52 protein-coding genes (2 of these 52 running past the window's edge) are annotated in these 57671 nt (G+C 46.5%); 16 read left to right on the plus strand and 36 right to left on the minus strand.

Features of this window, described 5'->3' with window-relative positions; all coding sequences use genetic code 11:
- A protein-coding gene (gene addA, locus ACQCVE_RS11735) for a helicase-exonuclease AddAB subunit AddA (protein ID WP_426845137.1) crosses the window boundary here: on the minus strand, nucleotides 1-3313 show its 5' portion. Its footprint begins 404 nt before the window's first position; only the first 3313 of its 3717 coding nucleotides appear in the window; it begins with the start codon at nucleotides 3311-3313; the stop codon falls past the left edge of the window.
- On the minus strand, nucleotides 3306-6803 hold the full coding sequence (gene addB / locus ACQCVE_RS11740; RefSeq protein WP_426845136.1) for a helicase-exonuclease AddAB subunit AddB: 3498 nt from the start codon (nucleotides 6801-6803) through the stop codon (nucleotides 3306-3308). The genes addA and addB overlap by 8 nt, the downstream gene beginning before the upstream one ends.
- Before the next feature lie 124 nt (nucleotides 6804-6927).
- Here addB and ACQCVE_RS11745 point away from each other — a divergent pair, with 124 nt between their 5' ends.
- Nucleotides 6928-8070 (plus strand): MFS transporter, encoded by a 1143-nt coding sequence (locus ACQCVE_RS11745; RefSeq protein WP_426862924.1) that lies wholly within the window; start codon nucleotides 6928-6930, stop codon nucleotides 8068-8070.
- Nucleotides 8071-8080: 10 nt separating this feature from the next.
- On the opposite strand, the gene ACQCVE_RS11750 is transcribed toward ACQCVE_RS11745, so the two are convergent.
- Complete coding sequence (locus ACQCVE_RS11750) at nucleotides 8081-8698, minus strand: TVP38/TMEM64 family protein (RefSeq protein WP_426862926.1); 618 nt, start codon at nucleotides 8696-8698, stop codon at nucleotides 8081-8083.
- A 238-nt stretch (nucleotides 8699-8936) separates the two neighbouring features.
- Between ACQCVE_RS11750 and ACQCVE_RS11755 the strand changes: the two genes are divergently transcribed.
- Nucleotides 8937-9290, plus strand: coding sequence for a hypothetical protein (locus tag ACQCVE_RS11755; RefSeq protein ID WP_426845133.1), 354 nt, complete (start codon nucleotides 8937-8939; stop codon nucleotides 9288-9290).
- On the opposite strand, the gene ACQCVE_RS11760 is transcribed toward ACQCVE_RS11755, so the two are convergent.
- Nucleotides 9287-9814 (minus strand): competence protein ComK, encoded by a 528-nt coding sequence (locus ACQCVE_RS11760; protein ID WP_426845132.1) that lies wholly within the window; start codon nucleotides 9812-9814, stop codon nucleotides 9287-9289. The genes ACQCVE_RS11755 and ACQCVE_RS11760 overlap by 4 nt on opposite strands.
- Before the next feature lie 258 nt (nucleotides 9815-10072).
- Here ACQCVE_RS11760 and ACQCVE_RS11765 point away from each other — a divergent pair, with 258 nt between their 5' ends.
- Complete coding sequence (locus ACQCVE_RS11765; RefSeq protein WP_426845131.1) at nucleotides 10073-10309, plus strand: IDEAL domain-containing protein; 237 nt, start codon at nucleotides 10073-10075, stop codon at nucleotides 10307-10309.
- A gap of 233 nt (nucleotides 10310-10542) precedes the next feature.
- On the opposite strand, the gene aceA is transcribed toward ACQCVE_RS11765, so the two are convergent.
- From aceA to ACQCVE_RS11820, 11 genes are all read right to left on the minus strand, one after another.
- The gene (gene aceA, locus ACQCVE_RS11770; protein WP_426862928.1) at nucleotides 10543-11838 is read right to left on the minus strand and encodes an isocitrate lyase; all 1296 of its coding nucleotides are present in this window, start codon (nucleotides 11836-11838) and stop codon (nucleotides 10543-10545) included.
- 23 nt (nucleotides 11839-11861) lie between these two features.
- Entirely contained in the window at nucleotides 11862-13454 is a 1593-nt protein-coding gene (aceB, locus tag ACQCVE_RS11775; RefSeq protein ID WP_426862930.1) for a malate synthase A, read from the minus strand.
- Between the two features lie 275 nt (nucleotides 13455-13729).
- Complete coding sequence (locus ACQCVE_RS11780; protein ID WP_426845127.1) at nucleotides 13730-14266, minus strand: GNAT family N-acetyltransferase; 537 nt, start codon at nucleotides 14264-14266, stop codon at nucleotides 13730-13732.
- Nucleotides 14267-14379: 113 nt separating this feature from the next.
- A complete protein-coding gene (locus ACQCVE_RS11785) occupies nucleotides 14380-15546 on the minus strand; it encodes a GNAT family N-acetyltransferase (protein WP_426862932.1) in 1167 nt (388 codons plus the stop codon).
- 158 nt (nucleotides 15547-15704) lie between these two features.
- Nucleotides 15705-16967 carry a M48 family metallopeptidase gene (locus tag ACQCVE_RS11790; RefSeq protein ID WP_426862934.1) on the minus strand — a complete coding sequence of 421 codons (1263 nt, stop codon included), beginning with the start codon at nucleotides 16965-16967 and terminating at the stop codon, nucleotides 15705-15707.
- A 71-nt stretch (nucleotides 16968-17038) separates the two neighbouring features.
- Nucleotides 17039-17347, minus strand: coding sequence for an AzlD domain-containing protein (locus ACQCVE_RS11795; protein WP_426862936.1), 309 nt, complete (start codon nucleotides 17345-17347; stop codon nucleotides 17039-17041).
- Nucleotides 17340-18059, minus strand: a complete 720-nt coding sequence (locus tag ACQCVE_RS11800) for an AzlC family ABC transporter permease (RefSeq protein WP_426862938.1) — start codon at nucleotides 18057-18059, stop codon at nucleotides 17340-17342. The genes ACQCVE_RS11795 and ACQCVE_RS11800 overlap by 8 nt, the downstream gene beginning before the upstream one ends.
- 495 nt (nucleotides 18060-18554) lie before the next feature.
- Nucleotides 18555-19331, minus strand: a complete 777-nt coding sequence (locus ACQCVE_RS11805; RefSeq protein ID WP_426862940.1) for an enoyl-CoA hydratase-related protein — start codon at nucleotides 19329-19331, stop codon at nucleotides 18555-18557.
- Nucleotides 19328-20890 carry a fatty acid--CoA ligase family protein gene (locus ACQCVE_RS11810; protein ID WP_426862942.1) on the minus strand — a complete coding sequence of 521 codons (1563 nt, stop codon included), beginning with the start codon at nucleotides 20888-20890 and terminating at the stop codon, nucleotides 19328-19330. Before ACQCVE_RS11810 ends, ACQCVE_RS11805 begins: the two co-directional genes overlap by 4 nt.
- A 129-nt stretch (nucleotides 20891-21019) precedes the next feature.
- A complete protein-coding gene (locus tag ACQCVE_RS11815; protein ID WP_426862944.1) occupies nucleotides 21020-21664 on the minus strand; it encodes a hypothetical protein in 645 nt (214 codons plus the stop codon).
- 293 nt (nucleotides 21665-21957) lie between these two features.
- Complete coding sequence (locus ACQCVE_RS11820; protein ID WP_426862946.1) at nucleotides 21958-23673, minus strand: pyruvate oxidase; 1716 nt, start codon at nucleotides 23671-23673, stop codon at nucleotides 21958-21960.
- Between the two features lie 106 nt (nucleotides 23674-23779).
- On the opposite strand from ACQCVE_RS11820, the gene ACQCVE_RS11825 reads away from it, so the two are divergent.
- The gene (locus ACQCVE_RS11825; RefSeq protein ID WP_426862948.1) at nucleotides 23780-24361 is read left to right on the plus strand and encodes a hypothetical protein; all 582 of its coding nucleotides are present in this window, start codon (nucleotides 23780-23782) and stop codon (nucleotides 24359-24361) included.
- A 454-nt stretch (nucleotides 24362-24815) separates the two neighbouring features.
- Here the strand turns inward: ACQCVE_RS11825 and ACQCVE_RS11830 are convergent, their stop codons facing one another.
- The gene (locus ACQCVE_RS11830; protein ID WP_426847111.1) at nucleotides 24816-25805 is read right to left on the minus strand and encodes a lipoate--protein ligase; all 990 of its coding nucleotides are present in this window, start codon (nucleotides 25803-25805) and stop codon (nucleotides 24816-24818) included.
- A gap of 21 nt (nucleotides 25806-25826) precedes the next feature.
- The gene (locus ACQCVE_RS11835) at nucleotides 25827-26564 is read right to left on the minus strand and encodes an MBL fold metallo-hydrolase (RefSeq protein WP_426862950.1); all 738 of its coding nucleotides are present in this window, start codon (nucleotides 26562-26564) and stop codon (nucleotides 25827-25829) included.
- Between the two features lie 208 nt (nucleotides 26565-26772).
- Here ACQCVE_RS11835 and yhfH point away from each other — a divergent pair, with 208 nt between their 5' ends.
- Nucleotides 26773-26907 (plus strand): protein YhfH, encoded by a 135-nt coding sequence (gene yhfH / locus ACQCVE_RS11840; protein ID WP_426847104.1) that lies wholly within the window; start codon nucleotides 26773-26775, stop codon nucleotides 26905-26907.
- A gap of 222 nt (nucleotides 26908-27129) precedes the next feature.
- Here yhfH and ACQCVE_RS11845 read toward each other — a convergent pair whose 3' ends face one another.
- The 7 genes from ACQCVE_RS11845 to ACQCVE_RS11875 form a co-directional block, all read right to left on the minus strand.
- On the minus strand, nucleotides 27130-28152 hold the full coding sequence (locus ACQCVE_RS11845) for a LacI family DNA-binding transcriptional regulator (protein WP_426862951.1): 1023 nt from the start codon (nucleotides 28150-28152) through the stop codon (nucleotides 27130-27132).
- Nucleotides 28153-28356: 204 nt separating this feature from the next.
- A complete protein-coding gene (locus ACQCVE_RS11850) occupies nucleotides 28357-30564 on the minus strand; it encodes a YhgE/Pip family protein (RefSeq protein WP_426847102.1) in 2208 nt (735 codons plus the stop codon).
- 74 nt (nucleotides 30565-30638) lie between these two features.
- Nucleotides 30639-31211, minus strand: coding sequence for a TetR/AcrR family transcriptional regulator (locus tag ACQCVE_RS11855; protein WP_426847101.1), 573 nt, complete (start codon nucleotides 31209-31211; stop codon nucleotides 30639-30641).
- Between the two features lie 760 nt (nucleotides 31212-31971).
- Nucleotides 31972-33378 carry a protoporphyrinogen oxidase gene (hemY, locus tag ACQCVE_RS11860; RefSeq protein WP_426862952.1) on the minus strand — a complete coding sequence of 469 codons (1407 nt, stop codon included), beginning with the start codon at nucleotides 33376-33378 and terminating at the stop codon, nucleotides 31972-31974.
- Nucleotides 33379-33397: 19 nt separating this feature from the next.
- Complete coding sequence (hemH, locus tag ACQCVE_RS11865) at nucleotides 33398-34330, minus strand: ferrochelatase (protein WP_426862977.1); 933 nt, start codon at nucleotides 34328-34330, stop codon at nucleotides 33398-33400.
- A gap of 114 nt (nucleotides 34331-34444) precedes the next feature.
- The gene (gene hemE / locus ACQCVE_RS11870) at nucleotides 34445-35488 is read right to left on the minus strand and encodes a uroporphyrinogen decarboxylase (protein WP_426862953.1); all 1044 of its coding nucleotides are present in this window, start codon (nucleotides 35486-35488) and stop codon (nucleotides 34445-34447) included.
- Between the two features lie 127 nt (nucleotides 35489-35615).
- On the minus strand, nucleotides 35616-37757 hold the full coding sequence (locus ACQCVE_RS11875) for a transglycosylase domain-containing protein (RefSeq protein WP_426862954.1): 2142 nt from the start codon (nucleotides 37755-37757) through the stop codon (nucleotides 35616-35618).
- 127 nt (nucleotides 37758-37884) lie between these two features.
- On the opposite strand from ACQCVE_RS11875, the gene ACQCVE_RS11880 reads away from it, so the two are divergent.
- Nucleotides 37885-38385, plus strand: coding sequence for an antibiotic biosynthesis monooxygenase family protein (locus ACQCVE_RS11880; RefSeq protein ID WP_426862955.1), 501 nt, complete (start codon nucleotides 37885-37887; stop codon nucleotides 38383-38385).
- Between the two features lie 178 nt (nucleotides 38386-38563).
- Here ACQCVE_RS11880 and ACQCVE_RS11885 read toward each other — a convergent pair whose 3' ends face one another.
- The 5 genes from ACQCVE_RS11885 to ACQCVE_RS11905 all read right to left on the minus strand — a co-directional run bounded on the left by ACQCVE_RS11885 (nucleotide 38564) and on the right by ACQCVE_RS11905 (nucleotide 42643).
- On the minus strand, nucleotides 38564-39022 hold the full coding sequence (locus ACQCVE_RS11885) for an S-Ena type endospore appendage (protein ID WP_426847095.1): 459 nt from the start codon (nucleotides 39020-39022) through the stop codon (nucleotides 38564-38566).
- A gap of 67 nt (nucleotides 39023-39089) precedes the next feature.
- Nucleotides 39090-39494 carry a DUF3992 domain-containing protein gene (locus tag ACQCVE_RS11890; RefSeq protein ID WP_426847094.1) on the minus strand — a complete coding sequence of 135 codons (405 nt, stop codon included), beginning with the start codon at nucleotides 39492-39494 and terminating at the stop codon, nucleotides 39090-39092.
- Nucleotides 39495-39899: 405 nt separating this feature from the next.
- A complete protein-coding gene (locus ACQCVE_RS11895) occupies nucleotides 39900-41129 on the minus strand; it encodes an ABC transporter permease (protein ID WP_426862956.1) in 1230 nt (409 codons plus the stop codon).
- The gene (locus tag ACQCVE_RS11900) at nucleotides 41113-41862 is read right to left on the minus strand and encodes an ABC transporter ATP-binding protein (RefSeq protein WP_426862957.1); all 750 of its coding nucleotides are present in this window, start codon (nucleotides 41860-41862) and stop codon (nucleotides 41113-41115) included. The genes ACQCVE_RS11895 and ACQCVE_RS11900 overlap by 17 nt, the downstream gene beginning before the upstream one ends.
- Before the next feature lie 463 nt (nucleotides 41863-42325).
- Nucleotides 42326-42643 carry a hypothetical protein gene (locus ACQCVE_RS11905; RefSeq protein ID WP_426862958.1) on the minus strand — a complete coding sequence of 106 codons (318 nt, stop codon included), beginning with the start codon at nucleotides 42641-42643 and terminating at the stop codon, nucleotides 42326-42328.
- Nucleotides 42644-42886: 243 nt separating this feature from the next.
- Here ACQCVE_RS11905 and ACQCVE_RS11910 point away from each other — a divergent pair, with 243 nt between their 5' ends.
- The 4 genes from ACQCVE_RS11910 (at nucleotide 42887) to ACQCVE_RS11925 (ending at nucleotide 46841) form a co-directional block, all read left to right on the plus strand.
- Nucleotides 42887-44338, plus strand: a complete 1452-nt coding sequence (locus ACQCVE_RS11910) for a carbon starvation CstA family protein (RefSeq protein WP_426847090.1) — start codon at nucleotides 42887-42889, stop codon at nucleotides 44336-44338.
- A 113-nt stretch (nucleotides 44339-44451) separates the two neighbouring features.
- Nucleotides 44452-44880, plus strand: a complete 429-nt coding sequence (locus ACQCVE_RS11915) for an HIT family protein (protein WP_426862959.1) — start codon at nucleotides 44452-44454, stop codon at nucleotides 44878-44880.
- A gap of 236 nt (nucleotides 44881-45116) precedes the next feature.
- Nucleotides 45117-46220 (plus strand): 3-phosphoserine/phosphohydroxythreonine transaminase, encoded by a 1104-nt coding sequence (serC, locus tag ACQCVE_RS11920; RefSeq protein WP_426862960.1) that lies wholly within the window; start codon nucleotides 45117-45119, stop codon nucleotides 46218-46220.
- Nucleotides 46221-46319: 99 nt separating this feature from the next.
- On the plus strand, nucleotides 46320-46841 hold the full coding sequence (locus ACQCVE_RS11925) for a tryptophan transporter (RefSeq protein WP_426847087.1): 522 nt from the start codon (nucleotides 46320-46322) through the stop codon (nucleotides 46839-46841).
- A 129-nt stretch (nucleotides 46842-46970) separates the two neighbouring features.
- Here the strand turns inward: ACQCVE_RS11925 and ACQCVE_RS11930 are convergent, their stop codons facing one another.
- The gene (locus ACQCVE_RS11930) at nucleotides 46971-47153 is read right to left on the minus strand and encodes a hypothetical protein (protein WP_426847086.1); all 183 of its coding nucleotides are present in this window, start codon (nucleotides 47151-47153) and stop codon (nucleotides 46971-46973) included.
- Nucleotides 47154-47338: 185 nt separating this feature from the next.
- On the opposite strand from ACQCVE_RS11930, the gene ACQCVE_RS11935 reads away from it, so the two are divergent.
- The 4 genes from ACQCVE_RS11935 to ACQCVE_RS11950 all read left to right on the plus strand — a co-directional run bounded on the left by ACQCVE_RS11935 (nucleotide 47339) and on the right by ACQCVE_RS11950 (nucleotide 50236).
- Nucleotides 47339-47695 carry a YtxH domain-containing protein gene (locus ACQCVE_RS11935; protein WP_426847085.1) on the plus strand — a complete coding sequence of 119 codons (357 nt, stop codon included), beginning with the start codon at nucleotides 47339-47341 and terminating at the stop codon, nucleotides 47693-47695.
- A gap of 200 nt (nucleotides 47696-47895) precedes the next feature.
- Nucleotides 47896-48501 (plus strand): HTH-type transcriptional regulator Hpr, encoded by a 606-nt coding sequence (locus ACQCVE_RS11940; RefSeq protein ID WP_426862961.1) that lies wholly within the window; start codon nucleotides 47896-47898, stop codon nucleotides 48499-48501.
- Between the two features lie 259 nt (nucleotides 48502-48760).
- Complete coding sequence (locus ACQCVE_RS11945; protein WP_426847083.1) at nucleotides 48761-49297, plus strand: DUF3267 domain-containing protein; 537 nt, start codon at nucleotides 48761-48763, stop codon at nucleotides 49295-49297.
- A gap of 759 nt (nucleotides 49298-50056) precedes the next feature.
- Complete coding sequence (locus tag ACQCVE_RS11950) at nucleotides 50057-50236, plus strand: hypothetical protein (protein ID WP_426847081.1); 180 nt, start codon at nucleotides 50057-50059, stop codon at nucleotides 50234-50236.
- Nucleotides 50237-50334: 98 nt separating this feature from the next.
- On the opposite strand, the gene ACQCVE_RS11955 is transcribed toward ACQCVE_RS11950, so the two are convergent.
- Both ACQCVE_RS11955 and ACQCVE_RS11960 read right to left on the minus strand, forming a co-directional pair.
- Entirely contained in the window at nucleotides 50335-50421 is an 87-nt protein-coding gene (locus ACQCVE_RS11955; RefSeq protein ID WP_426847109.1) for a YjcZ family sporulation protein, read from the minus strand.
- Nucleotides 50422-50523: 102 nt separating this feature from the next.
- Complete coding sequence (locus ACQCVE_RS11960; protein WP_035406462.1) at nucleotides 50524-50607, minus strand: YjcZ family sporulation protein; 84 nt, start codon at nucleotides 50605-50607, stop codon at nucleotides 50524-50526.
- Between the two features lie 351 nt (nucleotides 50608-50958).
- On the opposite strand from ACQCVE_RS11960, the gene ACQCVE_RS11965 reads away from it, so the two are divergent.
- Nucleotides 50959-51846 carry a peptidylprolyl isomerase gene (locus tag ACQCVE_RS11965; protein WP_426847080.1) on the plus strand — a complete coding sequence of 296 codons (888 nt, stop codon included), beginning with the start codon at nucleotides 50959-50961 and terminating at the stop codon, nucleotides 51844-51846.
- A 227-nt stretch (nucleotides 51847-52073) separates the two neighbouring features.
- Nucleotides 52074-52274 (plus strand): cold-shock protein, encoded by a 201-nt coding sequence (locus ACQCVE_RS11970; RefSeq protein ID WP_123914794.1) that lies wholly within the window; start codon nucleotides 52074-52076, stop codon nucleotides 52272-52274.
- Between the two features lie 219 nt (nucleotides 52275-52493).
- Here ACQCVE_RS11970 and ACQCVE_RS11975 read toward each other — a convergent pair whose 3' ends face one another.
- From ACQCVE_RS11975 to ACQCVE_RS11990, 4 genes are all read right to left on the minus strand, one after another.
- Nucleotides 52494-52682: a sporulation YhaL family protein gene (locus tag ACQCVE_RS11975; protein WP_426847079.1), complete on the minus strand. Its 189-nt coding sequence runs from the start codon at nucleotides 52680-52682 to the stop codon at nucleotides 52494-52496.
- Nucleotides 52683-52746: 64 nt separating this feature from the next.
- Entirely contained in the window at nucleotides 52747-53691 is a 945-nt protein-coding gene (yhaM, locus tag ACQCVE_RS11980; RefSeq protein ID WP_426847078.1) for a 3'-5' exoribonuclease YhaM, read from the minus strand.
- Nucleotides 53692-53752: 61 nt separating this feature from the next.
- Nucleotides 53753-56770, minus strand: a complete 3018-nt coding sequence (locus tag ACQCVE_RS11985) for an AAA family ATPase (RefSeq protein ID WP_426862962.1) — start codon at nucleotides 56768-56770, stop codon at nucleotides 53753-53755.
- A protein-coding gene (locus tag ACQCVE_RS11990) for a metallophosphoesterase family protein (RefSeq protein WP_426862963.1) crosses the window boundary here: on the minus strand, nucleotides 56767-57671 show its 3' portion. The gene runs 343 nt beyond the window's last position; 905 of the gene's 1248 nt are visible here — the last part of the coding sequence; the start codon falls outside the window, past its right edge; it ends in the stop codon at nucleotides 56767-56769. The genes ACQCVE_RS11985 and ACQCVE_RS11990 overlap by 4 nt, the downstream gene beginning before the upstream one ends.

Consider the following 57671-nt stretch of genomic DNA (forward strand, 5'->3'; position numbering starts at 1 on the left):
GCTCCCTGATTTTCATGTCTTCAGCAGTTTGAAGAACGTCTTCACGTGAAACGGGGGCTTCCAGGGAAATATGCTGCATAACGGCATGCATGGCCGTTCCGCGTTCCGCTGCCGTCAGCACTTTCTGCTGCAGAAACTTTGGCCGCTCATAGCTGATGCTTTGGTTTCTTCTCCCGCCTGGTATATGCTCTGCATATTCGTCCTTATAGGCTTGCTGTCTTTTAATCTCTGATACGGACTGCTTCGACCGCTGCCTGGACGCAGCGGCATAAGGATACGACCAGGTCAGTTCCTTCTCAACCGCTTCTCTCCATCCGGATATGACAGGAACTGGACGGTTTTCGGAAAGGGCTTTTAAGATTTCCGCTTCCATATCCTCCCGCTCTGAACCGGATTCAGTCAGTTCGCTCTGATGGACAAATTGCACTTTCCATGCAGACGAGTGGCTTGAAAGCTCATTCATGCCTGCCTCTCCCTCATGGAGCTCATGTGAATCGCGGTGGCGGACAAGAGCAGGTCCAATCCAGTCCAGATAGGATTTTGCCTGCAGCCGGTCTCCATCAGGCAGCAGCCAGTCCTCCTTGAGAAGTGCTCTCTTCCAATTTTGTAGTGCTTTTGCTCTGTCCTTGACCGTTCCGATCAGATACAATTTTTCCTTCGCCCTTGTTAACGCTACATACAGGACTCTCAGCTCCTCTGACAGCAATTCAATCTTCAGTTTCTTCTTCATCGCAAGCAGCGGGAGGGTCGGATAGCTGAAGCGCAGTTCAGGATGAATATATTTCGTGCCGAAGCCCAGATGCTTATCGAGAAGAAAGCTTTTATTCATGTCCATCATATTAAATTGCCTTGCAAGTCCTGCCGTAAAGACAACCGGAAATTCAAGTCCTTTGCTGCTGTGAATCGTCATAATCCGGACGACATCCTCTTGCTCTCCAAGAGCTCTGGCAGCCCCTAGATCATCCCCGCGTTCCTGCATTCTTTCAATAAACCGCAGGAACCTGAATAATCCGCGGAAGGAGGTTGCTTCATATTGGCGGGCACGGTCATAAAGGGCGCGGAGGTTCGCCTGGCGCTGTTTCCCTCCAGGCATGCCGCCTGCAAAATCAAAATATTTGCTCTCTCTGTATATTTTCCAAACCAGATCAGACACCGATCCTTTTCTTGCATCGCTCCTCCACTCATGCAAGCGGCTGAAAAAGCGGTTCAGCTTTTCTGCAAGCGGCTGATCGGAGGCTATCGCGTGCTGCATGGCCGCTTTGCACGCTTCGTAATAGGTGCCTTTTTTGTCGTAGGTCCGAATGGCTGCCATCTCCGTCTCGCTGAGTCCGACGATTGGCGACCGCAGGACAGAGGCAAGCGGAATATCCTGTGACGGGTTATCAATCACCTTAAGCAGTGACATCATGATGTTCACTTCTGTTGCTTCAAAATACCCGCCTGAAAGATTGGCATAAACGGGAATGCCCTGCTTTTTAAGCTCTTCGATCATTTGAGGGGCCCAGGGCATTGAGCGCAGCAGGATCACAATATCCCGGTACATGATGTTCCTCGTCCCGCCTTTTTTCCGGTCATAAACCTGAAACCGGCTGTCCGTCAGCTCACGGATTTTTCTGGCAATCAGCCTTGATTCAAGCTGAACCGTTTCAGCCTCCGGCTCATTAGGAATGCCTGCTGCCTCTGTTTCTTCCGTATCATCCAGCCCGCTTCTGTCCGCAAGCAAAAGCTCAGTTTTCATACCGCTGCTTTCAGGATATGAGGCACCAAGCTTCAGTTCAGCCTGCTGGTCGTAATCGATCTCTCCCACCTTTTCACCCATGAGCTGTTTGAAAAGAAAATTTGTGCCATCCAATACTTCTGAACGGCTCCGGAAGTTCTTATTTAAATCAATTCTCTGGCCTGTAAGCTCTGGAACCGGCATAAATCTTTTATATTTCGCCAAAAACAGCATCGGCTCTGCCAGGCGGAAGCGGTAGATGGATTGTTTCACATCCCCTACCATAAATAAATTCCCGGTTTCTTCTGTCTCTTTTTTCACGAGCTGGAGAATGGCCTCCTGCACCAGGTTGGTGTCCTGGTATTCATCCACCATCACTTCCGTGAATTGCCGGCGGCAGGCAAGCGCAGGCTCACCGGGCAGAAGACGGCCAGCTTCGTCTTCTACAGACAGAATGGAGAGGCATAAATGTTCAAGATCTGAATAATCCACAAGCCCTTTTTCTTTTTTCTTTTTCTGAAAATTGGCCCCGAACTTTTTTACAAACTGAACGAGTGTCTCCATTACCGGCTTCAAATCCCCCAAATCCTTCATGGAACGGCGGATATCCCTCTGGAACCAGTCTTCTTTGACTTTATCCAGGTGCTTTTTGGCGCTCTCTCTTAACGCCTTCACTTCCTCCGTCAGGGCAGGATCATATTCGTCCCCTTTGACGGGTTTCGCGCGCTTAGGTTTTAGGGCCTGAAATCCTTCTGAGAGTTCGTCCCACGTACCTTCCTTTTCCAGGAGCCTGTTTACCTGGTCCAGATAATCCGATACATCGTCCGCTCTCGGTGCAGGTCCCCCAGGCATTCTGATGAGTCTCATCGCCTCTTCAAGCCGCTCTTTAGCCAAACCTGTGCTGATGGCAATGTCTTCTCTGATTACCGGAAAATACGGCTGCTCTTCCAATCTGGAATCTTCGTTCACATCATAAAGCTGAGGAAGCCGGTCAAGCCATGCATCCGGATTCGGATTGGATCTTGAAAAATCATAGAGAGTCCGAATCAAGTCCTGCAGGGCTAAATCACTCCTGTCAGAGGAATAGCGGTCGGCGAGGTCGAAAAATGGTTCATTGTCCTCTTTCCCATACTCCTCTTCAAACAGATCATCCAGGACTTCATCCATCAGGAGCGCCCCCTCAGTCTGATCAGCGATCCGGAAGCCCGGATCGAGGTCAATCATATAGTAATATTTCCGGATCATGTTCAAGCAGAAAGAGTGCAGGGTCGAAATGGATGCTCTGTTCAAAAGGCTGAGCTGCCTTCTTAAATGCAGAGAGGCCGGGTTGCTTTTTAGGGCCTGTTCCAGCGCTTCCCCTATCCGGTTTTTCATTTCGGCAGCGGATGCGTTAGTAAAGGTTACGACAAGGAGCCGGTCCACATCGGCCGGGTTATCTCTGCTTGTAATTTTCCGGATCATCCGCTCTACCAATACAGCTGTTTTCCCTGAACCTGCTGCAGCCGCTACAAGAATATCCCGGCCGGAGGAGGCAATGGCCGACCATTGATCATCCGTCCACTGGCTCTCTGCGGGCTTCGGTATGTGATTAGTCATGATAAACGCCCTCCTCCTTTAAGCGCTGCAGAACCTGTTCGTTCTTTTCATCGGGCAGCATCCGGTATTCATTATCCTTGAGAGACTGGTCAAATTGACAGACTCCTTTATAAGGACAAAATGTGCAAGGCACTTTATCCTTCATTCGGTAAGGGCTGATTTCAGTCGTTCCATTCGTTATCTCTGTGCCGATTTTTTTAAATTCGTTTCGGACATGACTCCGAAGCAGGCCGAATTCTTCGCTGCTGGCAATGGCTGAAGAAGCACTGAATCCGCCGCTTTTCTTAAATCCCGCGGATATGATGCTGGAAGAGGCTCCGCTCTCGAGCGTCTGATCCATCAGCTGGATGGCTTCTTCTTCTCCGAGAAGAAGGCCCTTCATTTTATATTTCTTAAAAACCTCCTCCTCCAGATCATCGAGGGAAAGCGGAGAGCCGGTCTGGATCATTGGATCATGAACATGGAAATACAGAACGCCGGCCGGGCTTGCTTCAACACCAAGCCACGACTTGGAATACGAGATAATGACATCCAGATACGTAAGCATCTGCAGAGCAATGCCGTAATAGACCTCGCTCAGGTTTAGGCCCCGGTCACTTGACTTGTAGTCAACAATCCGCAAAAGGAGCCCCTGGGAGCTCTCAGCGGAATCGACCCGGTCAATCCTCCCGGTCAGCTCCATTGTATAGCCGTTTTCAAGCTTGAATCTCATCGGCGGGAGCGGCCCGCCTTTTCCGAAGCCGAGCTCGAGGCCGATTGGCGCAAACAGAGAAAGCTTTGCCTGTTCCGCTATGGCGCCTGCTGCCCTCGCAATGATTTTTTCAAGCTTCCGCTTTAAATATTGATGGCGGCTGGAGCTGAGGAGCACTTCCTTTTGAAGCATTGGTGCAAGACGGGTTACAGCTTCATTTGACAAGCTTTTGCACTGCTCTTTTGTCAAATCCCGCCATGGCACCTTTAATTCCGTGATCCGGTCTGAGATCATCTTTAAAGCCGAATGGAACAGCTGTCCTACATCCGGCGCTTCAAGCCTGAACTGCTCCCTTTCCTTCAGCTTTAATCCGTGGCTTGCGAAGTGTGAAAAAGGACAGCTTCTGAACTGCTCCATCCTTGAGACACTGCCGAGAATGTGCCCGCCGTAAAGCTCTTTTGTTACGTCCGGCTTCAGAGGCTTCGCTCGGTTTTCGTAGAATAAACTGCTGACCACCATCGCTGCGCTGCCGCTTGGATCATTCTCTATGAGATAGTTGTAGGCGTCCCACCAGCTGTCATGCACCGGGTATTGTTTTTTCCATGTTTGAAGCTGGGCGCTTAAATAGGTAAGCGCGATGGATTCGTTCGGCATAAACGTGAGCTGCTCCTCTTCCGGCAGCGATTCAGGTTCATTGACCAACCACTCCCTGGAAGCCTTCGGGAACAGCTCCTCCAGCCTGCTGACCATCATAGACGGAAGCAGGGTTTTCCCTTCTGGATCTGCAGCCGGGTAGGAGACAAAGAGATGCTCTGATCCGCTGACAAGCGCCATATAAATAACAAAGTTTTCATCCAGAAGCTGCTGTCTTGCAGAAGGTGCCATAGCAACACCGTTTCGTTCCAGAAGTTCCCTGTCTTCATCTGACAGGATGCCGTCTTCCACCGGTTTTGCAGGTATCACTCCATCATTCACCCCGGCCGCAAATGTATACTTCAGCCCATAGAAACGTGAACGCTCCATATCTCCAATCAAAACCTGATCCATTGCTGGAGGGACGAGGGAAAACTTGAGGCTTTCGAGACCTGTATCCATCATGTCGGCAAACTGTTCGGCTGATACGCACTGCTCCCCGATCATTTCTGCAAATTCATCCAGCAGCCCCATAACAGCGTCCCATACTTGCGCATGCTCGCGTCCCTCAATAAGCCGGCCGCCGCCTTCTGCCTCTTCCCGCAGCTGCTCAAGCTTCGCCGGAATGTTCAAATTCTCAAGAAACATGTAAAGTGCAGAAGCTTTTCCCACTCCAGTTTTTGCTTTCCTGAGACCGTCGGCCAGTCCTTTGAGCGGCTCGGATACCATATGTTTCAGTTCGTTAATCTGCTCTTCTTTCTCCAATTCTTCATCTGTTACAGCATTGCCGCCTTCTAATGAACGGAACCTTCTGTAAGTCCACCTCTTATCTGAGGTCCACCTTGATCCATTGATTCCGTAGGCAAGCACATAGTTTTCGAGAAAATCCATTTTTTCACGGTACAGCTGCCGGTCTGATCCCTCCGGAAAAAGAAGATCCGTTTTGACGGCCCGGAAAACAGCTTCATATCTAAAGCTTCCAGTCACCGCCTCTACAGCAGAGCGGATCAGCTCTATGAGAGGATGATGGAGCATGGAGTGCTTCTGGTCTATGAAAAATGGAATCCCGTAATCTGTAAAAACCTGTTCGATTAAATCCTGGTAGCTGGAGGGGTTTCGCAGCAAAATTGCCACTTCCCGGTAGCGGATCCCTTTTTTCCGGACAAGATAATGAATCCGGCGCGCAATTCCCTCCACCTCCGCACGGTGGCTTGCCGCCTGGCATATCGAGACATCTGCGGCTCCCTTAAAGGGCACCGAAGGCCTTGTATCGTAATTCTGCTCTAAATGCTCAAGCGAAGGAGAGTATGCGAATCTCGGGAGTTCTTTCAGCAGAACGGGTTCTTCTATTTCAATATGAAGCTCCTCTGCCATCCTTTTAAAATCCGCATATGTCATCCCCGTCATTCTGAAAAGATGAAGCTCATGCGGCAAATGCCGGTCAAACAGCTTGTCTGCTGTTATCGTAAGCGTTACCCGTTCCGCCTTGGCAGCCAGGCTCTTTACTGCCTCCCTCTCCATTGGCGTAAATTGATGAAATCCGTCTATGTAAACTTCCGCCTTTTCCAGATAGGCAGATTCTTCAATTCGTTCTGTAAGCATCCTCAGTGTATCCTCAGAATCCACGTACCTCTCTGCAAGGGCTTCCTCAAGCCGCCCGTAAATGATATGCAGGTCCTCAAGCTTTCCTGACAGCACTCTTTCTTTTTCATCCATATGCTGCTGGATGGAACGGATGCTCCCAATCAGCCCATCAGGATCCAGGTTATACCGTTTAAATTCAGTCAGCATCGTTTCCACATGCTGAATAAAGCCGGCTTTATCACTGGCTTTGCCATATACGTTAAAATTCTGCTTTTCCTCTTCAATGATTTTCCTAAGCATCATCTGCACGCCCGAAGACGTGATCATCTGCTTGGCCGCTCCGGATGTTTCCTGAAGAATCCTTAAACTGAGACGTGAAAAGCTGAAAACCTGCGCCCTGATCATTCCGCTCAGACCAGGGGTTCCAGCCAGTTCATATTCCATTGCGAACGTCATTTGATCAGGGACTAGAAAAATAATCGGCGGTCCATCAGGCCGTTCCATCAACTTTTCCCTGATTTCATTCAGAACCATCGTGGTTTTGCCGCTGCCTGAACGGCCTGCCAAAAACCGGATTGTCATTCCATTTGCCTCCTCTGGCCTTAGTCGTTTCTTTATATTATATACGAATACACGTTCGATTTCATCTGGTGGAAAACCGGACAGAATCTGCTGCATATAGTGTAACAGAGATGGGGGGATGCCAGTGAACGCATCAGGCCGGATTGCCGCGTTCTTCCTGCTTGCCGCTGCCGCCGCTGCAAGCAACCTGTATTTGCTTATCCCTATTTACGCTGAAGTAGCTGCGGGGCTTCGCGGGAGTCCCGAGGAGATTGTGTGGAGCGCCTCTCTTTTTACCTTTTTTTATTCGATCGGACTGCTCTGCTTCGGCCCTGTTTCAAGTCTTTTCGGACGAAGGAGGACGATGGCGGCCGGGCTGCTTATCTGCGCTGTACTTGCCTATTTGCTGACAGGCTCGCAGTCTCCCGCTTCCTTCCAGATGATAAGGGGGCTGCAGGGATTTTTTCTGGCAAGCTTTGCGCCAGTTGCCTACTCCTACTGCTTTGAGACATTTACAGAGGAAGTCAGAACTCATCTTATCTCCTTGATCAACGGCGGGTTTCTTTTAGCCGGTGTCGCCGGCCAGATGATAAGCTCGCTTCTCACTCAGTTCTTCGGATGGCAGGCCGTATTCTGGTTTTTCTGCGCTGCTTTTTCAATCATAGCCCTAACGGCAGCGCTGCTCCTTCCGGCCTCCAAACGACGTGCTTCGGGAGATGCTCTTGATTTATCGGTTCTTTTCCGTTCGGATCTTTTCCCATGCTATGTACTTACGTTTAGTCTGCTGATGGCCTTTGCAGCCTTTTACGATTCGTTCAGCCGGTATTTCTCAGATGCAGGCGATGAGATTCTCTTTTTAAGCCGTACAGCGGGACTTGCAGGGGCCCTTCTTTCCTTTTGGAGCGGTCCCATCATGAGGAGAATCGGCATCAAATCGGCATTGACCGGGTCAGTCGCTGCCCTTTCTGCTGTTCTCGCTGCAGCCGCCCTGCTTCCTTATCTGCCTGTGGCAACGCTGCTTTCAATATGGTTAACCGCCTCTATGGCCATGCTGCTTCCCGCTCTTATTACCAGGATTGGAGAACTTGCGGGGGACAGCCGCGCCTCCGCGATTTCCTTTTACTCTTTTATTCTGCTGGCGGGTGCTTCAGCAGGCCCGATTCTGGCTTATCATTTTCCGTTTAAAGCCCTGACTGCCGGATTCAGCCTCTTTTTTGGAGCATTCGCCCTAATCTTTCTTAAGCAGGCTGCCGGGCCGCTGCGGGAAAGAAAAAACCCGGACTCATAAGTTCCGAGCTTTACTCCCTGTCCAATTTATGCTTCATTTTCGCATTGAGTCTCTTTTCAAGAATTTTGCCGACAATCCACATGAGGATCAGCACGCCTCCAGCGGTCAATGACTTAACCGGATTTGTAAACATGGCGTGTAAATCCTGCCCAACGTAGCTCACAATAAAAATCATGACGAGCTTTCCGGTAAAAACCGCCAGCAAAAAATTCCAAATGCTGATTCTCGACAGGCCTGCCACCACATTCACTGCAGCCGATGGAGTAAATGGAAAGCAAAGCAGAATGAACAAGGGCCCAAACCCTTTCTCTTCCACCCAGTCCACCATCTTTTTGATTCCTTTATGCCTGCTTAAAAACCGCATAAACCGCTTCTGTCCGTATTTTCTTACAAGCAGAAACACGATAAATGCCCCTGCAGAAGCCCCGATCCAGGACAGAAAAAAACCAAGCCCGAGCCCAAATGAGTTCACATTGGCTACAATGAAAACCACTAGTGGCAAAAAGGGCAGAAACGCTTCTAAAAGCGGCAAAGCCACTCCAAGAAGGGGACCGAATGAGCGATACTGTTCAAATAGCTTCATCATATTTTCGAGCGTAAACGAATTAAAAAACGCATGCAGGTCCATCCCGAACTCCTTAACAATATGAGGTATCCTCTTATTTTACCGTTTTTCGGGAAAAACTTAAATAAGCAGGTGCTGGAAAACAAATCCCTCTTGAAAAATTTTTTAAATCGGAATAGAATAAGTTACGAACAAACGTTCTATACTTAAGAAAGACCTTCTCTGTATGGAAAATCCGCACCAGGCGGCGCAATGCCTGTCAAAGAGGAAAAAAACAGAGGATAAAGCGAGGCCGTGAACTATGACAAGAATACCCGAAGAAGTGAGAGACATCATCGACCAAGCCATCTACCTGCCTATGACCATCTCAATCCTGAACCGCGATCTCTCCGTTGTGGAAAAGAGTCCATTTAAACTGAAACAGCCGTATCTCCATCTTATTGAAGAGTCCCTTAAGCTTGCCCAAAAGGATCTTCAGCAGGTAAAGCGCGAATTGCACCGCCAAAAAATAAAAGTCAGCAAAATCAAGCATGACGAAGCCTTCACCATGTACTCCTTCCTGTATCAGGGGTATGAGGAGCAGCACAGCTACTTTAACCCGAGAATCCGGAACAAAGTATGCGAGCTGCTGCAGGAGTATTTAATCAAGGTTTAAGCATGAAACGTTTCACCCGGACTTCTGCTGTATAAAAGCTGGGTGAAGATCCGCTTTTCATTTTCAACGCGTGAAGTGATGACGGTCCGGAGCTGCGCGGTTCTGTAAAGCTGGTTTTCAAAGGAGTGAATGGAAACCGGGAGAACAAGCGATTTTCGGTTCGAAAAGGTCACAATCGTTTCAGCATCGCCTGTAGAGGAATAATCTTCAATGTACTGGTGGGAAATCCACGAGCATTGGGGTCTTGATGAAGCGGCTGTCGGGAACAGGTAAATAGCGTTTCCGGCATCTACCACTATCGGGGGCTTATGCGTAATTCCGATGGTATCTTTTGTGCCCGTTTTTCTGCCCTGGTAGCTGGAGCCGAAATAACGGCAGCTTCTATCCACTATATCAAGGGGCTTCATGGAAACCTCATACTCTTTTTCCACTTCTAATACACAGGAAGTCAAGCCTCCGTTCTCCGGACTGCTTACAATGGCCATTGTTAAACGATTCGCTTCATACTGACTGATTTTCTCCATGCTACAATCACCTCAAATTTGTTAGGTATATTTAACCAAGAAAAATTTACCATGACTTCTCACTGAGTTTCTACAAATTTACAGAAAGCAAATAAAAATGTAATGTTTTAACAAATTACCGTCTGAAATTGCCTTTTTTCCTATGCTTGTCCACCGGAAATATACCCTGTAGGTTAAATTATCTAAAAATTATAAAAATTTAGTTGATTTTCTCTCCCTCAGTCCATATAATAAAAAAAAGGCATCAGGGGTGATCCTATGAAAAACAAAAAATCGTATGCAGAGCTTATGAAGTCCCGCCACAATATGAAGGTTGAAGCAGAAGCCGCGACTATGCTGGACATCTACATTCAAATGATTCTGGACGAAGCAGGACTGAAACGAAAAATGGCGCTCCTCGAATCTCAGATCAACGATGCACTTGACCAAAGAAACAAACCGCTGTTTATGGATTTGTCCAAGCAATATGCTGACGTGGTTCACTGTCTAAAATAACGAAGCCAATCCTCCCCGGATTGGCTTTTTGTTGCTTTCACCGGCTCAGGTTTTAGTGTTGACTGGGTTTGGCCCTGCTTTTCCGCTAATGGCTGTTATTCGACAGAATCCGCATCGCAAACGACAATATCCCGATCGTATTCGACACTTGTGTACGCTGTTTGTGGCCAGCGGCTTTTTTCGGCTGGTGCAGGACGGCAGAAAAGGCGAGCCCCATCCGGCCCGCCTTTTACTTATACCCGTGAGGTTTCTGACGTGAACTGCTCGGCTTCTGTTGACCCTTTCAAAGCAGTTGTTGAGGATGTTCCGCCGCTCACCGTTTGGGACACTTCATCAAAGTAGCCGGTTCCGACTTCACGCTGATGGCGGGTTGCGGTGTAGCCGTACTGCTCACTGCCGAACTCAGCCTGCTGCAGCTCGGAGTAGGCTGCCATGCCATGATCTCTGTATTTGCGTGCCAGCTCAAACATGCTGTGGTTCAATGCATGGAAGCCCGCGAGTGTTACGAACTGGAATTTGTAGCCCATTTTGCCGATTTCCCGCTGAAACGCTGCAATGGTTTTTTCATCCAGCTTCTTTTTCCAATTGAAGGAAGGCGAGCAGTTGTAGGCGAGCAGCTTGCCCGGGTACTGCGCATGGATGGCATCGGCAAAGGCTTGAGCCTGCTCCAGGTTCGGCTCGCTCGTTTCACACCAGACGAGGTCAGCGAAGGGAGCGTATGCAAGTCCGCGTGCAATCGCCTGATCAATTCCGGACTTCGTACGGTAAAATCCTTCAGGTGTGCGCTCTCCAGTGATGAACGGATGATCGGCAGGATCGACATCACTTGTTATCAGGTCCGCTGCATCCGCATCTGTGCGGGCTATGATTAATGTCGGGACGCCCATTACATCCGCTGCAAGCCTTGCAGAAATTAGGTTCTTCACAGCTGTCTGAGTAGGGAGCAGCACTTTTCCGCCAAGATGGCCGCATTTTTTTTCAGAGGAAAGCTGATCTTCAAAGTGAACTGCTGCAGCCCCCGCTTCGATCATGCCTTTCATCAGTTCAAATACGTTCAGCTGACCGCCAAATCCTGCTTCTGCATCCGCTACGATTGGGGCAAACCAGTCAATGTCTCCTTCTTCCTCCAGGAATTGAATCTGATCTGCACGCTGCAGCGCCTGATTGATCCGTTTGACAACGCTTGGCACACTGTTTGCAGGGTAGAGACTCTGATCCGGATACATATGTCCGGAAAGGTTGGCGTCTGCCGCCACCTGCCAGCCGCTCAAATAAATGGCTTTCAGTCCCGCTTTGACTTGCTGAACCGCCTGATTGCCAGTAAGAGCGCCAAGAGCGTGCACGTAATCCTCTTTTTGAAGAAGATTCCATAGTTTTTCAGAGCCGCGCCTTGCCAGTGTATGCTCAATATCCAAAGATCCGCGCAGTCTGATCACTTCTTCTGCTGTATAGGTGCGTGTTACACCTTCCCATCGTTTATCCATTTCCCATTGTTCATTCAGCTGCTGAATCCGTTCATTTCTCCCCATTTTTCGCATCCCCTTTGCTTTCATTAAATTTTTTCGTAGCTTGGCAGTGTCAGAAAATCAATAAATTCGTCCGCTTTTACCAACTGATCAAATACATCAGCGGCTTCAGGGAACTTCAGCTTCGCATAAAACGAATCTCCCAATTCGTCTGCGATTTTTGCCGTCTCTTCTTTCTTCAGCTGTTCGTACAGCTCTGGCGTTACCGGTCTTCCGTCCGCCAGCACCCCTCGTTCATGGCGGATCCATTGCCAAACCTGCGCTCTGGAAATTTCAGCCGTCGCCGCATCCTCCATCAGGTGATGAATAGGCGCGGCCCCCCTTCCGCTAAGCCAGGAGGCAAGATAACGGATGCCCACTTCAATGTTCATTCTGAGCCCCTGCTCAGTAATGGTGCCTTCTGGAACCTCGAGCAAATCAGCTGCGGTGACGTGCACGGAGTCCAGCTGTTTGGAAAGCTGATTTGACTCCGGCATATAGTCATCAAACACTTCCATGGCAATTGGGACGAGGGCCGGATGGGCAACCCACGTTCCGTCATGGCCATCACTCGCTTCACGGAGTTTGTCCGCCTTGACCTTGTTCATAGCTGTTTCATTGGCTTCCGGATTATTTTTAATCGGGATCTGGGCTGCCATTCCACCCATTGCCGGGGCCTTGCGTTTATGGCACGTTTTAATGGCAAGCAATGAGTAGGCTCTCATAAACGGCGTGGTCATCGTCACCTGCGCACGGTCTGGGAGGATAACGTTCTCCCGGCTGCGAAGCTTTTTCAAATAGCTGAAAATGTAATCCCATCTGCCGCAGTTTAACCCTGCAGAGTGCTCTTTTAATTCATATAGAATTTCATCCATTTCAAACGCCGCAGGCAAGGTTTCAATTAAAACGGTTGCCTTAATCGTCCCCTGCGGAATTCCCAATTCCTCCTGCGCAAAAACGAAAACATCATTCCAAAGCCTTGCCTCCTCATGACTCTCAAGCTTTGGCAAATAAAAATAAGGTCCGGTGCCGTTTTCAATCAGCTGTCTCGCGTTATGGAAAAAATAAAGGCCGAAATCAAAAAGACTCCCTGAAATTCGTTTTTCATTCAGCAGCACATTCTTTTCCTCCAGGTGCCAGCCACGAGGCCGGACCTTCAGCACGGCAGGATTGCTGTTAAGCTTATACACCTTTCCGTCCGGCTGCTCAAGATGAATGGTTCTTTTCACTGCATCCCTTAGATTCAGCTGCCCTTCCATCAGGTTTTTCCATACGGGTGAAGTGGCATCCTCAAAATCGGCCATAAAAACCTTTGCACCCGAGTTAAGGGCATTAATGATCATTTTCCGGTCAACAGGCCCTGTGATCTCAACCCTCCTATCCTGCAAATCAGCAGGGAGCGGAGCGATTGTCCATGTTCCATTGCGAATATCCTCTGTTTCCTTTAAAAAATCCGGAAGAATTCCGTGATGGCTGATCTGATTTTGGCGTTCTTTTCTTTTTTCAAGCAATGCCTTGCGCACAGGTCCAAATCTTTCCTCCAGCTTCCCGATAAAAGAAAGTGCTTCAGGTGAAAGCACCTCCCGGTATCGGTCATTCCATTCTCCTTTAACACGTATGCCCGCTGTTTCCGTTGCCACATAATCACCTCTCTAAATTGTTATAATACAGATTAGTAAATCTAAGATTAATATATAACAGTTGATTCAAAAAAGAAACACTTTTTTTGAAAATATCCTCGAATTTTCAGAAAATGCACAAAAAGGAGCTGTTGAACTCTCCCAACTGTCTGAGATAGCTAACAGCTTCCTTGCCTTTCCTAAAAATAGCCCCTCCCTATAAAACTCTCGAAACGTTCAATGCAAAAAAAACAGCTGACGGAAAGAATCTGTCAGCTGCTTTTCTAGACCTCATGTCAATCAGCAGGGTTAATGATCGCCAGCAGCTCATGATCCTCCCAGCGGCCGTTGATTTTCACATTTTTTCTTGCAAGGCCTTCTTTATGGAAGCCCGCTTTGAGCAGCACCTTGATCGAAGCAGCATTACGGGGCATGACGCCCGCTTCTATCCGGTGAAGCTTCAGCTCTTCAAATCCATACTGCACCATTTGCTTTACTGCCTCTGTCGTATATCCTTTACCGTTATGCCTCTCATCAAGAAAATAGCCGATAAATCCGCTTTGGATGGCTCCGCGGGCCACAAAAAACAAATTGATGGTCCCAATCAGCTGATGTTCCTTCGTGTAGATTCCAAAGTGATACTCCTCATCGTTTTCCCGGCCGTGAATCTGCTGTTCAATTATTTTCCGCTGTCCTTCGAGCGTATAAAAGCTGTCCTTCCGCTCCATGGAATACTGTTCAAAAAAGTTTCGGTTTTCAGCCTGCAGACGCAGTCTTTCAGGAGCGTCCTCCAGGGTGAAAAACCGGAGATAAACCGAATGACCGTGCAGCATGATTACTCCCCCTCAATCATGGCGATTCCCGTCCCCAGGTGTTTTTGCTGTTTGCAGGGAAGAAGCGCCCTCCAGTGAATTTTGTGCAAATATATTTTTCTATCACAAAAATATTAAAAGAAATCGTAAAAATAAGGGGTATGTTCCGGCAAGGTCCGCTCCAGCTGCCGGATTTCTTCCGCGTTTCCCTCGGCAAGGCCCAGCTGTGCAAGCGCAGAAGGAGACTTATAGCCAAATAGAATGGCAGCAAGACTATTGATGGACAGGTCCACCCCTTTTCTATCTGACTCAAGTGCCTCTTGATCTGACAGCCTTTTGGCTGTTCCGTCTTTGCTAATCAAGTAGGAACCGTTATTCCATTCAGCATGCGGATCGGTCACATGGATGAGCACCTCTGCACCTTTAAGAAACTCATAGGCTTCCAAAAAGGCCTCTGCGTCAATAATCCGTGCCATAAAGTAGGGCTTGCGTTCGGATTTGAGCCTGGGCTCCGGCAGAAGGAAGAAGAGCGGTTCATCTTCATGCGTATCCATGACCGCTTCTGTTACCATGGAATCGTGCTGGCAAATAAAATTCCAAAGTCCGTGCCTCGCCTCTGTATTCAGCGGAACAAATTCATCAACCATCAGCTTTTTATCCTTAAACTGATATAGAATATATCCTTGCGGCTGTCCTGTTTCGTCGTAGTAGACTGCGGTGGTTTCTTCATCGTAAATGGCGCGCATCCACCATTCCCGGTCACGGACAAGCATCCCTGTAAAATTGGAAGCGAATTGGTCATAGATTCGCTCAATGTCTTCGTTATGTGTTTCTTTATCGAAGCGCTTAATCGTTCCGCTCACCTGCCGCTGGATTTTAAAGTCACTGGCAGGCACCGTTGTCTTCTGGCGGCTGCTGAACAGCTCCCAGCCGTACTTTCTGTAAAAGGAGACATTAAACGGATGAAGCATGGAAACGGTCATGTTCTCCTTTTTCATTTTTTCAAGGACAAACGAAAGCATTTCCCTCACGTGTCCTTGTCTTCTGTACTCTGGATAAGTGGCAACACCGGCGAGACCGCCCATCTTTAATTTCTCCCGGCCAAAATAAACCTCATGAGTAAGAAAATGAAATTTCGCTGCCAGCTTTTCTTTCTCGATGATTCCGAATACCTGGTGATGCTTTTCCATATTCCTGTAATTTTCTTCAAGATCCGCTTCCGGCACCTTGTAAATAAACGCATATTCAGACAGCTTTGTCGCTTCCTTAAACCACTCTTTTCCAAGCTGGACAACCTTCATTATGTATTCCTCCTAGTTTGATTCGCTCAGCTCCCACCTGTACTCCTCTCAAGCACCGCCATCTACTACTTTCTTCCTTTAATCCTTTAAATCCTTTTTCTTTCGGCAAAAACCACCAAAAAACGCCTAAACGGCTATCTAAGCGTTTTTGATCATTATTAATTTCCTCTTGTTTCAAGGTCTTCCATATACATAATCCTTTCAGCCATCGTTGGGTGGGTATACCTGAATTGCTTCACAAGCTCCGGAGGGTTCACCCGGCTCAATCCGCTCCTGCTAAGCTCCTGAAAGGTTTTAACAGCGGAGTCTTTGTCACTGGTCATTTCAATAGCATACATGTCAGATGATTTTTCCTGGATGCGGGACACCCAATTGGTCAGCGGACTGGATGCAAAGGAGAGCACGCCGATCAGCAAAAAGAAAAGCGGCAGGGCTGCCAGCTGCCGGGAGGATTCAAGGCCGAGCCTTTTTCCTCTTATATGGATGATCCAATCCATCAGCTTTTGGACAGCATACAGTCCAACTAGCGACAGGAGGAGATAGCCGCCGATTCCTATATAAATATGCTTCATCACATAGTGGCCCATTTCATGTGCCATAATAAACAGAATTTCTTTATCATTAAGCTTTTGAAGGGTGGTATCCCACAGAACAATCCTCGAATTGGAGCCGATGCCTGTCACATAGGCATTCATTGCATTCGTTTTCTCAGACATGTTCACTTCATACACGTGCTCGGCAGGGATATCCGCCCGCTTCGCTATTTCAAGAATTTTCGTTTCCAGCTCCTTGTTTTTTAACGGATAAAAATCATTGTAGAGAGGATCCAATACAACCGGCTGCAAAAACATAAGAAACAGTGTAAATGGCACCGAAAGCGCCCAGGCTGCGAGCCACCATCGTTTCTGAAATTTACGGATCAGAAAAACGAGTACGGTGATGACGAGAACCATAATGGCATAATTCGTCCAGAAATCAATCAGCTGATCCTTCATCCAGCTGGAGAAGGTCTGGGTGGAAATATGATACTGCTTGGATAACGAATAGCCGATATACTCAACCGGGAGTGAGCATGCCGTAACCACTAGAGAAACCCAGAACCAGAAGACAGCTGTGCGTAAAGCAAAAAAACGGACGGTTCCTTCTGCCCATTTTTGAAATTTAACTGCGAGCCCGGTAATAAGCATCACTAAAAACAAGAACCATTCAAACGGCGCCGTGACAAAAAAGAGAAAGTCCTTTATCCGGGAGTACTCCTCTGAAAGGATAAGCTCCCTTCCGGTCATAAACGTTTTCGGATCAGCAGGAGTTCCTTCCAGATGCGGAGGAAGCGTCCCGTCTGACATCATAAATAAGTACCAATAAATAAAAAGGCCGTACAGAAAATACCCCAGTACCGCTGCTGTAAGCCACCTGCGCATGCTGCCTTCCCCCTCAATAACCAAGCCCTCTTTGTACTAGTTTAAGATAAACACCGCTCGAATAGAACCGTTCAGCCGAAAAAGAATCCATAACCCATCACTGCAAGAATCGAGCACAAAACAACGAAAATGACATTCCACCCCAGGTATGCGGCAGCAAACGCAGCAGCTGCTCCTGCAGCACCAAAAGCAAAACCACCTTCTGTCATAAATACAGCGGGAACAATCAAGGCACCCAAAATAGCATACGGCACATTTTTAAGGACATTTTGCCAAAAACCGGGCAATACCGAACCCCTGAAAACGAGGAAAGGCACAACTCTTGGAATATACGTAACGATGCCCATGGCCAATATCAGAAGGATCATGGATTCATTCATCAGTTGAAACCTCCTTTTTCCTCCAGATGACCTCAATGCCGATGGATGAAATGAGAGTGGATAGTACAATGGCCCAGCCAGCTGAAAATAAACCGGAAAGTACAAAAAATGAATTCAGCACGGCAGCGGAGACTGCAAGCACCATAACTTTCCGATAGGCTTTCAGGGAGGGAACGAGAAGGCCAATGAACAGGGCATACAGGGCAATCGACATGCTTTCCTGTAGTAACAAAGGAAGCAGCTGCCCTGCCCAATGTCCAATCCCGCTAAACGCGACCCAGCTGGAGTAGGAAATAAAAATCAGGCCAAACAGGTAGGACGAGGAGAGGGTACCGGGCTTTACCGAAGCAACAGAAAAGGTCTCATCGGTAATGCCAAAGGCGTACAGCGCTTTTATCCAGGGACGCTCTTCTTCAGCCCTTTCGTTCAATGAAGCTGCCATCAGGAAGTGCCGGATATTCATAATAAATGTGGTTAAAACAATTTCAAAGGCTCCGGTTCCAGCAGCGATCAGGTTCAGGGATATGTACTGGGCGGCACCGGCAAAAACAAACAGACTCATCATGACCGCCTCCGCAATCGATAAGCCGGTCGATTTGGCAATCAGTCCAAAAGCGAGAGCTACCGGCATGTATCCAACTGCAATGCTGATTCCTGCCTGCAACCCTTCTGAAAACGAAGACTTTCTCTCAACCGCAGCGGCTGGCTGCATCAGATCTCCTCCTAACAAGCATCGTTTTTATAAGCCTGTCTCCCGAGTATATGAAACAGAGCTCCGTTCAATTGTTCCTCCTGTAAATAGTTTAACAAAGAGGGACTGCCGGCAGCAGACTTTGCCCGGGCGTCACAGGAAAAGAGGGTAAAAATAGAGACGTGAAAGGCATCCCTTAAATAGCGTTCAAGGATGCCTACTCACGTCTTGGAAAAGACTAAATCAATTATTAAGTACAGGGGACTTTCAGAAAAATGGAAACCATACACTTAAAAAGGCGGTGCGTACGGAGCCCTGGCGTTATATGACTTGGAAAATATACGCCTGGAGCTGCGTTGCCGGGAATCACCCATCTGTCCCCTGCAGACAATCCCATACAGCGAGTAGAGACTATCCAAAAACAGGGCCGCGTCCAGCACCCTGCTCCCATTTGCTCCAATTACTGCTGCCCTGTTAAAAAATCCAGGTGAGCTGAGACCCCTAAACCAAAACCAGTCATCTTCCCTTAAACTCAGGTTTTCGCTTCTCGCTGAAAGCATGAAGAGCTTCAAGGCGGTCTTCTGTAGGGATGGTGATTTCATAGGCTTTGCGTTCGATTTGCAGTCCTGTTTGCAAATTTGTGTTCATTCCATTGCTGACGGCAAATTTTGCTTGCTGTACAGCGATTGGTGCATTGCCGGAAATCGCTTCAGCCCATATTTGGCAGGTTACCATCAGCTTTTCAGCTGGAACGGCTTCGTTCACGATCCCGTATGAAAGAGCTTCCTCTGCACTAAGCTTCTTAGCTTTTACAATGAGCTCGAGTGCTTTTGATGCACCGATTAGCCTCGGCAGACGCTGTGTCCCGCCTGCCCCCGGAATGATTCCGAGACTTGTTTCTGTCAGTCCGATTTGCGTATGAGCAGCCATTATGCGGAAGTCACAGGCCAAAGCAAGCTCCAGTCCGCCTCCAAATGCAAATCCATTGATTGCGGCAATCACTGGCTGGGGCAGCTGTTCCAAGCTGGTCAGCACTTCGCCCATTTTGAGCAGATTCCGCTTGACCTGTTCATCTGTCAGGGACCTTCTTTCTTTAAGGTCCGCTCCGGCACTGAAGGATTTTTCTCCCGCTCCTCTGACGATGACGGTGCGGATGCTATGGTCAATACGGATTTCTCCCACCGCCTCTTCCAGCTCAAGGAGCGTTTGGTAGCTTAGGCAGTTTAGGACATCCGGCCGGTTAATTGTTATGAGAGCTGTCCGGTTTTCCTTTGTAATGAGAATGAGGCTCATTGCCGCGATCTTTCCGCTACTTGTTCCTTCAATGCCCGGCGGAGAATTTTTCCCGTTGTGTTTTTAGGGAGCTCATCTAAAAACTCGATGAAGGACGGCACTTTGTATTTAGCCAGCTGCCCTCTGCCATATTCTTTTAACGATTCTTCTGTTAAAGCCTGATTATCTGTTACAACATAGCATATGACTGCTTCACCCTGCTCGGGATCCGGAATGCCAAGAACCGCCGCTTCCTTAATATCCGGATGGCTGTAATACACTTCCTCTACTTCACGGGGATACACGTTATACCCCCCGACGATGATCAGATCTTTTTTGCGGTCTACTATGTAGAAGTAGCCTTCCTCGTCCCTTCTCGCAAGGTCACCTGTATAGAGCCAGCCGCCCCGGATTGTATGGGCTGTTTCCTCAGGCATTTTGTAATAGCCTTTCATAACGTTTGGCCCTTTTACAATTAATTCGCCTACCTGATTGGGCTGAACCTCCTCTCCAAGCTCATTCACGACCCTGTTTTCAACATTCAGGATGTTCATGCCAATCGAACCAGCCTTTCTTGGCCGGTCAAGAGGATTAAAGCACGTAACAGGGGAAGCCTCGGATAGTCCATACCCTTCAGAGATGACGACTTTGAATTTTTGCTCAAACCCTTTCAGCAGCGCAACCGGCATTGAAGCGCCTCCTGAGATGCAAAGCCTTAATGAAGCTGCATCTTCCTGAGTGCCGCCCTCATGCTGAAGCATAAAGTTATACATCGTCGGAACACCCGCGAACACAGTTGCCTCATACTCTTTGATGAGCCGGAAAACTTCTTTTGGACTGAATTTCGGCACGATTATCAGCGAAGCACCGCTCATAAGCGGAGCATTTAAAGATACAGTCAGGCAGAAAACATGGAACATCGGCAGGGTAGCGATGACTTTGTCACTGTTATTCATTTTTAAATAGGCCCCGACATCTGAGGCATTGCTGTAAATATTTTTATGTGTAAGCATAGCACCCTTCGGTTTTCCTGTTGTTCCGGATGTATAAAGGATCACGGCGGTATCTTCGTCGCTGAGCTCTGGTCTATGGAAGGAATCATCAGCTGACAGCATAGCTGTAAACGATTTCATTTTAGAGCTGATGCCTGATTCCTCTGCGTTAAAATCCCGTTTCTTTTCAGATGGCGGTGTGTCGCAGACAATCAGATGTTCAAGTGCAGGTAGCTGTGCATCCATCTGCTCAAACATTGGGATAAGCAAATCGAGAGCAATGACCCCTTTAACATCTCCATTGCCTAAAATGTACCCAATTTCTGCAGGTGTATAGATTGGATTGACCGGGATAACGGTCGCCCCTGCCCTCAGAGCCCCATACATTCCAATCACAAAATAAGGAGAATTCCCCAGCAGCAGAGCTACATGATCTCCTTTTTGTATCCCCATCGACTGGAGGTTCGCCGCAAATCGGGTCACCATCCCATCAAGCTGTGCATAAGATACAGCCTGTCCCTCAAAATAATAGGCTGGCTTATCCCCATATTGGCCAGCTGTTTCTGTTAACCGTGAACTTACATTCATTCTCCCACCCCTAACAATGAATGAATAGTCATTCATTATATTTTAAAAAAATTCTAAATATATTATATTAAAAGAAAACCATTCTAACAAGATGGAAACAGACTTTCCTCCTAAAAATCGTGAAAGGATTCAGTTTGCAAAGCATGCAATCCCGTCATTATCCCTGTCTAAATCATGAGGATCCTTTTCTGGTCCTCCAGCTGCTTCATATACGGTTTGAGCATCTTCTTGAGCTGCAAAATCCCCACAGTCCAAATCAGGACCAAACGGGTCATACTCTGAAGGCTTGTTGGAAGGTGTTTCCGGTTCCCCGGATATATCATCTTCCGCCTGAACAGGCGCTGCTTTTTCAGAAGAATTTTTGAAAGCTGTATCCAGCACTTCTTTCATTTCTTCTTCATGTGCTTTTTCCATTTCTTCCTTTGCGCTGCTAACAGCGGTCTCTATCTCTGCTTCCCTGCTTGCATCCGCTTCAGCGAGCTCATCCTTCAGCTGATCGGCTTCTTTTGCTTTCTCATCCCGTTCTGCCTCAAGCTTGCTTACATTTTCCTCCAGCAGCTGAAATTTCTCTTCAGAAGCCGGACCTGCTCCTTCCTCTGTCTTTTCAGACACAGCCGCAGACTGGCCTCCGCCACTTTGACCGATCATGACGAAGATAACAGCTAATACGGCAGCGCCTCCAAGCGCCAGTTTCTTTTGAGGTGCAGTACTGACACGAATAATCATGAAGATCAGGACTGCAAGCAGCAGCATTCCAATCCATGTTAAAAACATCCCTTATTGCCTCCCCTTTTTTCATAATTCTATTTTAACACGAAAAAAGACAGAATCTTTCCTGAATTTACAAATTTTAAGTTCTCATCCTATCAGGCTGAGATTCCTGGTGTTTTTCCACCTGTACATGAACGGAGGCCCTGCAGCGGGACAGGTTGATCCAGCAGGCGCTGATGAGGCAGTCCTTCCCCGGGTATACAACGGCTTCAGCAGAAAATAAGCCTCGTTTAACAAAATCAAAAAAAGGCCGGACCGCTTTGGAACGATGACTTCCATTAGCGGGCCAGCCGGTGTTAAAACAATCTTTTCAGGCTTTTTCCAATCGGAGGGAGACTGACGCTTTTATCCGAGAAAAATTTCTTAACCATATATTCTGTGTAATGAATCGCTTGATCATAGGAAATGTTTCCTGGAAGCGGCGGTTCTTCTTGGATCTGCACATCAAGGATTACCGGTCTGTCTGCATGTAAAGCCTGTTTAAGAGCCATCCTCATTTCATCACGGCTTTCAATACGGACACCTATTCCTCCGCATGCTTCTGCAAATGCAGCAAAATCAATGCTCCCAAGCTCTGTACCGTACTCAATATGGCCCATCTGCTGCTGTTCATAATGGATCATTCCAAGCTTTTGATTATTAAAAATGACGGTCACAAATGGAAGCTTGTACCGCACAGCTGTAACGAAATCCTGCATGACCATGGTAAAGCCGCCATCTCCGCATAAAGCCCATACTTGTTTTTCAGGCTCGGCCACCTTTGCTGATATCGCTCCCGGCAGCCCGCAGCCCATAGTTGCGAGCCAGCTTGACAGGAGCATACTCTGACGGTCCAGGTCCAAATACCGTGCTGCCCAAACGGTTACATTCCCGACATCCACAGACAGAATCGCGTCATCAGCAAGCACCTTCTGAACCTCCGCCATTACTTGGGGGGGCATGAGTTTGTCCGTCTCAAGCTCTTTATCCTTTTCGATTTCCTTTCTCCAGCTTTCGATGCGCTTCTTGCTGTCTTCAAGGAATTTCCGGTCTTTTTTATAGGAAACGGAGGGTATTAAAGATTCCAGAACCTTTTTAGCATCGCCGTTTAAACCGCATGCGACCGGATACCTTTTTCCGATAAATTTTGTTTCCAGGTCAATTTGAATGGCATCCGCCTTTTCAGGAAGAAATTCTCTGTACGGAAAGGAAGTCCCGATCATAATCAGCAGATCGGTTTCCTGCATAGCCCAATACGATTGTTTTGTCCCAATCTGACCGATATGTCCAAGAGACAGCGGGTGCGTATCGGAAATTGCCCCTTTTCCGGGAAGCGATACCGCAACAGGTGCACCAATTTTTTCTGCAAGAAGGGCCAGTTCTTCTTTAGCCCCGAGCGCTCCTTTTCCTGCGAGAATGACCGGCTTCTTAGCCCTGTCAATCATTTCGGCAGCGAGCTTCATATCCTTCTGGTCAGGAAACCCCGTTGTTTCCGCAAGGATATCCGAAGTCAGGGGCTGATCCCATTCTGCTTTTTCAGCAAACAAGTCATCCGGTACAATCAATACGGCAGGGCCCTTTTCAGCGTATGCCGTACGGATTGCCTGATTCAAAAGGTCCGGAAGCTGTTCATGAGATTGAACCCGCTTGTTGAATACAGCCGCATCATCAAACATCCGCTCGAGGTTTATTTCCTGGAACGCATCTGTTCCAATCTGAGTGCTATGTACCTGTCCTGCTATTACTAAGACGGGCGCACCGTCTGCCTTTGCATCGTAGAGCCCGTTCAGAAGATGAATCGCTCCCGGTCCTGCTATGGAGAGGCAAACACCAATTTTTCCGGTGAGCTTCGCGTATGCCCCTGCTGCAAGCGCACCGACCTCCTCATGCCTTACCTGATAAAAACAAAGCTCGTTTCTAGCTTTTCTAAGTTCTTCTACAAATTCGTTAATGGAATCACCAGGCATTCCGTAAAGGTGGTCCACTCCCCACCTTTCCAGAATATCCGCCAAAATCTCCCCTGTTCTTGCCATCTTTTTTCACCCTTTCTGATTCAACAAAGCCTTCCCTGTTTCATACCCTTTGAACCGTTTTTGAATCTTATGAGAGTATAATAGAGAACAAAAAGGGGGAAAGGGAATGAGAGTTGGCGAAGCGAGAAGAAAAGCGGCAGACTGGGTTCAACAGCATCCCGGTGAAAAACCATGGTTTAAAGTGGCTTATATTACCGGGTCAACAGCTTCCCTGCATGAATGGGAGGAGCTGCCTGAGTTTTCTGATATAGACGTAATGGTTGCCTCTGATGATAAAACGGAGCGTCCGAAGCTTGGAAAGTTTTATTATAAGGGGGTGCTTCTCGAAATAACCTATCTTCCCTGGCACCTTTTTAAAACAGCTGAAACCATTTTATCTTCCTATCATCTGGCCCATGGATTTAAAACAGATACGATTATAGCTGATCCAACAGGCCATTTGCGCCGCCTTCAAAGAACGGTTTCTGCCAAATTCACGGAACGGGGAGAGGTGCGGAAAAGGTGTTCAAATGCTATGGACCGAATCACTTCAGGGCTTATCTGTGCAGATTCTGAAGCCTCATGGCCTGATGCAGTAACCTCTTGGCTTTTTTCGTGCACACGTGATTCTCACTGCGGATCTTCAGAATCCGACGGTAAGGCTTCGCTACCTTGCAGCGCGAAAAGTACTTCAAACCTCTCATCTTGACGGGGTGTATGAAGAGTTGATTACCCTTCTTGGCTGCAAAGATATGAGTCCTCAAAGAACGGCACACCATCTCGATCAGCTTGAACTCGTATTTGACGAGGCATCCGGGGTTGCCAAGACCCGCTTCTTTTTCAGTTCGGACATTACCCGGGCTGCAAAGCCGATTGCCATAGAGGGAAGCCGGAAGCTGATCGACTCTGGTTATCATAGAGAAGCCATGTTTTGGATTACGGCAAGCTTCGCCCGGTGCCAGAAAATCCTGGAGGCAGATGCAAGACCGGAAGTTCAGAATAGATATGAGGCTGCTTTTCGCTCAGCAGCTGCAGACCTGGGCATTTCTTCGCAGACTGATATTAATGAACGATCCAGTATGATCAAAGCTCATGGAAGCTGCGGAACGGATTATGGATGCCAGCCCATATATAAAAAAACGGCCGCTCTAAACGGCCGTTTTTCAGTAAAGCAAATCCATAAATTGTTCTTTAGTAATGTTTCCAAAATAGTGCTGAATGTTCACCGGTCTCATCCGTTTCTCCAGTTCCGATTTTTCGTACCTAGCCCCGGTAAGCAGCTCCTCAATTTCAGAAACATCGCCCGCTCCGAAAAAGTCACCAAAAATTTTGCATTCATGTATGGTTCCCTTGCTTACTTCCATCCGGATGTCGATTTGCCCGACAGGAAAACGGTGGGAATGCTGCAGGTTGAATTTTGGAGACTTTCCGTAATTCCAGTCCCAGTTTTGATACCGTTCCTCTGACAGCTTCCTTATGTTGTCCCAATCTTCGTCAGTAAGCACATATTGGGGCACTTCTCCATTAGTGTCAAATATATAGCTGAGCAGGATGGTTCTAAATTCTTCGATTGTTATTTCTTTCTCAAGGAATTCGCTGATGTTCGCCACACGGCTGCGAATCGATTTGATTCCCTTTGATTCGATTTTGTCTTTTTTTACGACGAGAGCTGAAACCACGTTTTCCATCTCAGAATCAAACAAAAGCGTTCCATGGCTGAACATTCTGCCCCTGGTCGTAAATTGGGCATTGCCTGAGATTTTGCGGCCTTCTGCCAGAATATCATTTCTTCCGCTGAGCTCCGCATTTACACCGAGCCTTTTCAGCGCCTCAATGACAGGCTCCGTAAACTTCTTAAAATTGTGGAAGCTGTCCCCGTCGTCCTTCGTGATAAAGCTGAAGTTCAGGTTCCCCAGATCATGATAAACGGCTCCGCCGCCTGAGAGCCTTCTGACTACGTGAAGTCCTTGTTCCTCAACATATTTCGTGTTAATTTCTTCAATCGTGTTCTGATTTTTCCCGATAATAATAGAAGGCTCATTTATGTAAAATAAAAGATACGATTGCTCGGGATCGAGATTTTTGAGGCAGTACTCCTCGATAGCGAGGTTCATCCTCGGGTCTGTAATATGATTGTTGTCGATAAACAGCATTTGCGCCATCTTGCTTCCTCCTTAATTCACTGACCAGGTTAAACCTTTTGCGGCCAGCCTGATTGGTCCTTCGTATATAGTTTTTGCTTGCGTGAGCAAATCCTCATGCTTCCCGAAGTGAGGGAGATGGGTGAGAATGCATTCCTTCACACCGGCATGCTTTGCGATAGCCCCTGCGTCAAGACTGGTCATATGACCTGCCCCGCCGCCATCCTGGCCGGCATATAAATTGCATTCCGTCAGGAGCAGATCGGCCTCCTTGGCAAATGGAATCAATTCCTTTTTATAGCTTGAGTCTGCCGTATAGACCACAGACGACTCTCCATCTGAAATCCGGAATGCATAGCACTCTGCCGGATGATTGGTTTTAAGAAATTCAATTTTAAAAGGCCCTATCCTGAGGGGGTGAAAGGGATCATATGAGATGCCTTTTGAAACATTCTTGTAGGTAAGCCTGTTAAATCCCTCACTGTCCCCAGTATGTCCATAAATCGGCAAAAGCGGCACTCCTTCCTCTGCCATTCCGGAAACAAGGCGGCCATAATGAAGCGGTCCAATATCAGCTATATGATCATGGTGATAATGAGAGATCAATACGGCATGAAGATCTTTAATTTGCACATAAGACTGGAGATGGGACAACACAGCACTTCCACAGTCAACAAGCAGATTATATCCGTTCTTCTGAAACAAATAGCCGGATGAAGCTTCTCCAGGTCCAGGAAAGCCTCCCCAATGTCCAATCACCGTCAGCTTCACACTCTGCACCGCCTTCAAAAGAATTCTCTACCGTTCAATATACCTAATAGACCCAGTGAACCGCAAGCTGAAAGCTAAGAAGAGTTATGCTAGAAACGGGCGTGAAGCTTATTTTGAATACTTTATCATATTGTTACAAAACAGGTGTTGACTAAATCACCACTGTTATAATACAATAAATATATCAAAACGACATGGAGGGGATAACATGTTAGTTAAATTAACTGAATTTTTCAGAAACTTACCCGGGAAGAAATGCTCCGAATGCGGAAAAGAGATTGAAGAGCAGCACGAATGCTACGGCAACACTTGCAGCACATGCATGAACGTTCAGGATTTATAATAAAAAAGAGCCGGGTGGCTCTTTTTTTTCTGTAAAAATTGCTGGTGATTGGTCCGCTTATGCTCAGGCGGGCGGGTCTCACCTATTCCGCTCCAATCAGCATGTTTTATTAATGAGCACCATGCTTTAGCATCGCCTAGCTTACAAGGATTAGCCGGAATTGGGTTTGGGTCAATCACTGCTATCGGCGCCCATACAAAAAGCCGAGCCGGCAGGTCCATTTTAGTATGGAATCCTTGCCAGTTCAGCCTGTAGTTTAGTAGATTCACGAACAATCAGCTTCATAGAGAATTTATGCATTTCTTTTCCGGAAAACTGCTTCATCCGGATTCTGGACATCATGATTTCCATCGTTTTCAGCGCCATTTCACAAACAGGCTGTTCCACTGTCGTGATCCTCGGATTCATAAGCTCTGTGATAACCTGATTATCAAATCCGGCGACGGCGAGATCATTAGGGATCTTCCAATTGCAGCGGGCTGCCTCGGAAATAATTCCAGCTGCGACTTCATCCGATCCTGTAAAAATTGCCGTTGGACGGTTCTGGCTTTGACGGATCATTTGAAAAATATCCTTTCCGTCTTCACTAGTGATTGCTTCCCGGTAAGAATCGGACTCATCGAACGGCAGGCCTGCTTCAAATAAAGCCTGCTTGAACCCTTCCTCCCGCGCAGCAGCAACGTTGCTCCGATACCTGCCGCAGCAGTAGGCAATTTTCCGGTGTCCCTGCTCAATCAGATGCTTCGTCGCTTTATAGCCCGCTTCCTTCTGATCCATAAAAATCATCGGGACATTGGCTTTTTCCTCAAATTCATTGCATAAGACAACCGGTCCATAATCCAGATATTCCTCTATAATGCCCCAGTCATTTTCGGCAGAGGTTAAAATGACGCCATCTACTTGTCTTGTTTTAAGCAAATTTAAATAGGTTAATTCCTTTTGAGCTGAATATTGAGTTTGGCAGATTATTAGCTGATAGAAGCTTTCAGATGCTGCAAGCTCAAGGGTTTCGATCAGCTGGCTGAAAAACGGGTTCATCACCCTTGGAATGAGTACAGCAATAACACCGGTCCGCTGATTTCTAAGGCTTCTTGCAGCGGAATTTGGAACATAGCCCAGTTGCTCCATCGCTTCCATTACTTTTCTTTTTTTCAAAGCAGATACATAGGGGTGGTCATTAATCACCCTGGACACAGTAGTCCGGGACAGCCCGGCACTTCTCGCCACATCCTCTATCGTTGCCATTTTTTCCACGCCTCCCCTTGTAAGCAAGCGCTTACATTTCCTATTATATGAAAATGTTTTCATCATTTCAATATAAGATTCATAGAAGATACATTTTATCGCCATTAGGCTGCAGCGATTAAGACAATGCAAGCCTGTCCTTTTATGCTATGCCTGAATCAAAAAAAACCCGGCTCCCATCACGAGAGCCGGGCTGCTGACCGGTTATACTTCTTCCGCTGTCTTTATTTGTTTATTTTTTCTTACCTGGAAGAACATATAAATAATTGTACCGGCCATCATGAGAAGCATCATGCCGATTAAAACAGCAGATTGGCTCCAAAGATAACTATAATCACCGCTTGAGATTACGGCTTTAAATCCGGCGACGGAATACGTCATTGGAAGCCAGTAATTAAAGATTTGCAGCGGCTCGGGAATGAGCTCCAGCGGGAATGTTCCTGCTGATGTCGTAAGCTGCAAAATCAAAATAAGAATGGCCACAAACCGTCCCGGGTCACCGAGAGAGGTAACAAAGAATTGAATCAGAGTCAGAAATACCAAGCTGGTCAAAATACTAAAGAGGATGAACAGTCCGACATTCTGAACTTCTATTTGCAGTCCGAAAAGCAGGACTGCGTCTGCAATTAAAGCTTGAATAACTCCGACTGCCAGCAATACACCGAATTTGCTGAAGAACCAGGACAAAGCTGATTTTGGATCCCCGGCCGACTGTTTAAGCGGGAATACAATAGAGATCAGCAGCGCTCCGACAAACAATCCGAGGGAAAGAAAATACGGTGTAAACCCTGTTCCATAGTTAGGGACCTCGTTCATTTTCTCGCTTTGTACACCAACGGGCTTGGCCATCATTTCATAAAGCGGCTCAGAGCCTTTCGTATCCTTCGTTTCATCTGCAGCATCAGCAAGTGCTTGGCTTAACTCAGATGTACCGCTTGAAAGGCCGCCAACGCCTTTATCCAGTTCAGATGCACCATCAGCAAGCTGTCCTGCGCCTTTTTCAAGCTCGCCAGAATTGGATTCAAGCTCGCCGACGCCGGAGGTAAGCTCGGTGCTGCCGCTGGCAAGTGCGGCCGATCCTTCCTTGGCATCGTTTAGACCCGTTCCAAAATCGGCTGCTCCTTTGCTGAGTTCAGAAGATCCTTCGGCGGATTTCTGAATGCCTGCATTCAAATCCTTCTGACCTTCAGCGAGTTCGCTCACACCTGTTTGAACGCCTTGCTGTCCTTCATAAACGGCTGCTGCACCCTGTGCAAGCTTATCTGTCTGCCCCGCGATTAAAGAGGAATTTTTGGCAAGCTCTCCCACTCCGGCTGACAGCTCATCGCTTCCTGTATTCAGCTGGTCAATCGCTGCTGTCAATTCATCTCGCTGATCCTTTGGAAGGGCTGCAAGGACTGGTTCCAGCTCCTTCAATTTAGCCTGCAGCTGGTCAATTCCGCCTGAAAGCTGCTCCGCACCTTCCTTGGCTTCCTGCTGTCCTTTATCAAATTCTGCAAACTTTTGGTCTAGAGCGGCAGTCCCTTCACTAACCTGTTTCGCTCCATCTGTCAGCTGCGGAACCTTTTCATTCAGTTCACCGGTACCGCTGTTTAGCTCTTCAGATCCTGCTGCAAGCTGAGCATTTCCGTCTGCAAGCTCATTAATTCCGCCTTGCAGACCACTATAGCCCTCTTTCAGTTCTCCGAGACCGCTGTCAAGATCGTTCATTCCGCTCTGAAGGTCTTTGGTTCCTTCTGAAGCAGATTGGACTCCTTCTTTAAACTTAATGGAGTTCTCAGCCAGCTGGCTCAAACCATCCTTCAGTGTACCTGAACCGGCTTTAAGGTCGCCTGTGCCTGAATCGATTTCAGAGGCACCTTCACTTGCCTCTCCAATTCCGTCTGCAAGTTTTTCTACATCTCCGAAAATTCCCTCTGCATACGTTTTGGTAACTTCATTAGCCACTTCTTCTTTAATCTTTTCAATTGCTGTATTTCCGATCTGGGCAGAAAGGAAATTAAACCCTTCGTTTGGCACATACTTCATTTCCAGCTCTTTAGGCTGGTCATCAAGAAGCGTAGTTGCATTTTCTGAGAAATTTTCAGGAATTTCTATCTTCATGTAATATTTTTGATTTTCTAATCCTTTATCGGCTGTTTCCTGGTCTACAAAAACCCATTTGAAATCAGGATTCTCTTTCAGGTTACCGACAAGATCCTTGCCGACCTGAAGATCTTCCCCTTCGTATTCAGCCCCCTTATCCTGATTAACGACTGCAACCGGCAGCTGCTCCAGATTTTCATAAGGATCCCAAAACGCCCAAAGAAACATTCCAGCATATAACACAGGAATAAACAGAACCGCAATGACCGGTATTAATATCTTTTTGTTTGTTAGCAGCGCCTTCCACTCTTTAGCGAGCAGTGACATGTTAAAACCTCCTGTAATGTACTTCTGACCATTTTGTTCATTTAGTCATTCTTAAGCAAAAAAGACAGGATTACCTAGACGGATAACCCTTTAAGAAAATAAAGCTCAAAAAGTTCGGCGATTTTTTCCTTCGTAAGCGGTTCGTGGTTCTTTTCCCAGTCGAAAATGAGCGAGATGTAAAGCTTCAGCATCAGAAACGCCGTCAGCTCCGGGTCACACGGACTTATTTCGCCCTTTTCTACGGCCTTTTGAATCCGCTGCTTAATGTAGCCGATGACCATTCCTTCAAGCCTTGAAACGACCTCCAGAACCGCAGGTGTTCCAAGTTCTGTGCTTTCCTGAAAAATTTTAATGGTCAGCTGATGCTTTTTCCGGTACTCCAGAACGCTGTACAGCGCCCGGTGCGCATTCTCGAAAAAACTGAATTCAGGATGGATCGCTTCATCCGCAGCATGCTTTATTTCCGCTAATAGCGCCGTAAAAATTTCGTCAAACAGCTCTTCTTTGTTTTTGAAAAACGTATAAATCGTCCCTTTTCCGACATTCGCCTGTTTGGCTACAAGATCCATGGTAGTGGCCTTATATCCAAATTGAGTAAACGATTTTGTTGCTGCATCAATAATCAGCCGCTTCCGGTCAATACTCACTTCTTCTTCACTCCTAAAAATGACCAATTGAACATTTTAGTCAGTCAGTACTTTCACTATACTCTCTTTATTTTGAGATTGCAAGGTCTTTAAAATCAGTGGGCAACCGGAATGGTGATTCTAAATGGAGAGCTAAGCACTGCATGGGTTTTGCCTCCGTCCCCCACTCTGCTAATGCACTAAACCTCTGTCCCTACCCCAGCAAATCCATTACAGGACAAGGGAGAACAACGCAGCTCCTCTGTCCCCCGTTTCAGCCGAGAAAGGGGTCGGAGGACGCCTCCGACCCCGATTATGTCTACTAGTCTTGCTCTTCCCCATAGCAATAGAAGCGTTGAAGGATCAAGAAGAAACAGTCTTTGCCTCTGACCCCCATTCCTTTAGCGTATCAGGGGCCGGAGGTGGTCTTCCGGGACAGGTCGTATCATGGGCCGGAGGTGGTCTTCCGGGACAGGTCGTATCATGGGCCGGAGGCATTCATGCGGGACAGGTCCCGCTCTCTGCTGCGCCTAAATCCTGTTTCGATGCGACGGTGTGGTGGCTGATCCCAAGCTTTATTGCTGCAAAAACAATTCGGGAGGGAAAACATCAAGCTGCCAGACCCTCGTGCGTCTAAGCTCCCCAGATCCGGTGCCGGAGTAAAGGACGGCAGCAAAAGCAGGGGACAGACGCAATGCCTGTCCCCTGCTTCTTCAACGTGATGCGAATGAAACGCCTGTGCTTACGGTGCCCCAGCTTAATCTCATTATCAAAGCTGCATCTATAATTTTAAATACTCCATTGTCTTCTTTACCGCTGCCTTACCCTGATCAATGCAATCCGGAAGACCGACTCCCCCGAAGGACGCTCCTGCAAGGTAAAGACCAGGGTATGTTTGACTTGTATAATGGCTGATTCTTTCCATGTTCTCACGGTGCCCCACATTGTATTGCGGCATCGACTGCTTCCATCTGCTGACCACATAATCTTCTGGTTTACCGCTAATCGCCATTGTTTTCTTTAAATCTTCCATCACGATCGCTGCGAGCTGTTCATCAGATTGGTCAACGATGGTTTCTTCTCCTGCCTTGCCTACGTAGGCGCGAAGAATTACTTTATCATCCGGTGCTGTATGAGGCCATTTTTTGTTCGTCCATGTACATGCGGTAATGGAGTAGCCGCCGTTCCTTGAGATAACAAAGCCTGTTCCTTCTTTGGTCATGCTGACGTTTTCCTTTGAAAAAATGAGAGCAACCGTTGCTACTGACGTGGAAGGCATTTGGCGGAAATAATCAAATTCGCTATCCTCTAACAAGCTCCCTGCAGCTGTGTGCGGCAGAGCCATAATGACGGAATCTGCTTCCACTTGCAATCCGCTGCTCAGACCAATTTCATACGTTCCATTGGACTGCTTTTTGATTGCATTTACTCTTGTCCCTTTTAAGACCCGGACGCCGGTCAGGCTTTCCTCAAGTGCTTCAATGAGTGTTTCCAGGCCGCCCGTCAGCGTCTGAAAAATCCCCTTCTTTCTGGAAGGATCATGCTTTTGGCTTGTGCCGGGCACAGATTTTTTCATTCCGAGAATCAGGCTTCTATGCTCCTGCTCCGTTTCGTAAAATTGCGGGAAGGTAGACATCAGACTGAGCTTGTCAATGTCCCCTGCATATATTCCGGATAGAAGCGGCTCAATCAGATTTTCTACTACCTCGTCCCCAAGCCTCCGTCTGAAAAACCGGCCCAATGACTGATCGTTCTGCTGTTCGCCTTTAGGAAGGATAAAATCTCCCGCTGCCCGGAGCTTGCCTGTTAAAGAAAAAAGGCCTGAAGTCACAAACGGTTTTACCTGCGTCGGTATCCCCATTACAGCTCCTCTTGGAATGGGGTGAAGGCCGTCCTTAAGCAAAACATACGAACGGCCGACCGCGTTGTTTACAAGCTGGCTTTCCAGGCCGAGATCCTTTACAAGCTCGGGAGCACTTGATTTTCTTTCTAGAAAGGAATCAGGGCCTCTTTCAATCACGTATCCGTCTTTGCGGACCGTCTTGATTTTCCCGCCGAGTCTCGGACTTGCTTCTATGAGCGTAATCTCCGCTTTCTCTGAACGGGCTGCCAGTTCCTTTTGCAGGTAGTAGGCGGCGGAAAGACCAGTAAGCCCGCCGCCTAAAATCACAATTTTTTTTGTGTTCATTGTATTCGCCTTCTTTTCATTACTTATGAAGATGCTTGAGCACTACAGTTGACAGGCAGTCAATGAACTCATCCTGTGCATTCGGCATTTCCGGCCTGAAGTAGCCTGCTCCCAGTTCATCTGTTACGACTTTGCACTCATAGTCGTTATCAAACAGGACCTCAAGGTGGTCGGCTGTAAACCCTACGGGTGTGTAGATAAAGTTTCTGTATCCTTTTTGTTCATATAAATCGCGGGTCAGATCCTGTACATCCGGTCCGATCCATGGATCCGGGGTATTCCCGGCGCTTTGCCAGCCGATCTCATAATTCTGTACACCTGCCGCTTCGGCAATTAAATCAGCCGTTTCTTTCAGCTGATCCGGGTATGGATCTCCTGCCGCGATAATTTTTTCAGGCAGACTGTGGGCAGAGACAATGAGTACGGCTGTTTTTCTATTTTCCTCTGACATCGCATCCAGCGTCTGCTTGACCCGGTCAGACCAGTATTGAATAAACTTCGGTTCCCGGTACCAGCTTTCAACCGAAGTAATGGAGAGATTGCCGAGCTTTTCTGCTTCTTCCTTTGCCCGTCCATTATAGGATTTAATGCTGAAGGTTGAATAGTGGGGAGCAAGGACAATGCTCACAGCCTCTGTAATGCCGTCTTCGTGCATTTGCTTAACGGCGTCTTCAACAAAAGGCTCGATATGCTTTAAGCCAAGATACATGGTAAATTCAATGTCATCCTGAACCGTGTTCAAATGCCGCTCAAGCTTTTCTGCCTGTTCGAGAGTGATTTTCGCCAGCGGAGAAATCCCTCCGATCGCTTCATAGCGGTCTTTTAAATCCTGGAGCATTTCAGGCGCCGGGGGTCTGCCGTGGCGGATATGCGTATAATACCGTTCAATATCTTCTTCTTTATATGGAGTTCCGTAAGCCATTACGAGAAGGCCCATCTTTTTTTTCATGATCCAAGCACCTCTTTTATTTTGTGAAAAGGAACACAATCCTTTCCCTTATGTTTTCCATTTTGCCACTTTAAGAGGAAACATTCCAAGCAGGATGCTCTTGGAATGTTTTTTCAGTTATTTGCGGGCCGCAGAATATTCATGAACAAATGAGGCTACTTTTCTAAGTGTGTCCGGCTGCACATCCGGGAACACTCCGTGACCCAGGTTAAAGATAAACCGATCGGTTTTTATTCCCTGATCGACGATGTCAGCCAGTCTTTCTTCTATTACGTTCCATGGCGCAAGCAATATGGCAGGATCGAGGTTGCCCTGAAGGGTTTTCGTCAATCCGAGAGTTCTTGCTTCATCAATGGAAAGCCTCCAATCAAGGCCAACAACATCCAGCGGCAAGTCATGCCACTCCCTGGCAAGGTGGCTTGCCCCGACACCAAACATAATGAGCGGTACTTCAAGCGGTGCAAGGCTTGTGAAAATACGGCTCATGACCGGCTTTATAAACGTTCTGTAATCCTGAACATTCAAAGCCCCAACCCATGAATCAAAAATCTGGATGGCCTTAGCTCCCGCCTTTACCTGGGATTCTATATACGTAATCATCGTATCGGCCAGTTTATCCATGAGCGCAAACCACGCTTTGGGCTCAGAGTACATAAATGCCTTGGTTTTGTTGTAATTTTTGGATGGACCGCCTTCAATCATATAGCTTGCCAATGTAAATGGAGCTCCTGCGAACCCGATAAGCGGAACTTGAAGCTGTTCTTTCGTCAAAATTCTGATGGTCTCGAGGATATACGGGATGTCTTCTTCAGGATGAATTTCCCCAAGCCTTTCAACATCCTTTACGCTCCGGATCGGATTGCTGATCACCGGACCGATTCCAGTCTTAATTTCCACATCCACACCAATGGCCGGAAGCGGAGTCATAATGTCCTTGTATAAAATGGCGGCGTCCGTATTGTATTGCTCGACGGGCAGCCTTGTAACGTAAGCTGCAAGCTCAGGCTGGTGAGTAATTTCAAATAACCCGTATTTTTCTTTAATTTCCCTGTATTCCGGCTGGGAGCGTCCCGCCTGCCTCATGAACCATAGCGGTACATGATCGGTCTTTTCCCCTCTGCAAGCCTTTAAAAAGGCATCATTGAATGGTTTGGATTCCATGATTCTCCCACCTTACTTAATCTCGTATGTATGTGTTTCCAATATAAACGTTCTCATTTCATTAGTATAGCAGAGTCGTGCATTTGTCAAAAAATAGACTAAAAAGGAGCCCGTGGGCTCCTTTCTTTTACATGCCGGAAAAAATCTTAGGCTGAACATATGGCGTGCCTTTGCCTTCTTCGTTCGTCTGTTCATTAAAAGGCACTACTTTATAGGAAGCTGATGAAAACACATTGCTGAAAGGGATAGCATAAGAGCTGTCATTTTTCACCTTGCCGATCAGCTTTTCACTGCCTCCATCCTTTTCATAAATCCTGTACTCAACACGCGGATCTTCCTGCTTTTCCCACGATAGCGAGACCGTTATTAATCCGAGAGGCTCAAACGCATAATCAGCATGAATATCATTGAGGGCTTTCAGTCTGATTGGCTTTTCAAGATCATCCGTACCCTGTGGCACAGCAAAAGCTGTTTTCGGCACGGATTCCGCTTCGCTGATAATGGCTTTAAAAAGCTTCGTCGGATAAGAGCTCCCAGCCGTTAAATGCCGGGTTTCCGTCGTATGGTCATATCCCATCCACAGGGCGCCGGTTACTTCAGGAGTAAAGCCTGCAAACCAGGCATCCATCACGGCTCCTTCTTTTTTCGGGTAAGAGGTTGTTCCGGTTTTTCCTGCCAGGTCTCCAGAATAAGAGCCGTCTTTCGCTGTCCCTTCGCTGACCGTGTGCTGAAGCATCCTCGTCATATTCCACGCGGTCTGTTTAGAATAGACTTTGGATTCTTTCTGCTCCCTTTCCCCGATGACCTTCCTGTTCCGATCCTGAATGCTGTCAATGAAATACGCTTCCGCATACATCCCTTCTTTAGGAAAGACGCGATAAGCGCTGGCAAGCTGCAGAGGCGTTACTCCCTCTGTCAGACCTCCGAGAGCAATAGCCAGTCCGTCATCTTCGACACCTACCCCTTGCTTTTCCAGGTATGCTTTGCTCTTTTCGATTCCAAGTTCGTTCATCGTCCAAACAGCAGGAGCATTCTTGGAATTTATGAGTGCGTCAAACATCGTCACCTGTCCCTGGTACCGGTCATCATGGTTTTCCGGTGCATAGCCGCCTGCGTAGGTCTGAAAGGAATCCGAGAGAAGCGAATAGGGCTCGTACAGGTTTTCTTCCATGGCAGGTCCGAAAACAGCCAGCGGCTTAAACGTAGAACCCGGCTGCCTTTTTGCAGTTACGCGGTTGTACCCTTTTGGAACATAATCCCTGCCGCCTACAGCAGCCATTACACCCCCGGTCTGATTGTCCAGCAGGACAAATGAACCTTGAGCTTCATTATTTGTTCCCGGAAAGTTTGAATCGGATTGAAACGCTTCATAAGCCTTCTTTTGAATTTCCTGATTCAGGGGGACCGTAATGGTATATCCGCCCCGCAGCAGCTCCTGATTCGAAATCGAGTAGGTTTTCTCTGCTTCGTCCATCACGAGGTCAACATAGCTGTATAGCCATGGGCGGTCAAGCTTCTTGCTGACATTCAGCCCAAGTGTTTTCCCCTGGAGGCTCACGGCATCCTCTGCTGAGAGATGTCCCTGCTCCTCCATAAGAGAAAGCACCGTATCCCTCCGCTCCTTCGCTTTTTCAGGGTGAAGAATCGGAGAGTAGGAAGACGGAGCTTTTGGAAGCGAAGCAAGCGTTGCCCCTTCTTCCACTGTCAGTTCAGAAACATCCTTTTGGAAAAAATAACGGGACGCTGCCTCTACTCCATAAGCGCCATGCCCGAAGTAAAGCTGGTTTAAATACATTTCTAAAAGCTTTTCCTTGCTGTATTTGTTTTCAAGACTGATGGCTATCGCAGCTTCCTTTGTTTTTCTAAGCCAGGATTTTTCACCTGACAAAAAGACATTTTTTGCGAGCTGCTGAGTGATCGTGCTCCCGCCCTCAACCTTTCCTCCAGCTGCGATGTCTTTATAAACAGCCCGTCCAATCGCCTTCACATCGATTCCGCTGTGCTCATAAAATCGCTGATCCTCAACTGCGATAAATGCTTGCTGAACGTGTTCAGGTATTTTTTCAATCCCGACAATCTCTCTGTTTTGCTCATACAGCCGGGTTATTTCTTTTCCCTCTGCATCCACAAGCCGTGTGGCGGAAGGCATGACCAGTTTTTTCTCATCAATCATCGTGCTGCCGGCAACTAATATAGTAAGATAACCTGTTAATGAAATAATGATGATAATTCCCAATGCAGCAGCCGTCCTTATTGTAAAACGCTTCATTTTATCACCCGATTCTGTGGGATTTCCTGTTTAGGTTTTAGGATTGGTATTTTCAGGTATTAATATGTACAGTTCATGAATGGCTCTGAACTTGAATACTGACTATAATGAACAAGAGGTGATTCCGATGAACTTGTACATGACATTTGGAACAGTTGACTATTTAGAGGGTATTGCAGAAAGAAATGCGCAGGAGAATATGCTCCTGATGCATACGGATGAGAGTGCGATGCTGATTCACGAGACAGATGGAGAAACGATGCTGAAGGAACCGAAAAGGTATGAGGTGCTCGACACAGCCGGGTTATTTGAGAGAGCCGGATACGCTGTATTAAATAACATTCCTGTTACAGAAGAAGGAAAACCGCTGTTTGAGCAGCGCTTTAAGGAACGGGCCAGGATGATTGAAAACGAACCCGGCTTCGCTGCAATCCGCGTTCTCCGACCGCTGCGCGATGATACGTATGTCATCCTCACATTGTGGGAGGACGAAGCCTCTTTTAAAAACTGGCAGCAGTCAAACGCCTATGAGCAGGCCCACAAAAAGAGAGGAACCTCTGACGGGGTTGATCAAAAATCCATCTTCCCCCGACCTTCTTACGTGACCACCTATCAAGTTTTAAAGTAATGGCAGGGATCCGCGTAAAGCGGATCCTTTTTGCATTAACGACAAATACTATACCATGTTTAGACAAATGAAACATTATTGAAATGCTCAATTTTGGAATATTTCCAAGGAAATGACAAACTTTTGACACTATTTTCACACAGTGCAGGCTCTTTTCTTTGCCTGAGCATCCGGATTGTTAATCCAATAGATGGATAATGTCTCTCTCGTAGTGGAGGGTCAGGCAAAAAGTACCGCTGCACGTTCCACTTGGCGTACTGCCATTCTGACACCTTACCTCAAGCTGACTAATGCTGCCGATCGTCACAGATTTCGTCTGATTCCTTTCAGTCAGCTGAAATAGAGTAGCATTCGGCACACCGTCACCGTTCGTATCTGCCCGGACAGTCATGATGCAATCACTTTTATTCACGACCGATACAGTGGCTGAAGGGAATTGCGGCAGACCGACTGCTCTCCAATACTCCACAAAGCTTCCGTCGCAGGGCTGACTAATATTTCCGCAAACCTCATCAGAAATGAGGCGTTTTTCTATTTTTGGCTTGGGACAGGGTGGTTTAGGCGGATATATGCCCTGACAGCCCTTTGGATAAATAAATTCCGGACATCGGCTTTCAATCCATCTTGTGTCATCCATTTTCTCGCCTCACTTCGATAAAGGTCAATAAGAATCGTGCTTTGATGACGCATTCAATACTAGAGTTTTAGACAGCAAGTACATCATAGTGATACGTGATGCAATATTTCCCTCTGCAGGAGCCCTGCTGATTGCTTTCGGAAGAACATACAATAAGCAAGCCTACCAAATTTTTAGTCGTATACGATCTTGTATTGCCAGGGGCTATTAAAATTGGAGCGAGATTTTCCTCTGCTCCATTAACAAGGACAATTGGAATCATCAGCAGTTCATCCGCACAGCCGCTATCATAATATACACTTACCGTGCCTGCTGTTTCCACTCCGTTTAATACATTTGCCGCCCTCCACAGCAGCTCGGGCAGAGGGTTGCCTCCTCCCCTGCATGGTACATTGAAATTACCGCAAAAATCATCCGTAACGATATCGCCTCTCATTGAATCGTCCGGACAACAGCCGCAGCAGCTTGCCATAGTAATTCATCTCCTTTTGTAAAGATAAAATATTCTATGGTTTTTGAAGAAAATGGTATGGGAGATAGGACTAAGCGTAGATAATAATTTTTCATTAAATTGAATTCCTCCTCAAGATGTCCGCAAAAAGGATTGTTCAATAGTTAGACCTTGAAAAGCTTAAGCGGTTTGCTGGTTGTTTAGGCTTCAGATTGGATCGGAGAGGTGTGAAGGCTCTTTCAGGAATAGCAGGAAAGGAGAGACGCAGTAATGACAAACACTGCTGGCTGCCATCTGCAGCTAAGAGCAGCAGTATTTTCGCATAAGAAAACCCCTGGTATGCACATGAGCATACCAGGGGTTACCTATTGGAATATGTTCACTCAGTGTGATCGTTCAGACAAGCCCGGGACATTTCAACTTTTTTTATTGATTCCCCCTGCTTGTCATGGCTTCCACCCTTCTTCTCACATAGCCATAAACGAAAATGAACACAAATACGACAGCCGCTCCTATTGAAGCAGCTCCCTGAATCCACTCCAATTTCAGCATTAGGACAGCTCCAATGAGAAAGCCTTGTGTGAGAAGGATCGTTCGAAGAAGTGTGTAAAAGCTTTTACTTTTCACTTCTGTCCTGACTGGGTACAGATCCGGCAAGGAGAGCATATCGAAATGCTTCACTAGCGAGATCAGCTGCACACCAGTCAAGAAAATGGCGGCCAGGATAACCGCAATCGCTCCATAAAGATTGGTTTCTGCAAAAAAAGCAACGGCTCCGGCTATGACGGTAAGCCGGATGAAAACTCCTAAATAATCCGTTCCTCTAATAAAGGCTCTCGATAGCATGTACAGGTAAACATGCTCTTGTCCGAACTTAATGCTGCTTAGAATCCAGTCAAGATAGATCCTTCGTTTTGCTTCCTTACGAAGCTTAGGTACATCTGTAAACAAATCGGCTAGCCGGTAAAAGGACTGCTTTTTGCGGTACTCTGCTCGGATAAGCCGATCCCATCTAAGTCCCTTGCCTTTTGCTGTACGTCTGTAATACATATAAAGCATTCCCATAAGCAAGGCAATGATAAGAGCATAAACAGGCATAGCTGAAAGGACAAAATACAGGACTGCAGCATTCAATGCGAACCGGACAAGCCGATCCCCAGCTATAGATATATTTTCTTGTGAAAAGGATATGTACCAATCACAGTCCATGTTCCACCAGATTAGCAATAACAGCAAAACACCCGTTGCCAAATACCAAGCTCCCGCAGAGGAAACAGCAAGATAGAGCGGGCCGAGCAAAAGAAACAGCAAAATGATTGGCAGCATAAACTGGATAAAACTATAGGTTTTCGCTTTCCTTAAATAAGGGTTCATCTTCCCTTCAAGCGGAAGCAAAAATACTAAATCTGCTTCTTTAAATAACGTTCGTACACTCGAAAGAATGAGGACAGCAGCAAGTACAGCTGCAGTTGCCATTTCAGCCGGAAATGCTTCAGGAAGCTCTTTCAGCCACGATTGATACCATAGCGCCCCTCCTGCCAGGAGAAAGATCATAACAATTAAAAGATGGTCGTTGAGCATATACCTCAAGTAGGAGCGGACTTCCTTTATATGCTCTTCGAGACGGCTGTTCCACAGCTCAAGAACGCTCTTCATAATCTTCTTCCTTCGTCAGCTGAATGTAAAGATCATCCAGGTTCGCTCCACTCATCCCGAATTCCCGCTGCAAATCGCTTAAGGTCCCTTTGGCACGCACCTCACCATTATGCAAAATAATAAATGCATCGCAATAGCGTTCCGCAGTCGCAAGGATGTGCGTGGACATAAGAATGCCTGCCCCCCTTTGCTTAGCCGTATCCATTTGCTCAAGCAATGAATTAATCGCAAGCGGATCCAGACCCACAAAAGGTTCGTCAATAATATACAGTTCCGGCTCAACCAGAAAGGCGCACATGATCATGACTTTTTGTTTCATCCCTTTGGAGAAATGAGCAGGAAACCATTTCAAGCGCTTTTCCATTCTGAATTCTTTCACAAGCGGAGCCAGTCTTGAATCCAATTCAGTTTTCGAAAGTCCATACGCCATCGCGGTAAGCTCCAAATGTTCATAAAGCGTCATTTCCTCGTAAAGAATCGGCGTTTCAGGGATAAACGTAAACTGCTGCCTGTATTGTTCATGATGATCATCAAACGTCTGCCCATTAATGGAGATCTTTCCTTTATTCGGTTCCATCAGCCCGATGATGTGTTTAATGGCCGTGCTTTTCCCGGCCCCGTTTAATCCGATCAGCCCTACAATCTGGCCTTTTTCAACAGAAAAAGAAACATCTTTCAAGACCGGATTTCTTGTGTAGCCCCCTGTTACACCATCTACATGCAAAAGTGTCATATCCTTAATCCCTCTCCATACTGTATTGTTCATGTATGTATCATAACAAAACGACTGGGCCGCTGTCGTGTAAGCCGGTGGCTTTAAGCAAAATTATCCAGTATAGAGGCTCATGCCATCGAGCATTCTAAATAGGGAAGAAGGAAGTTCATTTACTTTGCGAATGAGGTGTTTGTCAAAGACGTAAAAGCTTAAACAGTTCACCAGAGTGGAAGTCAAGGATTGTATCCGCGAGCACATCGCTTAAAAATGAGGTGTTTGTTAAAGGCAGAATTTCTGATTGAAACCTTTTTAAGCCAGCCGCTTCTATCAAATGAGGTGTTTGTCGAAGGCATATTACCGTTTTAAAAATGAGTCCTTCCCTTCTTCTTAAGCAGGGCCTGCCAAACGCTGCAGGTCCTGCTTTCCTGTTTTATCCTCAGTCTGCGGCATCCCCAACGTAACCCTTCTCACTCCTTCAGCCTTAAAAATATTCTGCGTATTTAACCAGCATAATAAGGAGGGCAAATAGTGTAAATATTCCTGCTGCGATAAGCGCATAGCTAATCTGAAATTTATGTTTTTGATGTTCCATCTTAGTCCCCGTGGCAGATTGTAGAGCCACATCCACCGTATTGGAAAAAGCACCTCCGGATGATGAAAAAAAGTAAATAAGGGCAAATCCAAGCAGTCCTACAAAAAATGCATAGTCCGCTGCTTCTCCGCCTGCATAAAAAGAAATGGTCCAGCTTGTACCTGCTAATACGAGGCCGGTCAAGAGAATAGAAATAACTTTTTTCATCTAAATCCCCCTCCATTTATACCTGTATTTTGGTTATCTCTATCCATTACGTTTGATCGTTCAGATAGGTTCCATTTTCTTCCGTTCCAATCCTGTAACCTCATTCGCAGGCTCCGGTTTTTCCTTTCCTGAAAAATCATCCATGTAGCTATTCATTCTGAAACATGTTAGGTTTAAGAGAAGAATTGTGTAAGCGTTTTCTATCTAAGGCAAACTTTATATTGAACAAACGGAGGGGATTGTTTGTATACATTTCTTGCAGGAATTGCACTGTTGATTGCAGGCTATTTCATTTACGGGAAAGTGATCGAGAAAATATTTGGCATTAAGGAAAACCGTTCAACTCCGGCATACACTCATCAGGACGGAGTGGATTACCTTCCGATGGGAACGAAAAAGAATGCATTGATCCAGCTGCTTAACATCGCAGGTGTCGGTCCGATTTTCGGACCCATATTGGGAGCGCTCTACGGACCTGTAGCATTTATCTGGATTGTAGCCGGCTGCATATTTGCCGGAGCAGTGCATGATTACCTGACAGGAATGATTTCCATACGAAACCGCGGCGCGCATCTTCCGGAGCTTGCGGGAAAATTCCTGGGAAAAGCGATGAAACATGTAGTTAATATTTTTGCAATCCTGCTGCTTCTTTTAACAGGAACTGTTTTTGTCAGCGCCCCCGCTGCCCTGCTAGGAGATCTGTTCGGAGGCAGTGTGACAATGGGGCTGATCGTAGGAGCCATTTTTTTGTATTATATCCTTGCCACTTTGCTGCCCATTGATAAAATCATTGGCAGGCTTTACCCATACTTTGGTGCACTTTTGCTGATCAGCGCTTTAGGGGTGGGCGGAATGCTCGTGTTTACAGGCGCGCCGATTCCAGAGCTGACCCTGCAAAATATGCATCCTGATAATATGCCCGTGTTTCCGCTGCTGTTTCTGACCATCTCCTGCGGAGCGCTTTCGGGTTTTCATGCAACCCAGACACCGATTATTTCAAGAACAGCTAAAAATGAAAAAAACGGCCGGAAAATCTTTTACGGCATGATGATAGCAGAAGGAATCATCGCCATGATTTGGGCTGCTGCAGCCATGAGCCTGTTTAATGGTTCCGGAGGGCTGAATGAAGTGCTTGCAAATGGCGGTCCGGCTGCGGTCGTAAGTGAATCCTCCGCCATAATGCTTGGAGCTATCGGCGGGACGCTCGCTGTTCTTGGCGTGATAGTCCTGCCAATCACCTCCGGAGATACCTGCTTTAGAAGCGCAAGAATGATTATTGCCGATTACTTTACCATTACGCAGAAAACGTTTTTAAACCGGTTATGGATTGCACTGCCGCTCTTTGTCATCTCTTATGCACTTACAAACATCGACTTCAATTTGCTTTGGCGGTACTTTTCATGGGCAAACCAGTCCACAGCGGTTATTGCCCTCTGGGTAGGGGCCATGTACCTGTTCATTGCCAAGAAAAATTACTGGGTCGCCATGATCCCTGGAATTTTCATGACAATGGCTACAATGACTTATATTTTGAATGCACCTATCGGTTTTCGTCTTCCTATGAACGCTGCACTGATTGCAGCAGCCTTCATAACTTCTCTGATCATTGTGCTGTTTGTGCGGGCGGCCAGAAAAGCAAGAAAGGAAAAACTCCCGCTTGAACTGGAAGTATCCGGCGGCGGAAACGCAGCCTAGTCTACAGGGCTGCAGATTACACCTGCAGTCCTTCTCTTTTAGTTCCCGCAAGTTCCATCCTCTGACATCGTTATGGTAAAATACCCCTAAACAGTTGTGAAAGGGATGATTAAATGAGCTGCATTTTCTGCAAAATCATTAACGGGGAAATACCGGGAGCCAAGGTTTTTGAAAACGAGCATGTTGTCGCCTTTCTGGATATCAGCCAGGTAACAAAAGGACATACCCTTGTTGTGCCCAAAGTACATAAAGAAAACATTTACGAAATGACTCCTGAAATTGCCCGGCATTTTTTTGAGGCTGTTCCTGCCATTACCCGATCGATTAAAGAACAATTTCAGCCTGAAGGACTCAATTTGCTGAACAATAACGGAGAGCTCGCCGGACAGTCTGTCTTTCATTATCATATGCACATCATTCCAAGATACGGCAAAGGTGACGGATTTGGCGCCGTTTGGAAAACCCATACCAATGATTACACCTCTGAAAACCTTCAGGATCTTGCAGGCCAGATTCGGGAAGGAATTCAATCCCAGCGATGAAAACAGCCCATTCAATGGGCTGTTTTTTCGTGGTGAGAACCGTTTGGTATTCATGAATAAAGCAGCCCGGAAGACAAGACCACTGCTGCTTAGACCGGAATACCTTTCCCTAATGCCCGCATTGCAGACCGGCAGCACGGATTAAGAGGGATTTCAACAAAAATATTCAAAACTGTCTGTCATTTATGATACGATGAAACTAATTTTATTCAATTAACGCTTTAGGGGGCTATACAATGGCAAGAGCTTTAAATTTCAGTGCAGGGCCGGCTGCATTGCCGCTGGAAGTATTGGAACGTGCACAAAGAGAATTCAGCAGCTACAAGGAATCAGGTATGTCGATTATGGAAATGAGTCATCGCGGCAAGCATTATAACCGTGTTCACTCAGAAGCAAAGAACAGGCTGAAGAGGCTTCTGGAGGTTCCCGATACCCACGATATTCTTTTTTTGCAAGGCGGGGCAAGCCTTCAGTTTTCCATGGTTCCTATGAATTTTTTGCATGAAGGACAGACAGCAGGCTATATCGTAACAGGTTCATGGGCAGAAAAAGCTTTGAAGGAAGCACAGAAGATCGGCCGGACAAAAGTCATTGCTTCGTCGAAGGAAAAACAATTCCGTTCAATTCCGCAAAGAACTGAGTGGACCGCGCACGAAGGACTCGCCTACCTTCATATCACATCCAACAATACCATTTATGGTACGCAGTGGCATGAATTCCCTGAGACGGATGCACGCCTCGTTGCGGACATGTCCAGTGATATTTTATCCCGGCCGCTGGATATAGGAAAATTTGGTCTGATTTATGCGGGAGCCCAGAAAAACCTCGGCCCATCAGGTGTAACGGTTGTAATTGCAAACAAGGAATGGCTTGCAGCGGGCAGCTGTCCGCAATCCAAATTTCTCGATTACAACACCCATGCCGAAGCAGACTCTTTATATAATACCCCCCCTACTTTTGCCATTTATATGCTGGGGCTAGTTTTAGAGTGGGCAGAAAAACAAGGCGGAACCCGTGGCCTCGAAAAGAAAAACAGGGAAAAAGCGGCAGCCTTATATGATTCGATTGAAAGGAGCGGAGGGTTCTATATCCCCCACGCTGAAAAAGGCAGCGAGTCTCAAATGAATGTAACATTTACCCTCGCTGACAAAGATTTAGAAACGGACTTTCTTGCGAAGGCGGCAGAACAGGGGTTTATCGGATTAAACGGTCATCGGAGCATTGGCGGCTGCCGTGCATCTATTTACAATGCCGTGCCGCTTGAAGCCTGCGAAAAGCTTGCCGGCTTTATGAATGCTTACAGGAAAAATCATCCCGCCAGCACTTTTTCTTTTCAATGAGCGGGGCTCCTGTTATAATTTGTTTAACCGCTTTTGCAATGGGAAATTAGTTCACCATTGGAAAGCATACTTTTGAGCCAAGAAGAGGAGAGTTGAGTTATGAAAACAAAAGAACTGGTTACGATGTCCCTGTTTGTCGCCATTGGGCTTGCTTTGCACAGCATTATCCCGCCGATTTTTTTCGGCATGAAGCCGGACATGATGCTGACTATGATGTTTTTGGGAATTGCCCTGTTTCCAACCCTAAAAAACACACTGCTTTTGGGGGTATTGACAGGAATTCTTTCAGCATTGACCACTGGATTTCCGGGCGGGCAGCTGCCGAACATCATTGACAAGCCGCTTACAGCGCTGGCGTTCTTCACATTGCTTGTCTTAGCGGGCAAAATGACTTCGAAACCTGTGACTGTACCTGCTTTTACAGCAATCGGAACCGTATTATCAGGAATCATATTCCTTGGAAGCGCCCTTTTCCTTGTAGGTCTTCCCGGGGGAGCAGGATTTACGGCCCTCTTTATAACTGTAGTTTTACCGGCAGCCGCATTGAATACGATTGCCATAACCTTTATTTTCCCGATCGTTGCAGCCATAAATAAACGTTCAAAAACCGTTTCGGCTTAAAGATGATTGATTCAAAGGGGACTGACCGTTATCGGGCAGTCCCCTTTATTTGATCAGCCTGAGCTTTTAAACATCACATTGCATTCATATTGTTCAGCAGCCATGCTGATTTGAGCAATCCTCTTTATTTTAATGCAGCAAAGACAGCATGATGCCGACAAGCAATGTGATCCCTGCTCCTCCCGCCATCACTGCCGCCCGCTGCTTTAACACCCATTTAGGCGGATAGGAAGCAGCCTGCTGCGCCTTTTTTACATAATTGAGTGAAACGAGTAAGAAAACGAGACTAATGAAGTAGAATAGAATTCCCAATCAGCATCCTCCTTCTCCCCCTTATACGCCTATGTATATGCCTTTACGAACCCGGCTATGAAACTTGTTTCCCTTCCCTCCTGGTGATCCTGTTTAACAGAGCGGCAGTGGGGTATCATGTAAAGAAGGATTTTTTGGTGGTAATGTGGAATGTTTTAATATCGGATAACGGGAGTGATGAATGAATGTCAAAAGCCAAATCCATTTTCCTCGGAATTCTTGCCGGAACCGTTGCCGGAGGCGCAGCAGCCCTGCTTTCCGCCCCTTCTTCCGGAAAAGATCTGAGAGGCCAGATCAAAGACAGCAAAGACCGTATGCTTAATACCATCAATCAGCTAAAAGAGGAAAGCATCGCTTTAAAAGAACAGATTGTACAGGCAGCGAAAGACAGTGCAGAAGTTATTAAAGAGGTCTCAACTGAACTGCAAACGTCCCTCCAGGAATTCCAGGTGGAAATTGAACCTCACCGTGAAAACCTGCAAAAAGAAATTGAAGCAATTGAAGAGAAAATTAAGCAGTTAGAGAATACTATGAAAAATTGATGAATATTCCCATATAAGAAATATCTGTAATAAAAAGGTGCTCAAACTTTGTCGGTTTGGCACCTTTTTTCCTTATATCTTTCAATAGTAAAGGAATGCATTTATTTATTTAAAAATTTTGTTAATTTACATCTTTATTAATCTTTACTTTTTTGGGATAATAGAGAATATTAGAAACGGGGAAAAGTAGGTGAATGGAAATGAAGAAAAATGAAAAGGATTACACTGTAAAAGAAGCATTGCTCTTTAGTCAGAGGATCGCCCAGTTAAGCAAAGCGCTTTGGAAATCAATCGAGAAAGACTGGCAGCAATGGATCAAGCCCTATGATTTAAACATAAACGAACACCATATTCTGTGGATCGCCTATCATTTAAAAGGAGCCTCCATTTCCGAAATCGTAAAATTCGGAGTGATGCATGTCTCAACTGCTTTTAATTTTTCGAAGAAATTGGAAGAGCGCGGCTTTCTTGAATTCTCAAAGAAACTCGACGACAAAAGGAACACGTATATTCAGCTGACTCCTAAAGGAGAAGGAATTCTATTACAGCTTATGGAGGATTATGATCCTGCTAGAAATGCCGTGTTCAAAGGAGCGATGCCGCTTCAGAGCCTCTATGGGAAATTCCCTGAAATTATTGAAATGATGGCCATCATCCGGAATATTTACGGGGACGACTTTATGGAAATATTTGAACGATCTTTCAGCAACATTGAAAAGGAATTTGAAGAAGAAGACGGACGTCTAAAGAAAATCGAAGCAGAAGAAAAGGAAGAGGAGCAGCCTAAAGCTGCTGCGAACCAGTAATCAGGGGAAGCAGCCTCCTTCATAGAGGAAAAAAACACCTGCACTAAGCGCAAAGAGTCTTTTCAGACCCTGATTGCGCTTTTTTTTATAGAGCTTATTTAAGTGCATGAAGCCTTATATTTCCCCCTGCTCCGTCTTCTATTTTACTGCCAAAATAAATGTTTTGTTAATTTGATTATTTTTTTGTTTTTTAGTATTGATTTTTTCAAGCTGCGGCAGTAAAGTAGGTAAGGATTTATTTTTAGGGGATGGTGATTGTATGAACTGCTGGAAAACCATCGACCTGTCGAAAGACTATGGGTTTCAGCGTCTATTCATTTATTTTATACTTGCATCCATTGCAGCTTTTATTGCCCTTTACCTTCCTTTGTCGATGGTAGACCAAAGTGAGAAGCTGGATGCAGAGCATATGTTGACTTTCTTTCTATTATTGGTTTCGATTTTGCCCGTTCATAAACTGCTTCATTCCCTTCCGCTTATGGCATGCGGAAAACCGCCAAAAATGAAAATGGAATATGCAGGAATCATCCCGATTCTGCGCCTGAAGCCTTGCGCAAAAATCAATAAACAGCTGATGCTTGCAACCTTGCTGTCCCCATTTATCATTTTCACAGCGATCAGCATCCAGGCAAGCCTTTTAATGCCTGAATATGTTCATTATTTCTGTCTGGCCGCCGCCCTCCATATCGGCTGGTGTGTGCCCGATTTAATATACGCCCGTTTGATTATAGCCGCTCCGAAAACCTGTATTGTGGAAGAAGACCGGAATGCTTTGGAGATCCTGATTCATAAATAGCAGGAATTAGCTGTAACATATCCCGATGAAGATTCGCCATGCTTCACGCGGTACCGGTGCAGGAAAACCAACCGTATTAAAAAGGCTCTGAACATGTTCAGAGCCTTTTTATGTCTGGCGGATATTATTGCTCTCTTTTTACAGCGGGACGGGGGTTTTTTTCATGGAATTAAGCTTCGATTACTGGTCCAAGCCATTTATTTCGTGTATTTAAGACGTGAAGATCGCAACTTTTCACTTATATCGGCTATTTTTTACTTATATCGGCTATTTCTGCTGGATATCGGCTATTTTTCCAATATATCGGCTATTTTTTGATTTTATCGACCGAAATGAGGCATATATCGATTTTTCGGCAGCATTCGACAAAGATGCCAATTTCGGCAGACAGCTCCAAGTCTTCACCCTGCGTCCAGCCAGCTGTATCGGATACATCCCCTCCTATGCAAATTCAGCCGATCATCAAAGCTCCAGCGCCCGCAAAGAAGGCGCGGCCGACCGGTAAAGCCGCACAGCCGCACAGCCGCACAGCCGTAAAGCGCCGCTTATCAGCGAACAGACTCCAGACTCCAGACTCCAGTCCATAAATAAGCAAATGCCGGCTGCGGAATCATCAGCCTGGTTAAACAGTGCCTTTTTATCAAAAGATGGAAAGCCTGCATATTGAAAGAACAGCAGATGCAAACCGGCATTTTCCTATCTTTTTCTAAAGAATTTTGGTAATCTTATATGTATCAGTAAGGAAAGGGGGGATCTCATGTGATCATCTTGTTCATTTTCTTTGCTGTCTTCATCTTGTTTTATATCAACACATTAACGAACCAGCTTTGTGTCGTTCGTGAGATTCCTGAAGACCGTCAAACGAGAGTGTTTCGAATGATTAATGTCCTTATTACGATTCTGCTGATCTCTTCGTATATTGAAATTCTTTATACATAGAACTCGGAATCTGCTGCTCCGATCCATTTATACACAAAAAAGCTGACCATCTGATGGCCAGCTTTTTTGCTTATTGATTATTTTTGCTAAGATGCTTATTAGCAAACGTATGCTGCACCAACGATGATCAACAAAATGAACAACACAACGATTAACGCAAAACCTCCAGCGTAAGAACCGCCCATTGAACACACCTCCTTACCGATGGTTAAGATATACTATGCATTTCATTTGTATTGCGAATGGGCGTATATCCTGCATTTGCAGTTACGAACAGCCCTTATTAATCAGCAAATGTAAGCTGCACCCACAATAATCAGCAAAATAAACAACACAACAATCAGCGCAAATCCGGAATTGTATCCTCCCATGACATATAGCCTCCTTTCGCGTTCATCACAGTATATGAGGACGTTTTTTGCTTGACTGGGTTTTTCGCCCAGAACGGAAAACTTTCTTCTGTTTTCCCTGAGGAAGCACGCCTGGCAAAAATTCACACAATTTCACATAATAGGAGATTCATGGCTTTTTTATATTTGAGAGCGCTTGCATTCCCTGGACTGGACTGGCGTTAAGCAAGGCAAGCTTTCATTTCTTAGTTCGATTCAATCCGTTTAAACAGTGCACTCTCGCGAGATTAGGTTGCAAAAGTCTACTGAACATGGCACAATGTTTTATAGTATTTAGTACAAACACTACTATGGCAGGAGTTGTATCGAATAATGAAAAAAATGGCTATAGCGGCTATTACAGCGACGAGCCTTTTCACACTCGGCGCATGCAGCAGCGGACAAGCTGGCGGTTCTGATGTCGTGGCTGAAACAAAAGCTGGGAATGTAACGAAGGACGAGCTATACGAGGCAATGAAATCCCGGGCAGGCGAGCAGGTTCTGACGGAATTGGTTCATAATAAAGTGCTTGGTGAAAAATATAAGGTTTCTAAAGATGAGATTAAAAAAGAACTTGAAACCATCAAGTCTCAATACGGTGCTGAACAAATTGATGCCCTGATTAAAGATCAAGGTGAAGAAGCTGTTAACAATATGGTCAAAACGGAACTTTTGCGTAAAAAAGCTGCTGAAGCAGAAGTCAAGGTTACAGATGAGGATATTAAGAAATATCATGAAAGCCTGAAGGGCAAAATTAAAGCGAGCCACATTCTCGTTGAAGATGAAGCAAAAGCCAAAGAAGTGAAAAAGAAGCTTGACGACGGCGGCAAGTTTGAGGATCTCGCTAAAGAATATTCCTCTGACGGATCAGCCCAATCCGGCGGTTCTCTTGGATGGTTTGATAAAGAGCAAATGGTAAAAGAATTCTCAGATGCGGCCTTTAAGCTTAAAGAAGGCGAAATCAGCCAGCCGGTTAAATCGGAGTACGGATACCATATCATTCGTGTGGATGAAACGTATAAATCCTTCGAGGAAATGAAAAAAGGCCTGGAAGCAGATGTTAAAGAACAAAAACTTCAAGATCCTGCGACCATGCAGGCGGGCATCGACAAAGCGCTCAAGGACGCAAACGTAGAAGTTAAGGATAAGAAGCTTGAAGACACGTTTAAAGCTCCTGAGCAGCCAGCTATGCCTGCTCAGCCTGCTCCGGCCGGACAGTAATAGGAAAGACGCACATGTAAGAGGAGGCCTTTGAGCCTTCTCTTTTTTTACCTTTTTCCTCTCCTTTCCATCACCCGGGGCTTTCCGCACTTGCTATTTATTCCCGTACCTGTTATCCTAGTTAAGAATTATTTTTGTTCGGATATTAAGATCGAATACGTTTCAGCTTGATATTTTTAGAGCAAGAATAGTAACACGTTTGTGCACATGCACTAGGAGGTAACAAAATGTTAGAAGGTACAGTTAAGTGGTTTAATGCAGAAAAAGGTTTCGGTTTCATCGAGCGCGAAGATGGCGACGACGTATTCGTACACTTCTCCGCTATCCAAGGTGAAGGTTTCAAAACTCTAGAAGAAGGCCAAAAAGTTACTTTTGAAATCGTTCAAGGTAACCGTGGCGATCAAGCTGCTAACGTAGAAAAAGCATAAGTTTTGCCCATATAAAAAGACTCCTGCCTGCAGGAGTCTTTTTCTTTTGCTAACCTATGATAAACCCGGCCGCTGCTTTCCACTCTAAATCCATAAGCGCTCCACCGAGTTTGAGCATGCGGGGTCTAACCTTTTAACCTGTCCTGCTTCTCCCGCTGGAGTCTAACGCCTCACCCGGCAGGTGTCTATGCACGAACGCAGCCTGCTGCTGTAAGAGAATTATACGGTCATTTTTTCAGCTTTTCTCCGCTCTCTTTCAGCTTTGATCCGTTCAAGATAAATCCGGCCTTCCTGTTCGATGAATTCCAGATCCGTTTGTTTATCTTCTCTCGATAGAGTTACATACTTAAATCCGCTGAAAAGCACTCCGCCCATACATAAGTAAATCCACCACGGCATTGTCAGCATCCCGGTTCCTCCTTCAATAGCCAAGCATTTATCTCATGCTTATGCGCCAGAAGAAAGGATTATGCTAGTTATGGAAAACCGGTTTATAAAAGGATCTGTTTTCAAGAGCAAAAACCCTCTCAGAAAATTCTCCAGGCTTCACCCGTTCAAGAGCCCTGTCCAGCATATTCATTTTCGCATCCAGATTATCTATATAATGGAGAATCTCTGCTTCTTTAATCATCGGCGGTTTTGGGCTTCCCCATTCAGCTTTGCCGTGATGGGATAAAATCATATGCTGAAGAATGACCACTTCCTCCGATTCTATTCCAAGCTCTTTGGCCGCCTGGGCAACTTCGTTTACCATAATGGATATATGCCCAAGCAAATTCCCTTCGACTGTATATGCCGTGCTGATCGGACCGCTCAATTCCGTGACTTTCCCAAGATCATGCAGGATGACGCCTGCATAGAGAAGATCTGTATCCAGTGATGGGTAGAGCGCTGCAATGGATTTTGCCAGATTCAGCATGGAAACGACGTGGTAAGCAAGCCCTGAAACAAACTCATGGTGATTTTTTGTTGCCGCCGGATATTCAAGCAGCGCCTGCTGATGCTGCTTCACCAGATGCCTTGTAATCCGCTGGATACTTGGATTCTTCATTTCAAAAATATATTGAGTGATCGTATTCATCATTTCTTCTTTTTGTAATGGAGCCGTCTCCAGAAAATCGGATACATCATGGGACTCATGGTCGTGAAGAGGTCTGATGTTTTTAATTTTCAGCTGGTTTCTTCCCCGGTAATGATGGATATCGCCTGCAATTTTTACGATTCCCTGCGCTCCATAGGTTTGCTCATCCCCTTGGCTGGCATCCCATAGCTTTGCTTCAATTTCCCCGCTTTTATCCTGGAGGATGAGGGTCAGGAAGGGTTTCCCGTTGCTTGCTACTCCTTTAGTTGAAGATTTAATGAGCAAATAAAGCTCAACCTGTTCCCCGACATCAAAATGCATAATACCTTTAGACATGAAGATTCCTCCCTGTTTTTATCTGTGAATAAGTATAGCATACTTAAGATAGCCCGCTTTTCTAAACGGTTTTTTCGATTCTTTTTTGATCCATTGCATCCCTTTCAAGCACGTGAACGCCGCCAGCGAACTCTTCAGCCAGCTGTTCATGGCAAGTGAAGATAAGCACCTGCTGTCCGGCTGACAATTCATGCAGCGTCTTAAGCATCTGTGACGTCCGCTCCCCGTCAAAATGCACAAACCCGTCATCGATCAGCACTGGCAAATTCAGCGTCTCGTTCAGGCTGTTTATCAGTGCCAGTCTAAGTGAAACATAGAGCTGCTCCGAAGTAGCCTGACTCAGCTCTCCAGCTTTAAATCGCTGGCCGTCTATTCTCTCAGCAATGAAGGTTTGCTCGCGCTCCGGCAGGTAGACGTTCACATATCTGCCCTTGGTCAGCTTTCCGAAAAAATAAACGGTCCTCTCAAGCAGCTTTGGCATTCTGACCGTCCGGTAGTATTGGATGGTACGCTGGAGAAAATCCCTCGCCAGCGTTCGAACAGCCCAGTCTCTCGCTGTCTGTCTCGCTTCTTCTTTTTGGACCTCAAGCTCATGAAGATGGTCAGAATAGCTGCCATCAGCCTCCAGTGACCTCAGCTTAGCCTTTAGATGCGAGGCCTGCTCCCGTTTCTCTTTCAGACTTTGCTCAGCTGATTCAGCGTCTATTCTAGTTTTCCGGAGCTCATCCTCTAAAAGAAGCCAATCGCGGCCTGCAAGCTGCTGAGCTATATCGCTCGCCTCCAGCTGTCTCTCTGTCCACAGCAGCTTTTTCTCTGCTTCCCTGCGCTCTTGATGGTGAACGGCCATTATCCGGAAGGCTTCTTCGTCATGAACTTGAGCTGTTTTAAGAAGGTTATAGTATTCTTCCTTTTTGCCGTTCAATTGGAGGAGCCGCTCTTGATAGTCTGCATTCACTTCCTCAAGCCGGGCTTCAATATGAATGATTTGGACTGCTTTCCCGTTTTCCGCAAGCATTGCCGAGTGTGCTTCCTCTATAGCATCCGTAAGGTTCCTTCCACGAGCATTCCCAAGACGGAGGAGGCTTTGAGCCTGATGTTCGAATTGCTCTGCAGCTGCTTGAGCCGCGCGGTAAAGCTCTTCTTTCCTTTGCTTTTCCGAGTAGATCTGCTTATATCTTTCTATCATTCCAATAGATTCGGCCAGAGAAGAAGTTCCTGCTCCTTCTTCCAGCATCAGTGCCCTTCTGATCGGGTTCAGGCTTTCTTCCAGCTGAAAACGGTCTTTCTCCCACTCCTCAAACCTGGCGATGATCCGGTCGCAAGCTCTTTCTTCCTGTTCAGTACGCAGCTTTTCCAAATCTGCCATCTGTTTGATCTGCTCGTCTTTCCACAATAGTCCTCTTATTTCTTCAGCCCGCTGTAAGGAACGCGGAGAGGAATCTTTTGTTTTTTCGAGTTCACCCTCAAGCACACTCTTCCGCTCATGAAGATGCTCCATAAGAGAGCGGCTTCCCCTGTTGTGGAGCCGGATCAGGACACCAGACAAAAGGAGTATGGCTGTAAGGATTCCCGTGATCATCCACTGCTGCTGAATAACAGACCATATCATTCCTGCCCCCAAAAGAATGGTTAGCATCACAAATAAAGCAGTAAAGTTTTTTTGAAGGTTACCTGATTTTTTTTTCTGACTTTCCATCTCTTTTTCCAGACTGACAATTTCCCGTTTGAGCTGTTCTGCATTGAGAGGATTATGATCCTTTTCGAATGTGGAAAGCTCCTGCTCAAGCTGCAGCCGCACTTCCTTACCCATTGTTTTTCCAGCTAGTGAGGCATAACGTGCCTCACTTAAATCAATGGCTTCTCTTGCCCGGTCGAACTGCTCATCGAGCTGCTTTTTTTGGAGGGAAAGGGTTTTTGATGCTTCCAAGGCGTCAGAAATCGCGCTTTTCATCTTAATTGTTGTATCGATAGACGCCAGCTTTTCCTGATGAGGAGGACTCTCATAGACTTGATCAGCCAGTTCCGTGAGTTCTGCAGTCATGCGCTGAATATCAGCTGCAAGAGCATTCCGTTCTTTTTCCAGAGCTTGGTACTCGGCTGATTGTCCTTTTAAGCTCTCGATTTCTGATTTATTTTCCAGTATTTCATAGTCTGGTTTTAAACTGGAGGCTTTATCAGTAAGCAATCGGATTTGTTCCGCAAGCCTTTGAGCTTGTACCGACAGCGGCTCTATTTCTGACTTCAGACGGTCAATCCGATTCGTGCCGTCTGCAGGAAAAAGGCTCGTATCAGGCATGGTCGCAAGCTCCTGCTTCAGGTTTCTTTGTTCATTCAGCAGCGGGAGGCAGGAAATCGCTTTGCTTAAAAAGGATTGCTGTTCGCGAAGGTACTTCAAGCGTTCCTCGATTTCTTGAATCCCGGTCTGTATTTCTCCTTCCTGCTGTAAAAGCGGCTGGTAATCCCTTTCCCGCTGCGCTGCTGCTCCCGCCGCATCGGCAGTGCGCTTAAGCCGTCCCAGCTGGTCATTTAATACAGGTTTTTTGCCATTTGGTTTAAACAGCCTTTCCTGTTCTTTTGCAAGCCTCTGCTCAAGCTTATACACCGTATCGGTACCCACCATGCTTGTTACGTAAAGGAATTTTCCAATCTCCTCTTCATTTAGCTTCTCAATTTGCTGAAGACCATGCAAATCAAATGAAAATACAGATTGATAAAAGGTCCGATCCATTCCGCCTGTCCATTCTCGAAGCAATTTTTCCCCTGCCGAACCGCCGCCGGGCAATTCAATGACAGCTTCTCCACCGGATTTTCCGCGAACCCGTTCAATTTTCACCCGTCCGGTACCTGGAACTTCCGCAATTATGGCCCCGCCAAAAATTTCACTGCTTTTAGGTTCGTATTTGCTGTCAGCCTGCTGTTTTGAAGGAAGACCAAATAATATACTGTGGATAAACGACATGATGGTGGATTTGCCAGCCTCGTTCTTTCCATAAAACAATACCTCCCTGCCTTCTTCCAGAACAATCCGCCGGCTTACAAACTGGCCGTATCCATAAATAACGAGCTCTCTGATGATCATTTGTGAAGCTCCCCTTCCCTCAAAAGCTCTGTCAGAACGAGATTCTCCGCTTCCCGGATCATTTCCAGCTGCTCTTCTTCGGTAAATTCAGATAAGTGCTTACGGACAGAGGCGTGACTAAATAAAGGGGACGCCGCTTCAGCAAAGGATTGATACGTTTCTGTTATCCTAAAGAAGTCCCTGTAAAAAACAGAATCCTGTCTTAGCCGCTCCCTATCCATCTGAAGCACTGTGTGATCGGTTATTTTCCCAACCCAGACAAAATCCTCCCGTTCCTCTTCCTCCTCGTTTAAAACAGACATGATGTCCTTTACTGCATCGTTTTGCTTTAAATCTGCTGCCATCGGAGTTTCTCCAGTGAGCTGAATTGAAAGAACTGCCGGGCGGCCGCCGATTCTCAGCTGCTCTTTCGCCTCCCTGCACAATTCCATCAGTCTGCCGGCAGTTTGAGCCTCATTTAGATTCACAAACAGTTCTTCCCATATGACATCACAGAGCGGGATAAAATCTGTTTTCACACCTTCCTCATTTATAGATACGCAATAGCAGCCTTTCTCACCTGTTTCCTTTCTGTGGCGCCCCTGGAGGTTCCCCGGGTACACAATCGAAGTTACCGGGGATGGCAAAACTGACCGCTTATGAATGTGCCCCAGCGCCCAATAATCAAATCCTGTTTTCTCGAGATCCTGAATCGTGAAGGGGCTGTAAACATCATGCTCTTCATTTCCTCCTTCAGCCGATCCATGCAGCAAACCGATGTGGAAAGGGGCCCCTTCTTTTTTTATGTAGGAGGACGTTAGGTTTTGTGTTACGGAACGTTCCGGATAGCTGTAGCCATAAAGGTGGGCAGCAGGCTCTCCTGCTTTCAGGAATGGAATGCATTCAACTGCTTCATGACTGA

The organism is Metabacillus sp. 113a, assembly GCF_050107635.1.
Classification (GTDB): domain Bacteria; phylum Bacillota; class Bacilli; order Bacillales; family Bacillaceae; genus Metabacillus_B.

Excerpts from the sequence above, each read along its gene's own strand:
- ACQCVE_RS11940 (WP_426862961.1), top strand. The coding sequence starts at position 47,896 with ATGAAGAAAAATGAAAAGGATTACACTGTAAAAGAAGCATTGCTCTTT.
- hemE (WP_426862953.1), bottom strand. The coding sequence starts at position 35,488 with ATGGAATCCAAACCATTCAATGATGCCTTTTTAAAGGCTTGCAGAGGG.
- addB (WP_426845136.1), bottom strand. The coding sequence starts at position 6,803 with ATGACAATCCGGTTTTTGGCAGGCCGTTCAGGCAGCGGCAAAACCACG.
- ACQCVE_RS11975 (WP_426847079.1), bottom strand. The coding sequence starts at position 52,682 with ATGCTGACAATGCCGTGGTGGATTTACTTATGTATGGGCGGAGTGCTT.
- ACQCVE_RS11890 (WP_426847094.1), bottom strand. The coding sequence starts at position 39,494 with ATGGCAAGCTGCTGCGGCTGTTGTCCGGACGATTCAATGAGAGGCGAT.
- ACQCVE_RS11935 (WP_426847085.1), top strand. The coding sequence starts at position 47,339 with ATGTCAAAAGCCAAATCCATTTTCCTCGGAATTCTTGCCGGAACCGTT.
- ACQCVE_RS11965 (WP_426847080.1), top strand. The coding sequence starts at position 50,959 with ATGAAAAAAATGGCTATAGCGGCTATTACAGCGACGAGCCTTTTCACA.
- ACQCVE_RS11760 (WP_426845132.1), bottom strand. The coding sequence starts at position 9,814 with ATGGAGAAAATCAGTCAGTATGAAGCGAATCGTTTAACAATGGCCATT.
- ACQCVE_RS11885 (WP_426847095.1), bottom strand. The coding sequence starts at position 39,022 with ATGGATGACACAAGATGGATTGAAAGCCGATGTCCGGAATTTATTTAT.
- ACQCVE_RS11955 (WP_426847109.1), bottom strand. The coding sequence starts at position 50,421 with ATGGGCGGTTCTTACGCTGGAGGTTTTGCGTTAATCGTTGTGTTGTTC.
- ACQCVE_RS11765 (WP_426845131.1), top strand. The coding sequence starts at position 10,073 with ATGAAAAACAAAAAATCGTATGCAGAGCTTATGAAGTCCCGCCACAAT.
- ACQCVE_RS11985 (WP_426862962.1), bottom strand. The coding sequence starts at position 56,770 with ATGATCATCAGAGAGCTCGTTATTTATGGATACGGCCAGTTTGTAAGC.
- ACQCVE_RS11815 (WP_426862944.1), bottom strand. The coding sequence starts at position 21,664 with ATGTTTTTAACATGGATTGGAATGCTGCTGCTTGCAGTCCTGATCTTC.
- ACQCVE_RS11750 (WP_426862926.1), bottom strand. The coding sequence starts at position 8,698 with ATGGACCTGCATGCGTTTTTTAATTCGTTTACGCTCGAAAATATGATG.
- ACQCVE_RS11900 (WP_426862957.1), bottom strand. The coding sequence starts at position 41,862 with ATGACACTTTTGCATGTAGATGGTGTAACAGGGGGCTACACAAGAAAT.
- ACQCVE_RS11830 (WP_426847111.1), bottom strand. The coding sequence starts at position 25,805 with ATGCTGTTTATCGACAACAATCATATTACAGACCCGAGGATGAACCTC.
- ACQCVE_RS11905 (WP_426862958.1), bottom strand. The coding sequence starts at position 42,643 with ATGAAAAAAGTTATTTCTATTCTCTTGACCGGCCTCGTATTAGCAGGT.
- ACQCVE_RS11795 (WP_426862936.1), bottom strand. The coding sequence starts at position 17,347 with ATGAATGAATCCATGATCCTTCTGATATTGGCCATGGGCATCGTTACG.
- ACQCVE_RS11825 (WP_426862948.1), top strand. The coding sequence starts at position 23,780 with ATGAGAGTTGGCGAAGCGAGAAGAAAAGCGGCAGACTGGGTTCAACAG.
- ACQCVE_RS11780 (WP_426845127.1), bottom strand. The coding sequence starts at position 14,266 with ATGCTGCACGGTCATTCGGTTTATCTCCGGTTTTTCACCCTGGAGGAC.
- serC (WP_426862960.1), top strand. The coding sequence starts at position 45,117 with ATGGCAAGAGCTTTAAATTTCAGTGCAGGGCCGGCTGCATTGCCGCTG.
- ACQCVE_RS11845 (WP_426862951.1), bottom strand. The coding sequence starts at position 28,152 with ATGGCAACGATAGAGGATGTGGCGAGAAGTGCCGGGCTGTCCCGGACT.
- ACQCVE_RS11960 (WP_035406462.1), bottom strand. The coding sequence starts at position 50,607 with ATGGGAGGATACAATTCCGGATTTGCGCTGATTGTTGTGTTGTTTATT.
- ACQCVE_RS11875 (WP_426862954.1), bottom strand. The coding sequence starts at position 37,757 with ATGAAGCGTTTTACAATAAGGACGGCTGCTGCATTGGGAATTATCATC.
- ACQCVE_RS11785 (WP_426862932.1), bottom strand. The coding sequence starts at position 15,546 with ATGAAGGTTGTCCAGCTTGGAAAAGAGTGGTTTAAGGAAGCGACAAAG.
- aceA (WP_426862928.1), bottom strand. The coding sequence starts at position 11,838 with ATGGGGAGAAATGAACGGATTCAGCAGCTGAATGAACAATGGGAAATG.
- hemY (WP_426862952.1), bottom strand. The coding sequence starts at position 33,378 with ATGAACACAAAAAAAATTGTGATTTTAGGCGGCGGGCTTACTGGTCTT.
- ACQCVE_RS11820 (WP_426862946.1), bottom strand. The coding sequence starts at position 23,673 with ATGGCAAGAACAGGGGAGATTTTGGCGGATATTCTGGAAAGGTGGGGA.
- ACQCVE_RS11915 (WP_426862959.1), top strand. The coding sequence starts at position 44,452 with ATGAGCTGCATTTTCTGCAAAATCATTAACGGGGAAATACCGGGAGCC.
- ACQCVE_RS11945 (WP_426847083.1), top strand. The coding sequence starts at position 48,761 with ATGAACTGCTGGAAAACCATCGACCTGTCGAAAGACTATGGGTTTCAG.
- ACQCVE_RS11880 (WP_426862955.1), top strand. The coding sequence starts at position 37,885 with ATGAACTTGTACATGACATTTGGAACAGTTGACTATTTAGAGGGTATT.
- ACQCVE_RS11970 (WP_123914794.1), top strand. The coding sequence starts at position 52,074 with ATGTTAGAAGGTACAGTTAAGTGGTTTAATGCAGAAAAAGGTTTCGGT.
- ACQCVE_RS11925 (WP_426847087.1), top strand. The coding sequence starts at position 46,320 with ATGAAAACAAAAGAACTGGTTACGATGTCCCTGTTTGTCGCCATTGGG.
- ACQCVE_RS11810 (WP_426862942.1), bottom strand. The coding sequence starts at position 20,890 with ATGAATGTAAGTTCACGGTTAACAGAAACAGCTGGCCAATATGGGGAT.
- ACQCVE_RS11850 (WP_426847102.1), bottom strand. The coding sequence starts at position 30,564 with ATGTCACTGCTCGCTAAAGAGTGGAAGGCGCTGCTAACAAACAAAAAG.
- ACQCVE_RS11805 (WP_426862940.1), bottom strand. The coding sequence starts at position 19,331 with ATGAGCCTCATTCTCATTACAAAGGAAAACCGGACAGCTCTCATAACA.
- ACQCVE_RS11800 (WP_426862938.1), bottom strand. The coding sequence starts at position 18,059 with ATGCAGCCAGCCGCTGCGGTTGAGAGAAAGTCTTCGTTTTCAGAAGGG.
- ACQCVE_RS11755 (WP_426845133.1), top strand. The coding sequence starts at position 8,937 with ATGACAAGAATACCCGAAGAAGTGAGAGACATCATCGACCAAGCCATC.
- yhaM (WP_426847078.1), bottom strand. The coding sequence starts at position 53,691 with ATGTCTAAAGGTATTATGCATTTTGATGTCGGGGAACAGGTTGAGCTT.
- ACQCVE_RS11790 (WP_426862934.1), bottom strand. The coding sequence starts at position 16,967 with ATGCGCAGGTGGCTTACAGCAGCGGTACTGGGGTATTTTCTGTACGGC.
- ACQCVE_RS11895 (WP_426862956.1), bottom strand. The coding sequence starts at position 41,129 with ATGAAGAGCGTTCTTGAGCTGTGGAACAGCCGTCTCGAAGAGCATATA.
- yhfH (WP_426847104.1), top strand. The coding sequence starts at position 26,773 with ATGTTAGTTAAATTAACTGAATTTTTCAGAAACTTACCCGGGAAGAAA.